This window comes from Bacteroides cellulosilyticus (assembly GCF_020091405.1).
Classification (GTDB): domain Bacteria; phylum Bacteroidota; class Bacteroidia; order Bacteroidales; family Bacteroidaceae; genus Bacteroides.
On the sequence record NZ_CP081903.1, the window covers coordinates 2,654,868 to 2,712,538 of the forward strand.

At 42.5% G+C, this 57,671-nt stretch carries 43 protein-coding genes and 1 riboswitch (2 of these 44 cut by a window edge); of the genes, 19 read left to right on the forward strand and 24 right to left on the reverse strand.

The window, feature by feature from the left end:
* The 3 genes from metA to K6V21_RS09475 form a co-directional block, all read left to right on the forward strand.
* Positions 1 to 22, forward strand: partial view of a homoserine O-succinyltransferase gene (gene metA / locus K6V21_RS09465; RefSeq protein ID WP_007209648.1) — the 3' portion only. The gene continues 896 nt to the left of window position 1, outside the view; only the last 22 of its 918 coding nucleotides appear in the window; its start codon lies off the left edge, out of view; it ends in the stop codon at positions 20 to 22.
* A gap of 89 nt (positions 23 to 111) precedes the next feature.
* The gene (locus K6V21_RS09470; protein ID WP_224321603.1) at positions 112 to 2,010 is read left to right on the forward strand and encodes a peptidase U32 family protein; all 1,899 of its coding nucleotides are present in this window, start codon (positions 112 to 114) and stop codon (positions 2,008 to 2,010) included.
* Positions 2,000 to 3,049 carry a hypothetical protein gene (locus K6V21_RS09475; protein WP_224321604.1) on the forward strand — a complete coding sequence of 350 codons (1,050 nt, stop codon included), beginning with the start codon at positions 2,000 to 2,002 and terminating at the stop codon, positions 3,047 to 3,049. The genes K6V21_RS09470 and K6V21_RS09475 overlap by 11 nt, the downstream gene beginning before the upstream one ends.
* Positions 3,050 to 3,257: 208 nt before the next feature.
* On the opposite strand, the gene K6V21_RS09480 is transcribed toward K6V21_RS09475, so the two are convergent.
* Entirely contained in the window at positions 3,258 to 5,684 is a 2,427-nt protein-coding gene (locus K6V21_RS09480) for a TonB-dependent receptor (protein WP_224321605.1), read from the reverse strand.
* Positions 5,685 to 5,756: 72 nt separating this feature from the next.
* Positions 5,757 to 6,386: a helix-turn-helix transcriptional regulator gene (locus K6V21_RS09485; RefSeq protein ID WP_007209403.1), complete on the reverse strand. Its 630-nt coding sequence runs from the start codon at positions 6,384 to 6,386 to the stop codon at positions 5,757 to 5,759.
* A gap of 153 nt (positions 6,387 to 6,539) precedes the next feature.
* Between K6V21_RS09485 and lpdA the strand changes: the two genes are divergently transcribed.
* The 5 genes from lpdA to K6V21_RS09510 all read left to right on the forward strand — a co-directional run bounded on the left by lpdA (position 6,540) and on the right by K6V21_RS09510 (position 12,614).
* On the forward strand, positions 6,540 to 7,889 hold the full coding sequence (gene lpdA / locus K6V21_RS09490; protein ID WP_217714620.1) for a dihydrolipoyl dehydrogenase: 1,350 nt from the start codon (positions 6,540 to 6,542) through the stop codon (positions 7,887 to 7,889).
* Positions 7,889 to 8,638 carry a biotin/lipoate A/B protein ligase family protein gene (locus K6V21_RS09495; RefSeq protein ID WP_224321606.1) on the forward strand — a complete coding sequence of 250 codons (750 nt, stop codon included), beginning with the start codon at positions 7,889 to 7,891 and terminating at the stop codon, positions 8,636 to 8,638. Before lpdA ends, K6V21_RS09495 begins: the two co-directional genes overlap by 1 nt.
* 65 nt (positions 8,639 to 8,703) lie before the next feature.
* On the forward strand, positions 8,704 to 10,038 hold the full coding sequence (locus tag K6V21_RS09500) for a dihydrolipoamide acetyltransferase family protein (protein WP_224321607.1): 1,335 nt from the start codon (positions 8,704 to 8,706) through the stop codon (positions 10,036 to 10,038).
* Positions 10,039 to 10,056: 18 nt separating this feature from the next.
* Positions 10,057 to 12,093, forward strand: coding sequence for a thiamine pyrophosphate-dependent enzyme (locus K6V21_RS09505; RefSeq protein WP_007219723.1), 2,037 nt, complete (start codon positions 10,057 to 10,059; stop codon positions 12,091 to 12,093).
* 17 nt (positions 12,094 to 12,110) lie between these two features.
* Positions 12,111 to 12,614, forward strand: coding sequence for a flavodoxin (locus K6V21_RS09510; RefSeq protein ID WP_217714616.1), 504 nt, complete (start codon positions 12,111 to 12,113; stop codon positions 12,612 to 12,614).
* A 52-nt stretch (positions 12,615 to 12,666) separates the two neighbouring features.
* On the opposite strand, the gene K6V21_RS09515 is transcribed toward K6V21_RS09510, so the two are convergent.
* The 4 genes from K6V21_RS09515 to K6V21_RS09530 all read right to left on the reverse strand — a co-directional run bounded on the left by K6V21_RS09515 (position 12,667) and on the right by K6V21_RS09530 (position 17,438).
* Complete coding sequence (locus tag K6V21_RS09515; RefSeq protein WP_224321608.1) at positions 12,667 to 14,271, reverse strand: NAD(P)/FAD-dependent oxidoreductase; 1,605 nt, start codon at positions 14,269 to 14,271, stop codon at positions 12,667 to 12,669.
* Positions 14,272 to 14,319: 48 nt separating this feature from the next.
* Positions 14,320 to 14,697: a GxxExxY protein gene (locus K6V21_RS09520; protein WP_217714614.1), complete on the reverse strand. Its 378-nt coding sequence runs from the start codon at positions 14,695 to 14,697 to the stop codon at positions 14,320 to 14,322.
* Between the two features lie 47 nt (positions 14,698 to 14,744).
* Positions 14,745 to 16,112: a DNA repair protein RadA gene (gene radA / locus K6V21_RS09525; RefSeq protein WP_007219727.1), complete on the reverse strand. Its 1,368-nt coding sequence runs from the start codon at positions 16,110 to 16,112 to the stop codon at positions 14,745 to 14,747.
* Positions 16,113 to 16,397: 285 nt separating this feature from the next.
* Positions 16,398 to 17,438 (reverse strand): asparaginase, encoded by a 1,041-nt coding sequence (locus tag K6V21_RS09530; RefSeq protein WP_118222940.1) that lies wholly within the window; start codon positions 17,436 to 17,438, stop codon positions 16,398 to 16,400.
* A gap of 450 nt (positions 17,439 to 17,888) precedes the next feature.
* Between K6V21_RS09530 and thrA the strand changes: the two genes are divergently transcribed.
* From thrA to thrC, 3 genes are all read left to right on the forward strand, one after another.
* A complete protein-coding gene (thrA, locus tag K6V21_RS09535) occupies positions 17,889 to 20,321 on the forward strand; it encodes a bifunctional aspartate kinase/homoserine dehydrogenase I (protein WP_224321609.1) in 2,433 nt (810 codons plus the stop codon).
* Between the two features lie 93 nt (positions 20,322 to 20,414).
* Complete coding sequence (locus K6V21_RS09540) at positions 20,415 to 21,710, forward strand: cofactor-independent phosphoglycerate mutase (RefSeq protein ID WP_224321610.1); 1,296 nt, start codon at positions 20,415 to 20,417, stop codon at positions 21,708 to 21,710.
* Between the two features lie 2 nt (positions 21,711 to 21,712).
* Positions 21,713 to 23,080 (forward strand): threonine synthase, encoded by a 1,368-nt coding sequence (gene thrC, locus K6V21_RS09545; RefSeq protein ID WP_224321611.1) that lies wholly within the window; start codon positions 21,713 to 21,715, stop codon positions 23,078 to 23,080.
* Positions 23,081 to 23,489: 409 nt separating this feature from the next.
* On the opposite strand, the gene K6V21_RS09550 is transcribed toward thrC, so the two are convergent.
* The gene (locus K6V21_RS09550) at positions 23,490 to 23,801 is read right to left on the reverse strand and encodes a type II toxin-antitoxin system RelE/ParE family toxin (RefSeq protein WP_224321612.1); all 312 of its coding nucleotides are present in this window, start codon (positions 23,799 to 23,801) and stop codon (positions 23,490 to 23,492) included.
* On the reverse strand, positions 23,786 to 23,974 hold the full coding sequence (locus K6V21_RS09555) for a hypothetical protein (protein WP_217714607.1): 189 nt from the start codon (positions 23,972 to 23,974) through the stop codon (positions 23,786 to 23,788). The genes K6V21_RS09550 and K6V21_RS09555 overlap by 16 nt, the downstream gene beginning before the upstream one ends.
* A gap of 127 nt (positions 23,975 to 24,101) precedes the next feature.
* Here K6V21_RS09555 and K6V21_RS09560 point away from each other — a divergent pair, with 127 nt between their 5' ends.
* Positions 24,102 to 25,010: a DMT family transporter gene (locus tag K6V21_RS09560; protein ID WP_217714606.1), complete on the forward strand. Its 909-nt coding sequence runs from the start codon at positions 24,102 to 24,104 to the stop codon at positions 25,008 to 25,010.
* Between the two features lies 1 nt (position 25,011).
* On the opposite strand, the gene K6V21_RS09565 is transcribed toward K6V21_RS09560, so the two are convergent.
* The 3 genes from K6V21_RS09565 to K6V21_RS09575 are packed head-to-tail and all read right to left on the reverse strand — an operon-like array spanning position 25,012 to position 28,614.
* Positions 25,012 to 25,668 carry a thiamine diphosphokinase gene (locus K6V21_RS09565; RefSeq protein WP_217714662.1) on the reverse strand — a complete coding sequence of 219 codons (657 nt, stop codon included), beginning with the start codon at positions 25,666 to 25,668 and terminating at the stop codon, positions 25,012 to 25,014.
* Between the two features lie 30 nt (positions 25,669 to 25,698).
* Positions 25,699 to 26,301 (reverse strand): nicotinamide riboside transporter PnuC, encoded by a 603-nt coding sequence (pnuC, locus tag K6V21_RS09570; protein WP_217714605.1) that lies wholly within the window; start codon positions 26,299 to 26,301, stop codon positions 25,699 to 25,701.
* A gap of 3 nt (positions 26,302 to 26,304) precedes the next feature.
* Positions 26,305 to 28,614 carry a TonB-dependent receptor gene (locus K6V21_RS09575; RefSeq protein WP_224321613.1) on the reverse strand — a complete coding sequence of 770 codons (2,310 nt, stop codon included), beginning with the start codon at positions 28,612 to 28,614 and terminating at the stop codon, positions 26,305 to 26,307.
* Positions 28,615 to 28,648: 34 nt separating this feature from the next.
* A riboswitch (TPP riboswitch) is annotated at positions 28,649 to 28,745 on the reverse strand.
* 142 nt (positions 28,746 to 28,887) lie between these two features.
* Here K6V21_RS09575 and K6V21_RS09580 point away from each other — a divergent pair.
* Positions 28,888 to 29,760, forward strand: a complete 873-nt coding sequence (locus tag K6V21_RS09580; RefSeq protein WP_217714603.1) for a mechanosensitive ion channel family protein — start codon at positions 28,888 to 28,890, stop codon at positions 29,758 to 29,760.
* A 104-nt stretch (positions 29,761 to 29,864) separates the two neighbouring features.
* Here the strand turns inward: K6V21_RS09580 and K6V21_RS09585 are convergent, their stop codons facing one another.
* The 9 genes from K6V21_RS09585 to K6V21_RS09625 all read right to left on the reverse strand — a co-directional run bounded on the left by K6V21_RS09585 (position 29,865) and on the right by K6V21_RS09625 (position 40,261).
* Positions 29,865 to 30,113, reverse strand: a complete 249-nt coding sequence (locus tag K6V21_RS09585) for a hypothetical protein (protein WP_007209479.1) — start codon at positions 30,111 to 30,113, stop codon at positions 29,865 to 29,867.
* A gap of 112 nt (positions 30,114 to 30,225) precedes the next feature.
* Complete coding sequence (locus K6V21_RS09590) at positions 30,226 to 32,853, reverse strand: carboxypeptidase regulatory-like domain-containing protein (protein ID WP_224321614.1); 2,628 nt, start codon at positions 32,851 to 32,853, stop codon at positions 30,226 to 30,228.
* 201 nt (positions 32,854 to 33,054) lie between these two features.
* The gene (locus K6V21_RS09595) at positions 33,055 to 34,026 is read right to left on the reverse strand and encodes a FecR family protein (RefSeq protein ID WP_217714601.1); all 972 of its coding nucleotides are present in this window, start codon (positions 34,024 to 34,026) and stop codon (positions 33,055 to 33,057) included.
* A gap of 507 nt (positions 34,027 to 34,533) precedes the next feature.
* Positions 34,534 to 35,535, reverse strand: a complete 1,002-nt coding sequence (locus tag K6V21_RS09600) for an IS110 family transposase (RefSeq protein WP_224318936.1) — start codon at positions 35,533 to 35,535, stop codon at positions 34,534 to 34,536.
* Between the two features lie 326 nt (positions 35,536 to 35,861).
* Positions 35,862 to 36,413, reverse strand: a complete 552-nt coding sequence (locus K6V21_RS09605; protein WP_217714600.1) for an RNA polymerase sigma-70 factor — start codon at positions 36,411 to 36,413, stop codon at positions 35,862 to 35,864.
* 150 nt (positions 36,414 to 36,563) lie between these two features.
* On the reverse strand, positions 36,564 to 38,201 hold the full coding sequence (locus K6V21_RS09610) for a rhamnogalacturonan acetylesterase (protein WP_408912757.1): 1,638 nt from the start codon (positions 38,199 to 38,201) through the stop codon (positions 36,564 to 36,566).
* 111 nt (positions 38,202 to 38,312) lie between these two features.
* The gene (locus K6V21_RS09615; RefSeq protein ID WP_217714599.1) at positions 38,313 to 38,837 is read right to left on the reverse strand and encodes a hypothetical protein; all 525 of its coding nucleotides are present in this window, start codon (positions 38,835 to 38,837) and stop codon (positions 38,313 to 38,315) included.
* A complete protein-coding gene (locus tag K6V21_RS09620) occupies positions 38,834 to 39,556 on the reverse strand; it encodes a hypothetical protein (RefSeq protein WP_224321615.1) in 723 nt (240 codons plus the stop codon). The genes K6V21_RS09615 and K6V21_RS09620 overlap by 4 nt, the downstream gene beginning before the upstream one ends.
* Positions 39,557 to 39,652: 96 nt before the next feature.
* A complete protein-coding gene (locus K6V21_RS09625; protein ID WP_224321616.1) occupies positions 39,653 to 40,261 on the reverse strand; it encodes a TetR/AcrR family transcriptional regulator in 609 nt (202 codons plus the stop codon).
* A 154-nt stretch (positions 40,262 to 40,415) separates the two neighbouring features.
* Between K6V21_RS09625 and K6V21_RS09630 the strand changes: the two genes are divergently transcribed.
* On the forward strand, positions 40,416 to 40,766 hold the full coding sequence (locus K6V21_RS09630) for a DUF1622 domain-containing protein (protein WP_007209486.1): 351 nt from the start codon (positions 40,416 to 40,418) through the stop codon (positions 40,764 to 40,766).
* A gap of 262 nt (positions 40,767 to 41,028) precedes the next feature.
* Here the strand turns inward: K6V21_RS09630 and K6V21_RS09635 are convergent, their stop codons facing one another.
* Both K6V21_RS09635 and K6V21_RS09640 read right to left on the reverse strand, forming a co-directional pair.
* Complete coding sequence (locus K6V21_RS09635) at positions 41,029 to 41,877, reverse strand: hypothetical protein (protein WP_224321617.1); 849 nt, start codon at positions 41,875 to 41,877, stop codon at positions 41,029 to 41,031.
* Between the two features lie 75 nt (positions 41,878 to 41,952).
* A complete protein-coding gene (locus K6V21_RS09640) occupies positions 41,953 to 42,522 on the reverse strand; it encodes a Crp/Fnr family transcriptional regulator (protein WP_224321618.1) in 570 nt (189 codons plus the stop codon).
* Positions 42,523 to 42,723: 201 nt separating this feature from the next.
* On the opposite strand from K6V21_RS09640, the gene K6V21_RS09645 reads away from it, so the two are divergent.
* A complete protein-coding gene (locus K6V21_RS09645; protein WP_224321619.1) occupies positions 42,724 to 45,951 on the forward strand; it encodes a glycoside hydrolase family 2 protein in 3,228 nt (1,075 codons plus the stop codon).
* 115 nt (positions 45,952 to 46,066) lie between these two features.
* Here K6V21_RS09645 and K6V21_RS09650 read toward each other — a convergent pair whose 3' ends face one another.
* Positions 46,067 to 48,130, reverse strand: a complete 2,064-nt coding sequence (locus K6V21_RS09650) for an alginate lyase family protein (RefSeq protein WP_224321620.1) — start codon at positions 48,128 to 48,130, stop codon at positions 46,067 to 46,069.
* Positions 48,131 to 48,161: 31 nt separating this feature from the next.
* Complete coding sequence (locus K6V21_RS09655; protein WP_224321621.1) at positions 48,162 to 49,637, reverse strand: sialate O-acetylesterase; 1,476 nt, start codon at positions 49,635 to 49,637, stop codon at positions 48,162 to 48,164.
* 202 nt (positions 49,638 to 49,839) lie between these two features.
* On the opposite strand from K6V21_RS09655, the gene K6V21_RS09660 reads away from it, so the two are divergent.
* From K6V21_RS09660 to K6V21_RS09675, 4 genes are all read left to right on the forward strand, one after another.
* Positions 49,840 to 52,359 (forward strand): hypothetical protein, encoded by a 2,520-nt coding sequence (locus K6V21_RS09660; protein ID WP_224321622.1) that lies wholly within the window; start codon positions 49,840 to 49,842, stop codon positions 52,357 to 52,359.
* A 175-nt stretch (positions 52,360 to 52,534) separates the two neighbouring features.
* Positions 52,535 to 54,445, forward strand: a complete 1,911-nt coding sequence (locus K6V21_RS09665) for an MGH1-like glycoside hydrolase domain-containing protein (protein WP_224321623.1) — start codon at positions 52,535 to 52,537, stop codon at positions 54,443 to 54,445.
* Positions 54,446 to 54,457: 12 nt separating this feature from the next.
* Positions 54,458 to 57,118 carry a glycoside hydrolase family 31 protein gene (locus K6V21_RS09670; RefSeq protein ID WP_224321624.1) on the forward strand — a complete coding sequence of 887 codons (2,661 nt, stop codon included), beginning with the start codon at positions 54,458 to 54,460 and terminating at the stop codon, positions 57,116 to 57,118.
* A protein-coding gene (locus K6V21_RS09675; protein WP_044265966.1) for a hypothetical protein crosses the window boundary here: on the forward strand, positions 57,115 to 57,671 show its 5' portion. 1,180 nt of this gene lie beyond the right edge of the window; the window shows 557 of its 1,737 coding nt (coding positions 1-557); the start codon lies at positions 57,115 to 57,117; its stop codon lies off the right edge, out of view. Before K6V21_RS09670 ends, K6V21_RS09675 begins: the two co-directional genes overlap by 4 nt.

The following is a 57,671-nucleotide window of genomic DNA, read 5'->3' on the forward strand; positions in this document are numbered from 1 at the left end:
CAATATTAATGATATAAAGTAGCTACAAGCTACGAGCTGCGAGTGACAAGACCTTGCGGTATATAGTGTAGCACTCGTAGCTTGTAGCCTGTAACTTGTAACTAAAACGATATGATAAAGCAACGGAAGATAGAGTTACTGGCCCCTGCCAAGAACATGGAATGTGGCATTGAAGCTATTAACCACGGTGCGGATGCAGTGTATATCGGTGCACCTAAGTTTGGCGCACGTGCAGCAGCCGGCAATTCGTTGGAAGATATAGCTGCTTTGGTGGCTCATGCCCATTTATATAATGCCCGGATTTATGTGACTGTCAATACCATCTTAAAGGAAGAAGAACTGGCAGAGACGGAGAAAATGATTTGGGATTTGTATCGTGCGGGAGTAGATGCCCTCATTGTGCAAGACATGGGAATCACTCGCTTAAACCTACCGCCTATTCCCTTGCACGCCAGTACCCAAATGGATAACCGTACACCGGAGAAAGTACGTTTCCTTGCAGAAGCCGGTTTCCGGCAAGTAGTATTGGCACGTGAGCTTTCCCTTCAGGAAATCAGCCATATTCATAAAGCTTGTCCGGAAGTGCCGTTGGAAGTATTTGTACATGGGGCACTTTGCGTTAGTTATAGCGGGCAATGTTATGTCAGCCAGGCTTGTTTCGGACGTAGTGCCAACCGGGGAGAATGTGCACAATTCTGTCGTTTGCCTTTCAGTCTGGTGGATGCCGACGGAAAAGTAATTGTACGTGATAAGCATTTGCTATCTCTCAAAGATTTGAATCAAAGTGATATCTTGGAAGAGTTACTTGATGCAGGTGCTACTTCGCTCAAGATAGAAGGTCGTCTGAAAGATGTTTCTTACGTAAAGAATGTTACGGCTGCTTACCGCCAAAAGCTGGATGCCATCTTTACACGCCGTAAAGAATATGCCCGAGCCTCTTCCGGTACTTGCAATTATACATTCCGTCCCCAGTTAGATAAAAGTTTTAGTCGTGGATTTACGCATTACTTCCTGCACGGACGCAGTGAAGAAATTTTCTCTTTTGATACTCCGAAATCCCTCGGTGAAGAGATGGGAACCATGAAGGAACAACGTGGAAACTACCTCACAGTAGCCGGATTGAAATCATTCAACAACGGTGACGGTGTTTGTTATATCGATGAGCAAGGACGCCTGCAAGGCTTCCGTATCAACCGTGTAGATGGAAATAAACTCTATCCGGCAGGTGAGATGCCTCGTATCCGTCCGCGTACTGTACTTTACCGTAACTATGACCAGGAGTTTGAGAAGTTGCTGGCACGTAAGTCTTCCGAACGAAAGATTTCCGTTTCCTTGCTTTTGGCAGATACTGCCTTCGGCTTTGCTCTGACTGTCACGGATGAGGATGATAATAGCGTTACACTTTCTTTCCCTTATCAGAAAGAACCTGCCCGTACCCCGCAGGCAGATAATCTGCGTACTCAACTCAGTAAATTGGGAAATACTCCTTTTGAAGCCGGAATATTAGCGGATAATCGTTCGCTTGAAACAAATTCCGCCATAGAAATCCGCTTTTCAGATAACTGGTTTCTTCCCGCTTCCGTAGTAGCCGATTGGCGCCGTCAAGCCGTAGACAAGCTGGTTACCGTTCGCCGTATTAATTATCGGCAGGAAGTGGCAGTCTGGAAACCTACAACTCATGCTTTCCCTTTGCCGGGAACTTCTTCTAAGACAACAGCTTCCGCTACTTCATTAACGTACCTCGGTAATGTAATGAATACCCGTGCCGCCTCTTTCTATACCGATCACGGCATTGCTACCGTAGCTCCGGCTTATGAGAAACAATCTGTACCGGGTGCTGTTTTAATGTTCTGCAAGCATTGTTTGCGTTATAGTATGGGGTGGTGCCCTACTTATCAGAAGGGACGTTCACCCTATCGGGAGCCTTATTGTTTGCAAGGAACTGATGGTAAGCGCTTCCGCTTGGAGTTTGATTGTAAGAATTGTCAGATGAAAGTATATGCAGAATAAGAGAGGACATATTCGTTATCACCACAGAGCGGCACAGAGTAACACAGAGTTTCTTAAATATCAGAAAAGACTCCGTGCAACTCTGTGCTACTCTGTGGTGATAGCGATTATTATCAGTCTGGTTTCCTGTCGTTACTCCCGTCCCAATCTGGATGATGAAGGTATCAGTGATAAAACCCGCGACTCTCTGACCTACCTTTACGACCGGCATTATACGTTGAATACGAATCTGGAAGTGGTGCAGGATTCCGTGGTGCTTGCCTGTCTGCCGGTGAAGGATTGCTACAATACTCTGTATAGAGGAGACCGTGTAGTAGTGGCCGAATTTGCCATTCATTCTGCTGATAGTGTGGACAGTGTTTGGGTAAAACTGGCTCATTCCCAGGAGATACAAGGCTGGATCGGGGAGCGGGAAATGATGCAAGCTTTTGTACCTACGGACAGTATCTCACAATTCATTTACTTGTTCAGTGATACACATGCTTCTTACTTCGTGATTATTTTCGCCTTGTTTATCGGTGCCTGGGTGTTCCGTCTGTTCCGTCGGAAGCAGTTGAAGATTGTTTATTTCAATGATATTGATAGTGTATATCCGCTTTTGCTCTGCCTGTTGATGGCATTCAGTGCTACGGTGTATGAGACGATGCAAGTCTTTGTGCCCGAAACGTGGGAACATTTCTATTTTAATCCTACGCTTTCACCTTTCAAGGTGCCGTTTATTCTCTCAGTCTTTTTGCTGAGCATCTGGTTGTTTATCATTGTACTGCTGGCAGTACTCGATGACTTGTTCCGTCAGTTGACTCCTGCCGCTGCCGTATTCTATCTGTTGGGATTGGCATCTTGTTGTATCTTCTGTTATTTCTTCTTTATACTGACTACACAAATCTATATCGGCTATATTTTCCTTGTTGTTTTCCTTGGACTTTTCCTAAAGCGAATGTGTACTACACTTGTCATTTACCGCTATCGTTGCGGGCGCTGCGGACAGAAATTAAAAGAAAAGGGGGCTTGCCCAAGCTGTGGTGCTATCAATGAATAATAGGGTGTAGCAAGTTCTCTTAACCCTTTCATGCTTATGATACTTACTTTTCCCCTCTTTCCTGCTTAGATGTAATGTAAAAGATGGCATCTTTTGCTGCGAAAGATGCCATCTTTTGATGTTAGAGATGCCACCTTTTGCGACAAAAGATGCCATCTTTTGCATAACGGGTTAGGGAGATGTATGGGGACGGAAGTAATGATCTCTATCAGAACCTGCAACGTAGTTCGATTCCCGCCTGTATGGGGCGGCCTTTCTGCATGAATCCGTTGCCCATGCTTTCAAAGTAGAAGGCAGCGTAGTCTTTATCCAGTGCATTGCGAACCCAGAAGTCAATCTGTCCGTTGCCTTTTTGCAGGCTGAGGCGTCCGTTCAATGTGCCGTAGAAGGCTTGGCTGACATCATTCTGCTCGGTCCAATAGATACGTCCTGCACCGGTGTAGTTGGCATTAAGTTGAATACGGTCCAGCCAATGTCCCGGGTTGATGCGGAAAATGTATTGTCCGCCCAGGCTCAGAGTGTGCTTCGGAACGAAAGGAACATAGTTGCCGTTGTAACTTATTTCTTCTAATTTACTGTTGGTTGTTATGTAATCTTTGAATGTGGCATAAGTATAACCATAGCTTGCAGTCAGGGTAAAGTTAGTGGTAACTGCACCCATCAGAGATATTTCTGCTCCCAAGCTGCGGCTCTTTCCTGCATTTACCGTCTCGCGTCCAAGTCCGCTCTGGGCGAAGCGGGAAATCTGCTGGTCGCGCGTTTCAAGCCAGAACAGGGCGGCATCGGCACGCAGACGGTTTTGGAAAAGGTTTAGGTGAGTACCTATTTCATAGTTCCAGGTTTGTTCCGGTTTATATACGGTGGCAGCCCGGGCATCCGGATTCTTACCGCCATCGGGTAGGAAACCATCTACCAAATCTTTGAAGTTGTCCGGAACATTGGGCATGATTGCTTCTTTAGATTGCTTCATCATATCGTTGCGCAAACTGGATTGTAGAAGGTCGGAGAACATCTGAATGTTATATCCTCCCGAGCGATAACCTTTGCTGACGGTAGCATATACATTTCCGGCATTATCCCGGAAGTCATATTGCAAGGCGAACTTCGGAAGTAGTTGCAGATAATCTTTGCTGATGGAACCTTCGTAGCAGGATTCTACAGTCAGGGCTGTTTCCGGCATCATTATTATAGGATCACGAACAGGCTGTCCGTTCTGCATCATCTGACCTGTAATGCCTACGGTGTAATCCATTGCTGTGCCGGAGTTATAATCCATCTTCATCTTCTCATAATCCAGGCGAAGTCCGGCAGTGAATGATAATCCGTCGATACTAAATAGATCTCTGAATGTGGATTGGTGAAACAGGGCTCCATTCAGAAGTGGTGTTTTGAAATCTCCGTTGATGGGCAAACGTGTGCTGGTTACTTTTAATGATGGCATGATATTCATATTCATCACCGGGCTCATCGGTACTTCTATTAGTGGAGGAATTACGCTACCCAGCATCTTGTTCATCATCGCCATACCATCTTCCTTGAATGTGACGGGGGCAGTAGTATTCAGCCATTGATAGAATCCGAAGACACCTGTTGCCCATTGCCAACGCCGGTTGCTCTTGCTTTTCATTACAATTTCTTCACTGATGGTATTGATGCGTTGTTTCTGTTCCAGTGTATACGTATCTGAGGCTGTGAAATCCTGATCCAGAAACATACGATCCTTTAGATGCTGATATCCGGTTACGGCACTGAGTGTGAAATTCTGTGCCTGGTACTCTACATTAAGTCCGGCATTCAGCAGGTTGCGGTAATAGCTACTTTCATCATTGTAAGCCGTTTTGGCTACATCTCCGGTTTCTTTATTGTAGAGTCCATACGGGTAACCGCCCTGGTCACCATATTCATAACTTACATTAAAGTCGAGCTTCCAATTATCGCTGGGCAAGTAGATGGCGCGGATACGTCCACCGGCAGACTGCCCTTTATCTACCTTTTTATTGTTGAGCGCTGCATTGCGGAAGAAACCGCCTTCGTATTCATAAAATCCTCCAGCCGAGAATGCAAAGCGCTCATTCATCCGGTGATAGTGAGTGACGGAAGTATTGTATTGATTGTGTGTACCTGCCCCTATCCGGAAGTCAGTACCTTGATAAGAGAAAGGAGATTTGGTATGTACTTTAATAAGTCCACCCATCGCATTTCGTCCGTACAGTGTACCCTGCGGACCGCGCAGCACATCAATACGCTCGATGTCGGAATAATTGAAATCGAATGCGGATTTATCTATATAAGGTATATTGTCAACATAGAGCCCTACGGAGGGAGTATTGATGCGAGAACCGATACCACGAATGTAGACGGCAGATGTCAGTCGCGAACCGTAGTCGGGAATAAATATATTGGGTACAAGTGCGGTCAGGTTTTTGATTGAGTTCACTTGTGCAGCCTGCATGTCTTGTTGCGAAAGCAGGGTGACGGCATTGGGCAGCTCGCGCAACTTACGGTTTTCTTTAGGTGCTGCAATGATCAGGACTTCTTCAACGTCCACTATTTTCAGGGTATCCACTTCCTCTGCACATACGTTCCCTATCGACAGGAGTGCCAGGGCAAAGGCTAACAATTTACTCTTCTCCATTTTTTGCTTCTATTATTTCGCTTGCAAAGAAAGAGGATTTCTCTTATACCCGCAATCCTCATTTATTAGGATTTAGATACGGTCTGCTTCGACGTATCCGTGCATTACAGCATAAATCGTTAGTCCGGCCACTGATTTAATGCCCAGCTTCTCCGTAATATTCTTTCGGTGGGAGATGACGGTAGTCAGGCTGATATTCAGTTTATCGGCTATTTCTTTATTGATAAGTCCTTTGGTTATCAGTACCAGTACTTCTATTTCGCGGGGAGAGAGATCATGTTCGCTGTCGGCATGAGGATTACCGCACGGATGCGCTGTTGCACCGTGGGGATGTCCGTGGGGGTGGCTATGAGGATGTCCGCCTTTGTGTCCGAACTGATGCAGTTGCAGGATGTTTCTGATCAGTGTTTTCTCGTCCTGATAAATATTCAAGGTCGGTATTCCTGCCAGCTGAGGCTGATTGTCACCGTTTGCCAATACAATGGTCTTGGGCTTGCGCGGTAGGAAAAAAGCGGTATGCTCAAAATATATCTGTGCTGAAACAAAATAATGCGCGTACATATCGGGGGTATCGTCCATCAGTTCCTCGAACGAACTGAATACACGGATGACGGCCATCGGGATAATTTCTTCCAGAAGGCTTTGCAATCCCATACATGATAAGGTGTTGGAGTCAGCAATTGCTATTTCGGGAGCTACCATAGTGTTTCTTAAATTTCTGCAAAAGTACAGATAAATTTTAGGATGTAGGCTATTGTGATTGAAAAACAGTAACTTTCCTTAATAGGTTGCTATAGAACTTTGCGCTCTTCTCTTTTGTTGTTAAGTATATAATTTACTTAATACTACTGATTTATGAAATATGATATAGCTATCATCGGCGGTGGCCCTGCCGGATATACGGCAGCTGAAAGAGCGGCTGCAAACGGGCTGCAAACTGTTTTGTTTGAAAAGAAAGCTATTGGCGGTGTTTGTCTCAATGAGGGGTGTATCCCTACCAAAACTCTACTCTATTCCGCCAAGTTGTGGGACAATATGAAAGGCGCGTCCAAGTATGGCATCTCTGTGCCCGACGGTTCGTCATTCGATATGAAAAAGATTATCGACCGTAAAGATAAGATTGTGAAAAAGCTGACTGGTGGTGTGAAGATGACGGTCAGTTCGTACGGTGCTGTTATTGTGCCGCAGGAAGCCGTTATTATGGGTGAGGCGGACGGACGTTTCCAACTTTCGGCTGCCGGCGAAGTATATGAAGTAACCTATCTGTTGGTATGTACAGGTTCCGATACATTGATCCCTCCCATTAAAGGATTATCTGAAATTGATTATTGGACATCAAAGGAAGCATTGGAGATCACAACTTTGCCCCGTTCACTTGTCATTATCGGTGGTGGTGTTATCGGGATGGAATTCGCCTCTTTTTTCAATAGCATGGGTGTGCAGGTGCATGTTGTTGAAATGATGCCCGAAGTATTGGGCGCCATGGATAAGGAAACCAGTGGCATGCTACGTTCAGAATATCAGAAGCGTGGGGTTAATTTCCATTTGAATGCCAAAGTAATTGAAGTCGGCAAAGAGGGTGTCACTATTGAAAAAGAAGGTAAGACTGCACTTATCGAAGCCGAAAAGGTACTCGTCAGTGTGGGTAGGAAAGCTAACTTGTCCCAGGTCGGTTTGGATAAACTGAACATTGAACTGCTGCGCAACGGTGTGAAGGTGGATGAGCATATGCAGACTTCCCATCCTCGTGTTTATGCCTGTGGCGACATCACCGGGCGTTCTATGCTGGCACATACTGCCATTCGTGAAAGTGAAGTTGCTGTCAATCATATCCTGGGAGTGGAAGACCGTATGAATTACGATTGTGTACCCGGTGTGGTGTATACCAATCCCGAAGTAGCGGGAGTCGGTAAGACTGAGGAAGAACTGAAAGTATCCGGTATCAGTTATCATGTACAGAAGTTACCGATGGCCTATTCCGGTCGTTTTGTAGCCGAGAATGAATTGGTGAACGGGCTATGTAAGTTGATATTGGACGATGATGATCGGGTGATAGGCTGCCATATGCTGGGAAACCCTGTTTCCGAATTGATTGTTCTTGCCGGACTTGCCGTGCAGCACGGATATACGGTGGAAGAGTTTCAAAAGACTGTTTTTCCGCATCCGACGGTCGGTGAAATCTTCCATGAAACTTTGTTTGCGTAATGTTCTGTATTGATAATCGCTGCACGGATATCTATTTTAATCTGGCAGCAGAAGAGTATTTGTTGAAGCAGAAGCGAGGTAACTTCTTTATGCTTTGGCAGTCGGAACCTTCCGTAGTGATAGGGAAACATCAGAGTGTGGCAGCGGAAGCGGACGAGAGGTTTCTGGATGAAAAGGGAATAACCCTGGCACGCCGTTTCTCCGGTGGAGGGGCTGTATATCATGACCGGGGAAACATTAACCTGAGTTTTATTGAAACCGTAAAACAACCGGACTTTGTATATTACCTGCAACAGGTTGTCGATTTCCTCGAAAAGGTAGGCATCTCAGCTTATGCTGACCAGCGTTTGGGCATTTATGTGGATGAACGGAAAATATCAGGTAGTGCGCAGTGTATACACAAAGACCGTGTGATGTATCATTGTACTTTGTTGTTTTCCACTGATCTGGATACATTGAATGCGGCATTGAATGGCGATCCGGATGCGGAAAGCCGTCTACCGGGCTCTCGTACTATGCGTGCAGTACCTTCCGTACGGAGTGAAGTTGTTAATATAAAAGAGTTTTTGTCCGAACCCATGGACGTCAAACGTTTCATGCATTTGCTCTTTCACTCCTTTGTGGATGATGACGATAACCGGATTTACCGCTTCTCTGCCGGAGATATGGAAGCCATCGAACGGTTGAAAGCGGAAAAGTATTCCTGCAAAGAGTGGATATATCATAAATCCGCATTAACTTTTACTTAAGTTAAAAACTTACTACTCAGTTGTTTGTTGTATAATAATAAACCGAGAACCTAAAACTTAACTATATGTCAAGATTTGAAATAAAGATGCCCAAATTGGGTGAAAGTATAACCGAAGGTACCATCATCTCATGGTCGGTACAAGTAGGAGACATCATCAAGGAAGATGATGTGTTATTTGAAGTAAATACCGCTAAAGTCAGTGCCGAAATACCGTCTCCGGTAGAAGGTAAAGTCGTGGAAATTTTATTTAAGGAAGGAGACACCGTGGCTGTGGGTACGGTGGTGGCTATTGTCGATATCGGAGGTGAGAACTCCGGGGATGAGGGTGTTGCGGTTGTTTCTAAGACTGCCTCTGAGGAAACTCCTCAAGTCAAGACTGTAAAAACGGAAGAAGAGCGTTGGTACTCGCCTGTAGTTCTTCAGTTGGCTCGTGAGGCCGGCATTCAGCCTGAAGAACTGGATACTATTTCGGGTACCGGATATCAGGGGCGGGTGAGCAAGAAGGACATCAAGAGTTACATTGTCCGGAAACAAAGTGGTGGTACCACCACGGCGCAATCTGCTGCTAAGCCAAGTCCGCAACCTGTTGCAAGCGTTGCACCGCAACCGGTAGCTACAGCACCTGCCCAGTCGTCTGCTAAACTTGCTGCAACTCCTGAAGTACAACGTACTACACCTGCTTCCGGCACATTCTCAGCAGAAGGTGTTGAAGTAAAAGAGATGGATCGTGTACGTAAGGTGATAGCCGACCACATGGTAATGTCCAAACATACTTCCCCACACGTAACCAATGTTGTGGAAGTGGATGTAACGAAACTTGTGAAGTGGCGCGATAAGAATAAAGATGCTTTCTTCCGTCGTGAGGGAGTGAAACTTACTTATATGCCTGCCATCACAGAAGCTGTGGCGAAGGCACTGGCTGCTTACCCGCAAGTGAATGTATCGGTAGAGGGATATAATATCTTGTTCAAGAAACATATCAATGTCGGTATTGCCGTTTCTTTGAATGATGGCAATCTGATTGTTCCGGTGGTTCGTGATGCCGATCGTCTGAACCTGAACGGACTTGCCGTAGCCATTGATTCACTGGCACTCAAGGCTCGTGATAATAAGCTGATGCCCGATGATATTTCCGGTGGCACTTTTACGATTACGAACTTCGGTACATTCAAGTCTTTGTTCGGTACACCTATCATCAATCAGCCTCAGGTGGCTATCCTGGGAGTAGGATACATCGAGAAAAAGCCTGCCGTAATAGAGACCCCGGAAGGAGATGTGATTGCCATCCGTCATAAGATGTATCTGTCCCTTTCTTATGACCATAGAGTCGTGGATGGTTCATTAGGTGGCAACTTCCTCTATTTTATTAAAGATTATCTGGAAAACTGGAAAGAATAACTTAATACCTTGATAAGTATGAAAAAGTACAATATAAAAACCACAGATGTGGAACTGCTGAAGAAGTGGTATTACTTGATGACGCTGGGGCGTGCGCTTGATGAAAAAGCGCCCGCTTACCTGTTGCAGTCCCTTGGCTGGTCCTTTCACGCTCCATATGCCGGGCATGACGGGATACAGTTGGCCATCGGACAGGTATTTACCAAAGGAGAAGACTTCCTTTTCCCTTACTACCGTGATATGCTGACTGCCCTTTCCGCCGGAATGACAGCGGAAGAGCTTATACTGAATGGTATCTCCAAAGCTACTGATCCGGGAAGTGGCGGACGCCACATGTCCAATCACTTTGCCAAACCCGAATGGCATATCGAGAATATATCCTCGGCTACAGGTACGCATGATCTTCATGCAGCCGGTGTGGCACGTGCAATGGTATATTATGACCATAAAGGAGTCGTTATTACTTCACACGGCGAATCTGCCTCCTCCGAAGGCTTTGTCTACGAAGCTGTCAATGGTGCCAGCCTTGAACGCCTGCCCGTTATTTTTGTATGGCAGGATAATGGATATGGTATATCTGTTCCGAAGAAAGACCAGACGGCAGCCCGTAAAGTGGCGGATAACTTCTCCGGATTCAAGAATCTGAAGATTATCCATTGTAATGGAAAAGATGTGTTCGACTCCATGAATGCCATGACTGAGGCCCGTGAGTATGCATTGCTGAACCGGAATCCGGTAATCGTACATGCCAATTGTGTCCGTATCGGTTCCCATTCCAACTCTGACAAAGACACTTTGTACAGGGATGAAAACGAACTGGCTTATGTGAAAGAAGCTGATCCGTTGCTGAAGTTCCGCCGGATGCTGTTACGTTACAAGCGTCTCACCGAGGAAGAGCTGAAAGAAATAGAGGAGAAAGCAAAGAAAGATCTGGCTGCTGCCAATCGTAAGGCGTTGACGGCTCCCGATCCCGATCCTAAAACCATTTTCAACTATGTATTGCCGGAACCTTACGAACCGGAAAAATATAAAGATGGGACACATCGTGAGACAGAAGGAGAGAAGAAATTCTTTGTAACTGCCATCAATGAGACGCTGAAAGCAGAGTTCCGCCATAATCCTGATACCTTCATTTGGGGGCAGGATGTTGCCAATCGGGATAAAGGGGGCGTGTTCAACGTGACGAAAGGTATGCAACAGGAATTCGGCGAAGCTCGTGTATTCAGTGCACCTATCGCCGAAGATTATATTGTCGGCACAGCAAATGGCATGAGCCGTTTTGATCCTAAAATCCGGGTAGTGATAGAAGGTGCGGAGTTTGCCGACTATTTCTGGCCTGCCGTAGAACAATATGTGGAATGTACCCATGAGTATTGGCGCAGCAACGGACAGTTCGTTCCTAATGTAACTTTACGTCTGGCTTCCGGTGGTTATATCGGTGGTGGACTCTATCACTCACAAAATCTGGAGGGTGCTTTGGCTACTCTGCCCGGAGCGCGGATTGTTTGTCCATCCTTTGCTGATGATGCTGCCGGACTGCTCCGTACAAGTATACGCTCCCGTGGGTTTACGCTGTTTATTGAACCGAAAGCATTGTATAATTCCGTAGAAGCAGCTACCATCGTCCCTGATGATTTTGAAGTTCCTTTTGGGAAAGCGCGTATTCGTCGTGGGGGCAGTGATCTGAGTATTATCACCTATGGTAATACAACGCATTTCTGCCTGAATGTTGCCGAACGTTTGGAAAAAGAAGGTGGCTGGAGTGTGGAAGTGATCGATATCCGTTCTTTGATACCGTTGGATAAAGAAACCATTTATGAGTCTGTGAAGAAGACCAGTAAAGCCCTGATTGTTCATGAAGATAAAGTCTTTGGTGGCTTCGGCGGTGAGATAGCAGCCAGTATTGGTACAGACTTATTCCGTTACCTGGATGCACCGGTGCAGCGTGTAGGTTCTACCTTTACTCCTGTAGGTTTTAATCCGATATTGGAACGTGCCATTCTGCCGGGTGCAGATAGAATTTATGAAGCAGCCAAGAAGCTGTTGGAATATTAATTTAATAATAAGTTATTATGAAAGAGATAGGATTATTTTATGCAATGAATGCTGCCAAGACTTCTCATATCGCAGAGAAGATACGTGAGAAGCTCGGACATAAAGAAGTGGAAATGATTATGATAGAAAAAGCTTGGCAGAATGATTTCCAGGCTTATGATAAACTGATAGTAGGTGCTTCTACCTGGTTTGATGGTGAATTGCCCACCTATTGGGATGAGATGATACCGGAGATAGAAAGCCTCGATCTGAAAGATAAGAAAGTTGCTCTCTTCGGGCTTGGTGACCAAATCGGGTATCCCGATAATTTTGTTGACGGCCTGGGAATACTGGCTGCTGCCTTTGAAAAGGCAGGGGCTGTTCTTGTCGGATTTACGTCTGCCGAAGGTTATTCATTTAACCATTCAAGAGCTTTGAGGGATGGTAAATGGTGTGGACTGGTGATTGATATAGAGAACCAGTCGAAGCTGACGGATAAACGTATAACGGATTGGTGTGAACGGTTGAAGAAAGAATTCTAATAAATTATTAAGGAGGGTATATTTGAATGAGTTAGTATACCCTCCTTGAATTTTATAGATTGAAATAACCGGCTACCGCTTCCGCGCATCGTTCCCCGTCAATACCGGCAGAAACAATACCACCTGCATATCCTGCTCCTTCTCCGCATGGGAACAAGCCTTTTACTCTTACATGCTGCAAAGTTTCCCTATCTCTTATGATTCGTACGGGTGCGGAGGTACGTGTCTCTACGCCAATCATTACTGCTTCATTGGTCAGGAAACCGTGACTGTATCGTCCGAATTGTTGGAATCCTTTGCTGAGTCGTTCTGTAATGAACGGTGGCATCCAGAAGTGTAGGGGAGAAGATATCAGTCCCGGAGCATACGAACTTTCCGGTAGATCATAACTCAGCTTTTTGTGTGTAAAATCCTGCATCCGCTGTGCAGGTGCTGTTTGTCGCATATTGCCTTGTTGCCAGCAATTATATTCCAATGCCTCCTGAAAGTACATCATGCTGAGTTGGGGATAGGTAACACTATCATCCTGCATAGCTGTTCCTCTATTTTCTATCTTCAATCCTTCGTCTTCCAGATCTTCCGGCCTTAACTCAACGACCATTCCCGAATTGCTCCAACGAGAGCCACGGTTACTGGGACTCATTCCGTTCACTACAATCTGTTGCGGACCGCTGGCGGCAGGTACAACGAACCCACCCGGGCACATACAGAAACTGTATACTCCTCGTCCGTCTACCTGATTCACAAAACTATATTCGGCGGCAGGCAGATATTTACCCCGCCCGTTCTTGTTATGATACTGTATTTGGTCGATCAATTCTGAAGGATGCTCCAAACGTACACCGACTGCAATACCTTTAGCTTCAACCTCCACTTGATTGGCAGCCAACCAACGGTACACATCCCGCGCCGAATGTCCTGTTGCCAGAATCACCGGACCCAGAATTGTTTGTCCTGTATGGGTTTCGATACCTTTTATCTCGTCTCCTTCGATAATCAACGCCTCCATACGTGTCTCAAAGTGCACTTCTCCGCCACATTCGAGAATGGTGTTCCGCATATTCTCTATCACACGCGGTAGTTTATCCGTTCCGATATGCGGATGTGCATCCACTAATATAGCTGTAGAGGCACCATGCTGGCAGAATACATTCAGTATTTTGTCCACATTCCCGCGTTTTTTGCTACGGGTATAAAGCTTTCCATCCGAATAAGCACCTGCACCTCCTTCACCGAAACTATAATTAGATTCCGGGTTCACAGTATGTTCCCGGCTGATCTGAGCCAAGTCTTTTTTTCGGTCGCGTACATTCTTTCCACGCTCTACGATGATAGGGCGGAGTCCCAGCTCTATTAATCTCAGAGCAGCAAACAGTCCGCCTGGACCGGCACCTACGACAATAACCTGCGGTTTTCCTTCTACATTCTTATAGATAGTAGGCTGGTATTCATCGTCTTTGGGCATTTCGTTCAGATATACCCGTACAGTCAGGTTGACGAAGATGGTTCGTTGCCGGGCATCGATGCTGCGCTTTAATATTCGCGTAGCGGTGATGTCACGTACATTCAATCCTTTTTCTTGTACGAGGTATTCTTTCAGTCGTTGCTCGTTGGCTGCCACTTCGGGGAGCACACGTAGTTGGTATTCTTGTATCATAATCTTTTTTTTCACCACAGAGGACACAGAGTTCACAGAGGGTTAGGGTTATAAAATAAAACGTTTAATACCGTATTTTAGACTTGGAACATTGAAGTTTAGTAACAGTCCATATTGCAGACCGCTTAGCTTCATGTAAGTAAGAAGCTGGGCGGAGTGAACTGGCAGTAAGCTTTCAACGCTTTTTAGTTCTAATATTAATTTCTTTTCAATTAATAAATCAATTCTATAATCAGTATCCAATGTAATTCCTTTATAAATGATTGGCAACTTCTTTTGCCTTTCTATTTTTATACCAGCTTTACTTAACTCATAAAATAAGCAGGCTTCGTATGTGCTTTCCAATAATCCGGGGCCTAATTGTGTATGTACTTCAAATGCATATTTTAATGTTGTCCCAGTCAATATATTAATATCTTCTTCCATCTATAATATTTTAAATCCTCTGTGCCCTCTGTGTCCTCTGTGGTGAATCAACCGAACAGTACCCTGAACGCCTCTTCCACCTTCCGCACCGGTATCAGTTCTATCTTTATTTTCTTCGTATCAATTCCTTGCAGATTGTATTTCGGCAGCACGAACCGTTTAAATCCTAGTTTCTCCGCTTCACCGATCCGTTGTTCAATCCGGTTTACCGGTCGTATCTCTCCGGACAAACCGATTTCCCCCGCCATACAAACTTCCTGTTCGATAGCCGTATCCATATTGCTGGAGAGTATGGCACTGATGACTGCCAGGTCTATTGCCGGGTCGTTCACCTTCAATCCTCCGGCAATATTGAGGAACACATCTTTCTGTGCCAACTTGAAACCTACCCGTTTTTCCAGCACAGCCAGTAGCATATTCATTCTCCGAAGGTCAAATCCCGTGGCCGAACGTTGCGGATTGCCATATACCGCACTGCTTACCAATGCCTGTGTCTCAATCAGGAACGGGCGTATCCCTTCTATAGCCGAAGCTATCGCTATACCACTCATCCCTTCATGATCCTGGCTCAACAATAACTCCGACGGATTACTGACTTGCCGTAATCCATCCTGACGCATCTCGTAAATCCCCAGCTCTGCCGTACTTCCGAAACGGTTCTTGATACTGCGCAGGATGCGGTACATATAATGCTGGTCACCCTCAAACTGCAATACCGTATCTACGATATGTTCCAACACTTTCGGTCCGGCAATGCTGCCTTCCTTATTGATATGCCCGATAAGCAATACCGGGGTATGCGTTTCTTTGGCAAAGCGCAGGATACTTGCCGAACATTCGCGCACTTGTGCGATGCTTCCCGGGGAGGATTCAATGCTTTCCGTAGAAATAGTCTGTATAGAGTCGATGATCACCAACTCCGGACGGGTATTCTTGATGTGAACAAAAATCTGTTCCAATGACGTTTCACAAACGATGAGGCAATCGGTGGAATTTTGTGATAGACGGTCCGCGCGTAATTTCAACTGACGGGCACTTTCCTCACCCGATACATAAAGAACGCGCTTTTCAGGGATATGAAGTACAGTTTGTAGTACCAAAGTAGACTTACCAATTCCCGGTTCCCCACCAATCAACACTAGAGAACCCGGAACCAATCCGCCTCCCAGTACCCGGTTCAATTCTTCATCATGCAAGTCGATACGCGGTTCATCATCCGCTTCTATTTCACTGAGAACGATGGGTTTTGGCTTTTCTGTCTCAATTCCGGATACCGGACGTTTGTTTACGACTTCTTTTCGTATCACTTCTTCTACATACGTGTTCCACTCTCCGCACGACGGACATTTACCTACCCACTTCGGAGACTCCTGTCCGCAGTTGCTGCACACATAAACCGTTTTTTCTTTTGCCATAAGGAAATCTACTTGCTGAATGATTTGTCAAAGATACGAATTTAGCTGTTTACGAGGCAGAAAAACAGGACAATTTATTCCACCTCGTACCTCCTTTATACCTCCTTCGTACTCTCTTCGTATCTGCTTCGCTATTTTCATCCTTCTATAGAAGCGAAGGAAATGCGAACCGGGTACGGCTGAAAAGAGCTTTTGACCAAATATTAGTTTTTTCTTTGGTATGTAGTGTTTATGTGTAATTCGGCATATCGCTGCATGAATCCGTGGAGAAAATGCGGTTTCTCTCTAAATCGTAGTGATTTCTCCCGCCATCGGAGTACGCATTCTTTTTCGTACCTCATCAGGCGTATAGCCGTGCCCCAGTAGAAACATCAGTTTAGTGACCGCAGATTCCGTCGTGCTGTCATATCCGCAAACTACTCCCGCCTGCATTAACTGATAGCCCGTTTCATAACGTTCCATCTCTACGGTTCCGGCACTGCACTGGGTGACGTTGACAATGACTATCCCTTGCTCGCAAGCATTCCGCAAGCGGCGTATGAACCACTCTTTACGGGGAGCATTTCCCGAACCGTAAGTTTCGAGCACGACAGCTTTCAATCCCTCAATGCCCAATATACTCGATACTACATTCTCCTGAATACCCGGAAAGAGTTTTAGGACAGCAACATTGGTATCTAATAGATAATGTGGCTTCAGCTCCCGTTCGACTTCCTTAAAGCGGATTTGCACATTATTATATTTAATATGAATACCTGCTTCTGCCAATACGGGATAGTTGAATGAACGGAATGCATTGAAGTTCTCTGCATTCATCTTGATGGTACGATTGCCGCGCATCAGGTGATTCTCAAAAAAGATGCAGACCTCGGGTACAAGTGGATTGCCTTTTGCATCACGTGCACTGGCTATTTCAAGACTGGTAAGAAGGTTTTCTTTTCCGTCTGTACGGAGTACTCCGATAGGGAGTTGCGATCCGGTAAGGATGACAGGCTTGCTCAATCCTTCTAACATAAAGCTGAGGGCGGATGCGGTATATGCCATCGTATCCGTGCCATGCAGGATTACGAAACCTGTGTATCTATCGTAATGGTCACTAATGATATGCACCAGTTTACGCCAGGCTTCCGGATCCATATCCGAAGAGTCCATCGGAGGATCGAACTGGTAAGTATCGATATGGAATGTGAAATTTTGCAGCTCCGGTACGTGCTTTTTCAGCTGTTCGAGATTGAAATTCTCTAAAGCACCCGTTTCGGGGTTTTCTATCATTCCGATGGTTCCACCGGTATAGATTAGCAAAATGGAAGTTATATTTGGACTCATACGCATTCTCTTACGATAATTTAGTGCAAATATAATGATATATCTTGGATTTAATATCAAAATGTTATAAAACTGTGCCGCTGGTACTGGATTTTTGTGTAGTTATGTGTGAAAATGACACTTCGTCCTTTTGCATATTTCTGTCTCTTTTGAGGCCTTTCTATATTTTTATTACAAAAAAACCGCAAAATGTGATAGATTGAATGTTTTTATTATTACTTTTGCGACACTTATCAATAATGAAAGAAACAGAGAGTATGAACAAGTACTATCAACATACAGTCACATCCATGTGCATGACCATGACCCTTAGGGGTTAATGGATAGTATTTGTGTTTCTACGTGTTACACTATTTTTCAGCAGTTTTTCTTATTTAATTCAAGTCAATACAGGCATATACGTCCTGTTCCCGACACATTGTATCAACCTTATCAATAGTAATAAAGGATATGAAAGTAATAAAATTCGGCGGAACGTCCGTAGGTTCCGCGAACAGTATTTTGAGCGTAAAGAGAATTGTAGAAGCAGTAGAAGAACCGGTAATTGTGGTGGTTTCCGCACTAGGGGGCATCACAGACAAGCTGATAAACACGTCGAAAATGGCGGCTGCCGGTGATGCTGCTTACGAAAATGAGTTCCGTGAAATTGTTTACCGCCATGTGGAAATGATTAAAGAAGTGATTCCCGCAGGTGAGGGGCAAGTGGAACTGCAACGCCAGATTGGTGAACTGCTCAATGAACTGAAAGATATTTTCCAGGGTATTTATCTGATAAAGGATCTTTCGCAAAAGACTTCCGATACTATTGTCAGCTATGGCGAGCGTTTATCATCCATTATCGTTGCAGAGTTGACGGGAGCCAAATGGTTTGATTCACGCAAGTTTATCAAAACTGAAAAGAAGCACTCCAAGTATGTATTGGATACCGAGTTGACGAATGAACTGATTCGTGAAACATTCAGCACTTTGCCGAAGCGTGCACTGGTGCCGGGGTTCATCTCTACTGATAAGGTGACGGGAGATGTTACGAACCTTGGGCGTGGTGGTTCCGATTATACTGCTTCGGTTATTGCAGCGGCATTGGATGCCGACCAATTGGAAATCTGGACGGATGTGGATGGTTTCATGACTGCAGATCCGCGTGTGATTTCTACTGCTTATACCATTAACGAACTGAGTTATGTAGAGGCAACGGAGCTTTGTAACTTCGGTGCCAAGGTAGTATATCCGCCGACTATTTATCCGGTTTGCCACAAGAATATTCCTATTTTAATAAAGAATACATTCAATCCCGAAGGAATGGGAACGATTATCAAGCAGGAAGTATCCGATCCGCGCACAAAAGCGATTAAAGGTATTTCTTCTATCAATGATACCAGTCTGATTACTGTGCAGGGTCTGGGTATGGTAGGTGTGATTGGTGTGAACTACCGCATCTTTAAGGCACTGGCAAAGAATGGTATCAGTGTGTTCCTTGTATCTCAGGCATCTTCGGAGAACTCTACGTCTATCGGTGTGCGTAATGCGGATGCCGACCTGGCATGTGAAGTGCTGAATGAGGAGTTTGCCAAAGAGATTGAAATGGGAGAGATTTCACCGATACAGGCAGAGAAGAACCTGGCTACGGTGGCTATCGTAGGTGAAAATATGAAGCATACGCCGGGTATTGCCGGAAAGCTGTTCGGTACGTTGGGACGTAACGGCATCAATGTGATAGCTTGTGCCCAAGGTGCTTCGGAAACAAATATCTCATTTGTAGTGGATTTCAAATCATTGCGTAAATCATTGAATGTTATCCACGATTCATTCTTCCTGTCGGAATACCAAGTACTGAATCTATTTATTTGTGGTATCGGTACGGTGGGTGGCAGCCTGGTGGAACAAATCCGTTGTCAACAGCAGAAGCTGATGATGGAGAATGGATTGAAGCTACATATTGTGGGTATCGCTGATGCTGACCGGGCTATGTTTAGCCGTGAAGGCTTTGATCTGACAGATTTCCGTGCAGAACTGGCAGAGAAGGGCAAACCGAGCACGCTGGAAACTTTGCGTGACGAGATTATCGGTATGAATATCTTCAACTCGGTATTTGTAGACTGTACGGCAAGTGCGGCAGTTGCTTCCTTGTACAAAGACTTGTTGTTACACAACGTTTCTGTAGTAGCTGCCAATAAAATTGCCGCTTCTTCGGAATATGAGAACTACCGTGAATTGAAACAGATTGCCCGTCAGCGTGGTGTGAAGTACCTTTTTGAAACGAATGTGGGTGCGGGACTTCCGATTATCAATACGATCAATGACCTTATTCATAGTGGTGACAAGATATTGAAGATTGAAGCTGTGCTGAGTGGCACGCTGAACTATATCTTTAATAAGATCAGTGCGGATATTCCTTTCAGCAAGACCATCAAGATGGCGCAGGAAGAGCGTTACTCCGAACCGGATCCACGTATCGACCTGAGTGGTAAGGATGTTATCCGTAAACTGGTGATCCTGGCACGTGAAGCCGGTTACAGACTGGAACAGTCGGATGTAGAAAAGAACCTGTTCGTACCCGATGATTTCTTTGAAGGTTCACTGGATGATTTCTGGAAGAAAGTGCCGAGTCTGGATGCGGACTTCGAAGCCCGTCGCAAGGTACTGGAAGCTGAGAACAAGCATTGGCGTTTTGTTGCTAAACTGGAGAATGGCAAAGCATCAGTCGGCCTGCAGGAAGTGGGTGTAAATCATCCGTTCTATGGTTTGGAAGGTAGTAACAATATCATTCTGCTGACTACGGAACGTTATAAAGAATATCCGATGATGATACAAGGATACGGTGCCGGTGCCGGAGTGACGGCGGCAGGTGTATTTGCGGATATCATGAGTATTGCAAATGTTTAATTAATGAAGAATGATTAATGAAGAATTAGGCTGCGCTATCACACCGCATGGAAATTCTTCATTCTTCATTCTTAATTCTTAATTCAACTAACTATGAAACATATAATCATATTAGGCGATGGAATGGCGGATTGGCCTGTGGAGTCATTGGGCGGTAAGACGCTGATGCAATATGCCAAGACGCCTTATATGGATAAACTGGCGGGCATGGGACGTACGGGACGCTTGAAGACTGTTGCCGACGGTTTCCATCCCGGTAGTGAGGTAGCGAATATGTCTGTTCTGGGCTATGACCTGCCGAAAGTTTATGAAGGACGAGGACCTCTGGAAGCTGCCAGCATCGGTGTGGATTTGAAACCGGGCGAGATGGCAATGCGTTGTAACATCATTTGCATTGAAGGCGATCATATTAAAAACCATTCTGCCGGACACATCACAACGGAAGAAGCCGATGTATTAGTGAAGTACTTGCAAGAACGTCTGGGTAATGAACGGGTGCGTTTCCATACAGGTGTTCAGTACCGTCATTTATTGGTGATCAAAGGTGGAGATAAGCGTATCGATTGTACGCCACCGCACGATGTGCCGTTGAAACCTTTCCGACCGTTACTGGTAAAACCTACAAGTGACGAGCTGCAAGCTACGAGTGCTATGCAGGATGATAGCGCAGCCCACTCGTCACTTGTAGCTGGTAGCTCGTCACTCTCTCCCCTGACTCCGCAACAAACTGCTGATTTGATTAATGACCTTATCCTGCGTTCGCAGGAGCTTTTGAAAAATCATCCGTTGAATCAGAAGCGAATGGCGGAAGGGAAAGACCCGGCTAACAGTATTTGGCCCTGGAGTCCCGGCTATCGTCCTAAAATGGAACGTTTGTCTGATAAGTTCCCACAAGTGAAACGGGGGGCAGTGATTTCTGCTGTAGACTTGATCAATGGCATCGGATATTATGCGTACTTGCGTCGCCTGACAGTGGAAGGTGCTACCGGATTGTATGATACCAATTATGAGAACAAAGTGGCTGCCGCATTGGAAGCCTTGAAAACGGACGATTTTGTCTATCTGCATATCGAAGCCAGCGATGAGGCCGGACATGAAGGGAATGTGGATTTAAAACTTCTGACGATCGAGAATCTGGATAGCCGTGCTGTAGGTCCTATATATGAAGCCGTGAAAGATTGGGAGGAACCGGTAGCTATTGCCGTATTGCCCGATCATCCTACTCCATGTGAGCTTCGCACACATACCAATGAACCGATCCCTTTCTTCATCTGGTATCCGGGTATCGAACCGGATAGTGTACAAACCTTTGATGAAGTGTCTGTTTGCGAAGGAAGTTACGGATTGTTGAAGGAAGATGAGTTTATTAATGAATTTATGAAAAGCTGATTATGAAATATTACAGTACCAACAAACAAGCTCCCGACGCCAGTCTGGAAGAAGCCGTAGTGAAGGGACTTGCTGCTGACAAAGGACTTTTCATGCCGTATAGCATTAAACCTTTGCCGCAAGAATTTTATGATAGTATCGATACTCTTTCTTTTCAGGAGATTGCTTATCGTGTAGCCGATGCTTTCTTCGGAGAAGATATTCCAGCCGATACGTTGAAGCAAATCGTATATGATACGCTGAATTTTGATGTACCTTTGGTGAAAGTGACAGAAAATATTTATTCCCTAGAACTTTTCCATGGCCCGACGCTTGCCTTTAAAGATGTGGGCGGACGTTTTATGGCCCGTCTTCTGGGATATTTCATCAAGAAGGAAGGGAAGAAACAAGTGAACGTGCTTGTGGCTACTTCCGGTGATACGGGAAGTGCTGTTGCAAATGGTTTTCTTGGTGTAGAAGGCATTCATGTATATGTGCTTTATCCCAAAGGAAAGGTCAGCGAAATACAGGAGAAACAATTTACGACTCTCGGACAGAATATCACGGCCCTTGAAATAGACGGTACATTCGATGATTGCCAGGCGTTGGTGAAATCTGCTTTTATGGATAAGGAGCTGAATGAGCATTTGCAACTGACCAGTGCCAATTCCATTAATGTAGCACGATTCTTACCGCAGGCTTTCTATTACTTCTATGCTTATGCTCAACTGAAGAAAGCTACGAGTGACAAGCTACGGGCTACAAGTACTGTGCAGCATGACAGTGCAGCTCCCTCGTCACTGGTAGCTGGTAGCTTGTCACCGGTTATCTGTGTTCCGAGCGGTAACTTTGGAAATATCACTGCCGGATTGTTTGGTAAACGTATGGGATTGCCTGTGAAGCGTTTCATTGCTGCCAATAACCGTAACGATATCTTCTATCAATATTTGCAAACCGGAGTTTATACTCCGCGTCCTTCTATCGCTACCATTGCCAATGCTATGGATGTGGGCGATCCGAGTAACTTTGCGCGTGTGCTCGATCTTTATGGAGGCAGTCATGCGGCCATTTCTGCTGAAATCAGTGGTACCACTTATACCAATGAACAGATTGCCGAAACGATGCGTGAGACGTGGAAAGAATGTCATTACCTGCTTGATCCGCATGGTGCCTGTGGTTTCCGTGCACTGAAAGAAGGATTGAAATCCGGTGAAACTGGCGTTTTCCTGGAGACGGCACATCCGGCAAAATTCCTCGAAACCGTAGAAGGTATAATCGGCGAAACCGTAGAGATTCCTGCGAAACTGAAAGCTTTTATGCAAGGTGAAAAGCAAAGCCTGTCGATGACAAAGGAATTTGCAGATTTTAAAAGCTATCTGTTGTCGCTATAAGAAGCGGAATTTCCTTAAGCAGGAAGAGATAAATGCCCGAAAACTTGACTTCGGCATTTCAATGTAGTATATTTGTATCTGTAATACTGATTTAGTTTTCAAGAACTACAGAGTAGAAGGGGAGAGGCGGTTGCTTCTCCTCTTTTTTGTATCTATGCCCTGATATTGCTTATTAACAGTATGATATAGGAATGGAAATATTCTTCATCAAGATAAAACAGATCGTCTGAACGGGTGAAATGCATCATCTGTTTGGAACGAACATATCATCTGTTTAGGGTAAACATATCATCCGTTTGAGGCAAACAGACCATCTGTTTCTATAAGACAAAAACAGAAAGGCAAAACACTGTCTGTTCAGTTAATGTTTTGTAAATCTACCCTTGACAATATTTGAATTCAGGAAGCTCTATTCCTTTTTGGAAACCACCTTCAGTTCTCCCATTTTTAGTCGGTTGTCCCACAGTACAACAACTTCTATCTTCTTGAGACTATGTCGATAGAAAAGTGTATATCCTGGGTGAGGAATGATGTAGCGTATGTTCTCTATTTCCGTTGTTTGTCCGATGAATGGATTCATGCTGATACGGTGCAGCATGTTCTGCAATTGTACATAGAGTACTTCACCCAATTGGTTACTTCCATCCTTCAGATTAAGTATCTGGAATGCCTCCTTCAACTGTTTCTTGGCGACGAGCGACCATATTACTTGCTTAGCCATTCTGCTACCTCCTTGTTTATTGTTAAGTTATTCTGTCCTTCGCGATTATCCAATTGGCAACAGGCAGTTTCAATCTCCCGGCGCAGTTGATGAGAGAATGTGAGCACTTGTTCTTTGCTCTTAGGTTCATCTTGGGCTTCGGTACGCAGTGTGTCTTTTTCTTTACTTTTCATAGGGCTATCCTTTTTTGTTTTTCATAGAACATCCTAAAGATACGAATAGTTTTGGAATATCCATGCACGTTGAACAATTTTCTTCTCCCTGCGTTCTCTGCCTTGAAACCAAAATTGCGATATCCGAATGAAAGATAAGAAGCTGGAGGCCAATTTAAGTTTGGTAGTCTCACGAATATTTGCGGGATTGAATATGAATGCCCTGAAATATCTGCTGCCCGTGTGGATGGGTGCATTGACGGGCGTCACGGTGCGTTGTACTTTTGCTGCTGTGGCGTTTTGGGTGACAGGCTGGTTTGTGAAAGAAGCACCTATCACACGGCGGCAGCGTATCGGGTTACTTTGCCTGGGGGCATTCGGCATGTATGGTTTTATGTTCTGCTATTTGCTGGGTATCAGTAAAACGACGCCTGTCAGTAGTGCCATATTCAATTCCCTGCAACCTATCTGGGTGTTTCTTATCTCCGTTCTCTTTCTGCACGAGCGGGCTACACTGATGAAAATCATCGGTATCTCTCTCGGTTTCGGTGGTGCATTGCTGTGTATATTGACTCAAGGCAGCGATGACTTGGCACATGATGCCTTTACAGGTAATATGTTGTGTCTGCTCAGTTCGGTGTTCTTTGCCATTTATCTGATTCTGAGTAAGAAATTACTGGAAGAGATCGGCTTGGTGACCGTAATGAAATATGTGTTTGGGGGCGCGGCGCTGTCCGGTCTGGTGATATCTACTATCCTGGGCTGGGACGCGCCGTTGTTCGCCGACGCAGCACATGGAACTTGGCACTGGATGCCGTGGGTGATTCTGGCATTCATTCTTATTTTCCCTACTTACCTTAGTTATTGGTTGATGCCCATCGGATTGAAATATCTGAAGACAACCGTAGTGGCCATGTATGGCTATCTGATACTGATTGTGACGACTGTCGTTTCTTATATCGTGGGGCAAGACCGCTTTACCTGGGAACAGGGGGTGGCTATCGGGATGATATGTCTGAGTGTGTACTTTGTGGAGGTAGCGGAGAGAAGAAAATAAATTAATAGTTTATCACTACCAAGTATTCCCCTTCTGCATGAATGGTGAATTCTGTTTCCGTACTTTCGTTCAGTGTACCTTGCCACCAGTTGGTGAAGTCACTGAGAGGGTATACCAAGCCTTCGCCTCGCAGATTGTGGGCACCAAAGTTTATGATTGAAATCTGTTGACCCGGTTGGCAGGGGAAAGAACAGGTATCATGGCAAGGAATGAAAATACCATAATCTGTCAGCATGCGGACATGAGCTCCGGTATGCATATAATCAATGAGCAGGCTGATATTTCCTAAAGTATGGTCTTCGCGTTTACCTGTGGCTCCTACGATAGCGATGTTTCTTTTGCCTTGTGATAAAAGGAAGTTTACGGCTTTGGTCTGGTCGTTGGTTTCCTGGTCGGAGATGTAATGAAGAATATGGTGATATTTCCGGCGGTTTTCTTCACTCAGGGAATCTCCGTCACCGATAATAACATCAGGTACGTTGCCGCGATCTATATAAGCATCTGCACCGCCATCACAACAAACAAGATAAGGAGCGTTTGCCAGTATCTGCAAAGGTCTGGGATGGGTTGGATAATCACCATTGGCTAAAATTACTGCTTCGGGTTCACCACAGAGAACACAGAGTTCCACTGAATTCTTATTATTATTTTCTTTCATCATTATTTCTTTTATCACCTTACCACCTTATCACTCTACCGCTCTTTCCATCATCCTCTTCCATTTGAAGTAGCCAAAGATAGCGATTATTGTATAAAGAGCATACAGTCCTGCCGTGAAATCGAGGTCTTTGTAAACATAGAGTCCTGCACTGACAATGTCTACCACAATCCATGCCCACCATTGCTCTACATATTTACGTGCCAGCATCCACATACCTACGATACTGAGAGCAGTGGTGAAAGAATCAAGCCAGGGTACATTACTGTTGGTGAAACGAATGAGTATCCAGGCAATACAGACAAAAGTAACGGCAAATACAATGCCGAGGGGCAGGTAATATTTCATCGGCATACGGGTAATGGGAAGTTCCTGCTGCCCTTCTTTGATATGCAGATGAAGTTTTCGTCTTACAAAACTGCCGTATTTCCACATCATCCAACCGTAGACGGCTGCCCCCAGATAATAGATATTTATTCCGAAGTCAGCATACAATCCGGCATCGTAATAGACGAAAATGTAGATAGCAGGCATGATGATGCCCGCTATCCAAAGATAGATACTCGCCCGGTATTCTAACCAAAGGTAGACAAGCCCGACGATGGTTCCGATAATTTCGAGAGTTTGTTCCATGCTTTAAAAACTCAAAGAGATATGTGCCAGCGCATTGGTTCCGGCTTGTGCCGCATAAGTCGCATAGCTGTAACGTTCTTTTCCTCCTGCGTCATTGAGGGAATATCCGCTACCTGCGAAACCATTGTTTTCGTATGTTTCATTGAACAGATTATATACCGTGCAACCCACTGTGACAGACTTCATACGAGGCAGTTTGAAGGTATATGCCAGGTTCAGATTGCTAACGAAGTAAGCATCCAGTATCTGATCGTCACGTTTAGCATTGGTCATATATTGCTTGCTGACGTATTGGGATTGCAGGGCTGCTTCAAATCCTCTATACGTATAACTGAAACGATTGTTCAGAATAAAGTCCGGTGAGAAAGAGATAGGAGTGTTGCCACGATCTATCTTCCAGGCTTCGGTAGTAGGGTCTTCCCATTCATACAGTGTTTCAGAGAAGTTCTCTACGCGGTTACGACTAAAGGTGGCATTGATATCCCATTGGAAACCACAGTTCAGTTTCAATCCGGCCATGAGTTCTATACCCATGCGGTAACTGTCGGGTACATTGGCTGCAACAGCTTCGCCAATCTCATTCATTTCGCCTGTCAATACCAGCTGGTTTTTATAATCCATATAATAGAGATTAGCGCCCAAATTTAACCATGAATTGGCAAAGGTATATCCCAGTTCATAGTCGAATAAGCGTTCTGCTTTGGGATGTTCGGTAAGCTTTCCGTCAGTATAGTTATTGCGTGTAGGCTCTTTGTGGGCTACGCTGAATGAACCATATAGACGGTTATTAGTATTGATCTGCCAGAACAAACCGGCTTTCGGATTGAAGAAGTCGAACTTATCTTCAATATGCAGGGTTTGAAGTGCATTCGTTTCATCATTCCATTTGTCATTCTGGCCATGCATCTTGTAGGTGATGTGACGGTATTGCAAATCGGCGTATGCGCTGACACCGCCGCCTAACTCGTAGTTGGCTTTCAGATAGATGTTGCCATCGTTTTTAGTAGCGTTGTTGCGGTAGTAATCATTATCTGGGTTTAGTTGTCCCAGATAGTTTTTCACCCACAGAACTTTACCAAAATGGTCGCCATCATAACGATTCAATCCGCCACCCAATGAAGCATTCAGTCGGTCGTTGGTGTAATTTACCGAGAAGATTCCTCCACCAAACCAGTTATCCATTGCTTTTTTACGAACAAGGTCACTTTCGGTTACGTTTTCTCCATCTGCTTCATAAGGTTTCATTCCATATTCTACCAGTTTGCGCCCAATTTTGTATTCCTGATAGTATCCATCTCCTTTTGTATAGTGCAGACCGGCATTCAGATGCCATTGCGGAGTGAAAGTATGGTTGACTAACAGGTGATAGTTCTTTTGTACATAGTTATCCGTCTGGTCATCATAGAAGTGGAAGGTACCACCATTCTTGATTAGCTGACCGGCTTCTTTGACACCGTAGTCGTAATCAATTTCCGGCTGGTGTATTCCACCGTTTTTATCTTCAATATACATGTAGCCGCAAGAATTGAAACGGCGTCCGAATGCTGCCATTTGGTCCTTACTGGCATAATTCCATGCATGATAAGTGCGCTCTTTCCCGCCGAAAGTAATCAATTTTACCGATGTGTTGTCACTATAATATCCGCCTTGGGCATAGTAGGAATTTAAACCAACGGATGCCCGGTCTATATAGCCATCCGAACTGATATTGGATAGCCGTACATCAAAAGACCAATGTTCGTTGATAAGTCCGGTACCTACTTTCACCGTCTCTTTGTGAGTATTGAATGAGCCGTAAGATGCGTTGATTTCGGCATACGGTTTCAATGAGAAATCTCCTGTCTGCATATTGATACTACCACCGAATGCACCTGCACCATTGGTAGAGGTACCTGCACCCCGTTGTACCTGTAAGTCTTTTACGGAAGAGGCAAAGTCTGGCAGGTTTACCCAGAATACAGTGTGGCTTTCTGCATCATTGATAGGAATACCGTTGGCGGTGACATTGATTCGTGTGCCATCTGTGCCACGTATGCGTAAGGTGGTATAACCGATACCGGCACCTGCATCACTTGTTGTAATGGCAGAAGGTATCATGCTTAATAGATAGGGCAGGTCTTGCTCGAAATTCTGTTTCTTAAGTTGTTCTTTACTAACATTGGTAAACGCCACAGGTGTGGTTCCCGTGGCACGGGTAGAGATAATTTCTACTTCCTGCAGGCTTATCACCCGCAAGCTGTCTTTCTCATGCGTCTGCGCACAGACACCCAGCGTTGCCATCAACAGGCAGGCCGCCATTGCATGTTTTTTCATTACAATTTTAACTATTAAAGATGAATACAGAAAAGGGGAGCTTTTCTTCTTTTCCCTCCGCCGGCACTACCCGGATCAGGTCAATGGGTATGATCTCAGCCCGTCATATTAGGGCACCCCTTAGTTGAAATCGGGGGCAAAATTAAGTGTTTTCGTTGAAACACGCAAATCGAGTGAACGATAACCGGAAATATTTGTTAATTTTGTAGGCCAGCGGGTATTCCATAATCCTGCTGGGAAAATATAATTATTAACTTCAAACGAACAAATATTATGTTATTATTATTACAAGCGGCGGCTCCTGCTGCCGAAACTATTGTAGAAGATGGTTTTAGTAAATTGCAGGTCTTTCTCCAACAACTGATAGACTGGGGAGTAAATGCGGGTGGTCATATCATCGGCGCTGTGCTGATTTTCATTGTTGGACGTTTCCTGATATCTTTCCTTAATAAAATGGTAGCCAGATTGTTGGCCAAACGACATGTGGATGCTAGTATCCAAAGTTTCGTAAAGAGTCTGGTGAACATCTTGCTGACTATCTTATTGATTATTGCCGTTATCGGTAAATTGGGAGTAGAAACGACTTCATTTGCTGCCTTGCTGGCATCCGCCGGTGTGGCTATCGGTATGGCATTGTCCGGTAACTTGCAGAACTTTGCAGGTGGTCTGATTGTATTGCTGCTCCGTCCTTATAAAGTAGGTGACTTGATTGAAAGCCAAGGCATCACGGGCACGGTTCGTGAGATTCAGATTTTCCATACGATCCTGACTACCGGTGATAATAAGATTATTTATATTCCGAATGGTGCGTTGAGCAGTGGTACTGTGACTAACTACAGTCGTGAAGCTACCCGTCGTGTAGAATGGATAATCGGTGTGGAGTATGGCGAAAATTTTGATAAGGTGGAAGAAACGACCCGTCGTATCATTGCCGAAGACAAGCGGATTCTTAGTGATCCGGCTCCTTTTGTCGCCCTTCATGCACTGGATGCCAGTAGCGTGAATGTGATTATCCGTGCCTGGGTGAAGAGTGAGGACTATTGGGGAGTTTATTTCGATATGAACAAGACCGTCTACTCTGTATTCAATAAGGAGGGTATCGGTTTCCCTTTCCCACAACTGACGGTACATCAGGCAAAGGATTGATAGTAGTCTGGAATTGATAACCGTAAATGAATAAAGGGCATAACAAATTGTTGTTATGCCCTTTATTCATTATTGTTAATACTCGTGATAGTTTTTATTGTAAATCACATTTCATATACTCCGAGTTCTTCCTCTATGGCTTCGCATTCATCTTTCTCTATATGCAGTAAGCGATTGATTTCCCTTCGCTTTTCGAGATCAGTGAAATAACTTTCTACTACGGTATACAGGTCGAATCCTTTGGTGGAACCTGCTGCCATGTCTAATGACTCTACCATTTTCTCTACTTCCCTGTGAATGCGTTCCTTGTTGATGAAATGCAACTCATTACTATGAATCAGATACTTTTCCATGATCGTTGGTATTTAAAGTTCTATTGATATAACGTCTGCCGTGAACGGTTAGTTCATACAAAAGCTATTAATTCCTCTCTGAGTTAAAAGAGGAATTAATAGCTTTAATATACTAAAAGTAAATCTTATAACTGATATTCGGAATCATACCCGATCCGTTTTCTTTCTCTATCTTATGAGTCTTTTCGTTATACTGGTAAAAATGCATTCCTGTGCGCATGCCTACATTTAGCATTTTAATGGAGAACTCATGAGATATTTTCTTCTTGTTGATCCTATAGCTGAAAGAAATATCACCATTGAGAGAAGGATTAAATTTCTTGCTGTAAGCTTTGGTCTCATCAAATTTGATGTCATGTTCTATCATACTTTTTTCCTCATCTACAGGGGTATATCGATCACCACCTTGGAAGAAGATACGTCCGTTGAGGCTTAGTACATTTTGTTTATTGCGTCCCACCATCCATTCTTTTCCGGCAAGCAGATTCAGGAGATAGTTTTTGTCCAACCGTGTATTACGCCAGATGTTATCCCCGGCTTTGTATTTTGATTTAAAAAGAGAAGCCGTTATCATATAGTAGAAACCATTTTTCATATACTGTTCCAAAGTGATATCTATACCGTAATTCACACCGGAACCTCTATTCTTCAGTATTCTGTCCAGATAAAAATCCTGATGGTTGATGATGGAAAAGGAAGAATTCTCTTCAACAGGTATTCGGAATAGATATTGATAATAGGGTTCTACTTTTAAGTGCATGTACGAGTTGATGTTCCAGTCGTATGTAAGTCCAAAGTGATGGGCCTTAGAGAAATTCAGGTATCTGTTGGATTCAGTTTTTCCATTGACCTTCTGTTCCACAAAGTAGTAGTCAAGCTTTTCCCTGCGACTGTGCAGACCGTATGCCAGTGCCAAGGCGTGTTTCGGATTGAAACTCCATTTAAGGGCTGCCCTGGGTTCTACGGTCCAGTTCTTATTTAGGGTGAAGTACTGTGCGGTGATGCCCAGGCTGGTAGTAAGATGATTGTTTAGGTTGATGACGGAACTGCTGTATGTCGACAGTACACAACTTCCCCCATTCCCTTTTGAAATCTGTTCCATAGGTACATCTAAACCGAAGTTAGGACTGATTTTGTAATCCAGGTCATATTTGAGTCCTGTAACTGTGATACCTGTGCGGTTGATATGGTTGGAACTGAATTTCTTGTTCAGATAGGAATTAAAGACTATGTCCCATTTGGAATTCCGGATATCTCCTACATGGACCAGTTTGTCATCTTCCGTTATCTGATCAGCTCGCGTGTGGTCTTCCGAATAAGTGGCGGCTAATGAAGAACGGATATACGTGTCTGCGTTGATCAGGTACTTGTGTGTAAACCCTCCTGCTGCTTTGTCAAAAGCTGTATTTCCGGACTGTCGGTCACCTTGTGTCTCCCATTCATCACGGTCGATGGCCTCCGGTTTATAACGGTCAATCAGTCCGATTCCCCAAATAGAGAAAGTTCCGGCCTTCCGGGTAGGAAAATTTAATTTGAATGACAAGTCCTGATATTTCAGATTCATATCATTCTTCGTGGCCAGGGAAGTGGTAGAGAAGCGGTAATTGAAGATATAGGAACTTCCATGTTTCCTGCTTATCGGACCTTCCGATGCCAGGTCAATACCCAGAATACCCAACTGAAATGTATGTTCGTACTTCTGATTGTTGCCATTTCGTATTTGCATGTCGAAGATGCCCGATAGCGCATTGCTATATTCGGCAGGGAACGCACCGTTGTAAAAATCGGAGTTACCGATCACCTGCGTACTCAGGGCCGAAAGAAAACCTCCACCCAGCCCGGTAAGGTCGGCGAAGTGAGTCGGGTTGGGAATTTCTACACCTTCCAGCCTCCATTGGGTAAACTGGGGTGAATTTCCTCTGATAGCTACAGCATTGGTTCCTACATCTCCTGCCACGCCTGCAAATGCAGAACTCAGGCGTGCCGGATCATCAAAACCATTGGCAAATCTGCCTGCTTCTTCCATACTGATCATGCGTCCACCGGTGATGGCCATTGCATTCAGGGGCTTGTCTTTCTTTATCTCCGGTTGTATGATGACTTCCGCCAACGAGTGAATGTTTTCATCCAGAGTGATTTCCATATATACTTCCTTGGAAGAGGTTACAGGTATTTCATTGAAAATATTGGCATTATATCCTACATAGGAGGTTTGTATATTGCATCGTCCCACAGGAACATTGTCTATCCGAAATCTCCCCAGACTGTCTGTTGTGCTGCCCAAAGAACCGACATTCATAATTCTTACGGTAGCAAACTCTATGGGTGCATTGGTTTTGGAATCCAGTACAATTCCTCTGACTGTTTGGGTAGGTTTCTCTGTTTTTTCCTTGGTGGATTTCTGTAGTTCGTTGCCGGATGGAGTGATAATGATATGGTAGCCTGTTATTTTGTACGAATAGCGGGTGTCTTTCAAGATTTGCGATAACGCCTTGTCAATGCTCTGGGCTTCTAACGACAGGGATATTTTCCTCTTTACATCTACGGCCGATAATTCATAGGCTATGCTGTATCCGGTTTGTAGTTCTATCTCGGCAAAAGCTTCTTTCAGTGATATGTTTTTATTCTGTATGGTGATTTGCTTTCTGTCATTCTGTGCTGTGGCATTAAATGAGAGGAAGGCAAAAAATAAAAAAAGGAGTATCTTATCTGTTTCTTTATTAATGGTTATTCGATTCATTGTTGTATGTTTTTATAAGATAAGCTGCATTTCGGCATAACTTTTTCATGTAAGCATGAAAGTTCTGCACTCAATTTGCATTATCTTTGTATAGTTAATACTTTGTTTTACTTTACGGTTTGATGGAGCATTAGCATTTCAGAACCGGGTTGAGGGTCTCAAGCTGCAATCCGGTTCTTTTTCTTCATAGGCAGTTTCTTTTTATTGTTTTTTGATTAGTTCCACTTTGTTTCCCTGTTTCTGATAACTGAAGCCGATCATCTCACTCAATACAGGCAGTACTTCTTCCAGATTTTCATTTTTCAGGAACCGGACGGTATATCGTTTGGAGGCGGGAACGTTCATTGTATGATTGATAGTTACATTATAACGTCTCTCTAATGTTTGCAGGATCTCGGTGAAAGGTGCATCGGTAAATATCAGTTTTCCCGTGATCCAGCCATCTGCATCGGTTGGAGAAACTTCGGTAATGTTGACGGTGGATGTTTTTTTATCGTACGTCAACTGTTCATTAGGTTTCAGTATCCGCGAGTCGTGAGAGGGAGGGGTAACTTCAACTTTTCCACTTGTCAGGGTAGTGGTCACCAGTTCATCATCAGCGTATGCCTTTACATTGAATTGGGTTCCTAATACTTTAACAGAGAGTTGGGGCGTTTCTACAACAAACGGTTTTGTGGCATCTTTCCGAACAGAAAAATAGGCTTCACCATCGAGGTGCACAAGGCGCTGTGCTTTCGGGAACTTTTCCGGGTATTTGATTACTGTTCCTGCATTCAGCCATATTTCGGAGCTATCAGGTAATAGGAAGTGCTTTTTATCACCGTATACAACAGATATCTCAATCCATTTATCCTTCGTGGAAGTATAGTACAGATAACTTCCTGTAATAATCAGTAGCGGAATCAGGGCTGCTGCAATACGCATTCGTTTTTGATAGAAAGGTCGGGGCACTATTTTCCTATAACCGATCTTTTGGTTTACTCTGTTTAATGCAAGTTTAGTGTCCGGGTCTGTTTTTGTTTCCAATTGATCCCAATATTCCAATGAAGCTTTTTCTTTTTCTTCAGTGTCTTTATCTTTAATGATCCATTTCTGAACCTTCTCTTCCGTTTCGGGAGAGAAGCGGCCGGATAAATATGTTCCGATGATTCTAACGATATTATTCTTCTCCATTCTGTTGCATTTACTATATATACAGTCAACGGATGAAAAACTCAGTGAGGAAATGAAACTTTTATTGCGGTTATCCTAATCAATATGTAAATGTCGCATATTTTCATCTCTGCATCTTTTTACCTAAAGCCGGAACATCAATGTCCAAATCACCTCTACAGTGCCTTCTGAGAGGGGGTAAGGAAAGGTAACGACTTTGGGGTAGGAAAGGTAACGACTGAGGCACCCAAAGGTAACGACTGAGGCTGGCAAAGGTAACGACTTTCCCTAACACAGGTTTTCGGAAGGTTTCAAAGCAAGTGAAGCACTCCCTTTTGTACTATTTAATCATCAAGGAATAAAGTTTTTTATATATTGATCCTTTGGGGACATTTATTCATTTTTGAGCGGTTATGAATCTTTTCACCACAGAGGACACAGAATTCTAAGACCTGAGCAAATAATTCGGTCTAAAAACACTGTTAATAAAACCAAACGAGTAGTGGAGCGTAATGCTTCCCTGCTCGTTTATTCTTTATACGTGATTAAATCAACAAAGGGTGTCCCTCTTCTGACTACTGCAAACATTCTGCACACAAGTTTAAACTTTACCGCATTCAGCACTACTCCATGTTCTTTTCCCTCTTTTCTTTTCCTTTCATAATACTCTTTGAGTTCCTTATCCCATACAACGGCCGATCTTGCAGCCTGCGATAGATCCGCTTTCAATAGTCTGGCTCCCGTAGCACATACCCTTGTTTTCCCTTTCACACTGGTTCCTGAAGAATGTTCAAAAGGGGCAATACCCAGATAACAGGCATATTGCCGTGCGGTTTCAAATGCCTTGAAATTATTAGTATGTATGATTGTATTGATGGCATTAACACTACCAATCCCTTTAATGCTGTTAAGAAGCTGATAGTTTAAGTTCATAGTCGGATCAGAGCTGACAATCCCGTGCATCTCATCTTCTACGCTTTGAATTTGTTTTTCCAGAATCTTAACCATTTCTTCTGCCCGCCTGCTCGTAGAGGTGGACTCCCGGTCTTTTCTGTCCGTGATAAATCCCTTGTTTTCAGTCAGATGCTTAACCAGGCGTTTCCTTTCGGACGACAAGTCACGCAAGATAAGGACAGCACTGCCGGAAAGTTTGGAATAGGTCAATTCATCCCGATGCAAGTAACCGTAGTAAGCTATCCGCTCGGCATCCACACGGTCATTCTTTCCACGGACAAGCCCCAGAGAACGCTTTAAATCCAGAGGAGTGAAAGAACTGTAATCTTGTTTACATGACTCTAAAAACAGACATAAATCATAGCTGTAAATGCCTGTATTCTCCAAGCAGATGACAGTCTGTTTAGGAGAAATACGCTTCTGCTTCATCCAGGCAAACAATGCTTGATAACCCGTTTTATTATTCGAGACTTGCTTGTAGTTTGTCTCATCCGCATGTTTCTTTGCGGGATCGTAAATAACAACATCAAGTGTTTTTTTACTGATGTCAATGCCAATAAACCATTTCTTTTTCATAACTTCGCATTACTTATTTGAAGTTAACCATAGGTTGAACTCACTAAATCCTTTAATAGGCCAACGACCTAAAATTCTAATTGGGACGATTCAACTGAAAAGGGAGGCAGGACTAGTTCTGTGTATAGGGCTTCTGCCTAGATCTCACAATAGGTCACCCGCTTCCCTTGGTTAACTCTTATTAACTACAAAGGTAATATTTCAACCCTAAGTTTTAGTAATGCAAATCTAAAGGAGTCTCACAGAGTTTAATCAATTTGAAATCAAAAGAATAGAACTTCGTGAGACTCTGTGTTACTCTGTGGTGAAAACTCATTTCTGCACTATTATGCCAGCAATAAGAAGAAGTATGAAATAGTTTTCCGTATCTCTTTCAGAGCGAGGCTTAACTGACTTTCCACATTTCTCTTGGTAGTATTCAGTCGTACGGCTATCTCTTCATTGCTTAGGCCCTCGTTGCGACTTAGCATGTATATCTTTCTCCGTTGTTCCGGCATTTTTTCTACCGTGTCGTCTATTAGTAATCCGAGTTCTTTGGCTATCAGATCTTCTTCCGAAGTAGAACTACATTCCTGCTGCTGGACATTACTCAGATAAGTATCCTCTACATATTTGTGTTTCAGAAAGTTGATGGCAGAATTTCTGGCAATTGTATGCAGGTAAGAATCAAATGATTTGGAGATATCGACAGAGTGGCGGTTCATCCAGAGGTTTACAAATAAATCCTCTGTCAGTTCTTCAGCATCCGGACTCGACTTGATGTAGCCCTGTATAAAGGCTTTTGTCTTACCGTAATAAGTGATAAAAACCTCCTCGAAGGCCTCATGGCTATCTTGTCGTAAAGCCTCCAAGGTTTTTATATCAATCTTATTGCTCATTTATGGTCCGGTTTTGTTTTTTGACGGGAGCAAAAGAAGTGATTATTTGTTTGATGAAGCTATTCTTTTGGATTAATTAACCATGTCTGTTTTATTTTCTATTCTCAGTTTTTGATTTCAGACACATTCTACAATGTTTCCGTATTGCTCTTATTTCAGATACTTCTTCAGTGGGCAGTCCGTAGCTTTTAATCCTTCGGCTATACTTCGGGCATTCATTCGCGCCCCCTTCAAAGATGTATGTGTATGATCTGTATTATAGAAAGCAGCTGATTTTTTTGCTCCCATCTTCTGGAGTTTATCTGCGGATATTTTATTCAGATCAATAAAGCAGGCTCCGGTTGCTTCTGCCGCTTCACGTGTCCATTTACCGTAACTCTCGCTATTGCGTTCTATTTGTTCGTCTTTCCACTTATTGCGGGGCGTGTGGCTCAATACAATTGGGATTGCTCCTTTTTCTTGTGCATCCCTGATGAACTTGCGGAGATACCAGCCAAAAGTATAGACTACCTGGTATTTTCCGGTCTTTTCCATCAGAAAGACTTTGCTTTCATCTCCCGAACCGTGTAATTCACCACGGGCTTTTCCGGTATTGATATCTCCTCCGTCATTATGTCCGAACTGGATAAGTACGAAATCTCCTGGTTTAAGTGCATTATACACTTTGTCCCAGCGCCCTTCGTCCAAGAAAGTACGGGCACTGCGTCCGGCCATAGCACAATTTTCTACAGATACCTTCTTTGAATTAAATATCTCAGTTATTACACTTCCCCATCCCCACATACCGTCTTTATCATCATCTTTATTCTTTACCGTACTGTCACCGATAGTGAATACCACCGGGCATCCTTCTTTCCGGCTGGAACCGGTAATTGTATCCTGCTCAACCGGTTTCAAATAGTTGGCCAGTTCTAACCTTTCATAGTTTCGGATACCTTCAGTTGCAGATTCTGCATTCACTTTTGCCCCGAAGGCACTGGTGTGGATACGGTCTAAGTAGAACATATATTTCACTTTTTCCTTGCCGAATTTCTCAAATTTGGAGGCGGTGATATCATTCAGGTCTATAAAAGGGACTTCTTGTTCTTCGGCTATTTGTTTGGCCCACAGGCCGAAAGTTTGGTTGACGCGTGTGATAATTGTACTGTCTTTATCTTCCCAAGCATTGCGTGGAGTCAGTGAGAACAGGATAGGGTGGGCACCTTTCGCCTTTACATCCTGCACGAAGCGACGCATATATTCTCCATAGGAATATACAGTTTCCTTCACTCCGGTTTCCTGGATCGTTACATTCAGGCTATCTTTACCGATTCCCGGTATGGAAGCGCGTGCGCGCCCGCTGTCATAAGGGCCGTTGTCATTATGTCCCAGCTCGATGATCACCCAATCGCCTGCTTGGACCCCTTTTATAACATCCGGCCAGAAGCGATTGTAGAATGTACGGCTGCTTGTTCCTCCCAATGCATGGTTTTCTACGGTAATCCGGTCTGATTCGAAATAATCACCGGCATAATATCCCCAGCCCCATTGACCGTTATTCCCATTTCCCAAGGTTCCGGTACGCATGGTAGAATTACCCACCAAAAACAAAACGGGATTATTTCCTTTTCGGCTTGAACCGGCCACAGGTCTTGCTGTACGGGCCTTATTCAAACTGTCCAGTGTATTGTCAATCACGTGGTTGACATCCTTCATCGGTGCAGATACCTTATTCTGAGCCTGTGCCGAGAAAACAAAAGCGAATGCCATTCCTAAAATCAGATAGCTGTGAAATGTGTGTTTATTCATCTTTCTATAACCTTAATTCTTTGTTTGTGCAAAAATAGGTGAAATCTGAGTCTCTGCGAATGGAATATCATTCAGAATTGCTGTCTTTTTGTGCAATTGAGTGGGATTTCCTTAAAATAGGATTCCTAATTTAACTGAAATGGAGTTATGGTGTAGCTTTTCATGGAATTCTGCCGTATAATTATTATTCTCGTATTTCTTCAGGCGTTCCAGATTTTGTATCTCATATCCGATGCCCAACAATAATTTTACTTTGCCATGTATTGCATATTGCATACCGGCTGATGGATTAAAAAAATATCCTCCATTCGTATGCTTGTCAGGGGCAAATGAATATCCGATACTGCATTGCAGGTAAGGAATCCATTTGCCAGGTACTGTCAGTTGATATCTGATATCTGTAAAGACTGGTATCAGTGCTTTTTCATAAAAAGACAATCCTGTGCCAATTCCGGCAGAAAAGCGTTCCGTTACTTTATAATGCCCTGCTATTTGCCATGTGAATGGAGTAGAAGAAGGCTCATTTATCGGGATGCCTGTTCCGAGTGTTGTAATATAGGTGAGACGGTCTGATATCTGACCATGCGCTGTCGATACCAACAGGATGGATATGAATATAAGAATTGTTTTTTTCATTGTACATTTACAGTTATTCGTTCTACGATATAAAGGGCTGTAGTCAGGGTAGACAGATCGGCATTTATTTCACCGGAACTTCCGTCAGGACTGCTATGCCCAAGCAAAGTTGCTTCGAATGATTTTTGTCCGGATGCCAGATCTATGTCTGCGGAGTAGACTACTGCGGGTTGTCCGCTACCTTCCTTACCACCGGAGTAATTTGCATCACCTTCTTGAGCCGATTTGGGGTAGTAATCATTGAAATCAGTTGAATGATTGATTTCTACTTTAATTCTGAATTGCTTCAGTTTGTCTGTCAGGTGTAGTTTTACATCAAAGCTGCTGCGGGGAGTCGCGCCTGAAATGCCATCTGTGAGAGGTTCTTTTTGAGTGGGTAGATAGAGCCCGTCTTCATACTTCACCCCGCGTGAATAACACCAATGTGGAAGTGCCTCTTTTCTCCGATTACCTCCCGCACTTTGCCAGGACTGCGTGGCAATTTTATGACTGGCATAAAGAGTTGATAAATAATTACCATTCATATCTTCCATCCAGATTACAATCTGAGGTGGGTTTTTCTTTTTGATTCCTAAGAATAGCGGAAAGTCATGTAGCCATTCATCGCCTTCTTCTATACACACTTTTATATCTCCTGCTTCATACTCAATCAGGTCCTTCTGGCAGGAACAGAAGCTGAATAGCGATACACACAACCATGTCATAATCATTTTCTTCATTCTTTAATTCATTTAATTGTTACTATATTTACTTTGTTACCGAGTGGGAACACTGGGGCCATAAAATATCCGGATGCTGATCCCTTATTGGGTAAGTCACATCCGAAGAAGCTTATCTATAAGAGTGTTTATTCCCTCAATAATCTGCTTCCAACCTGCATCTTTGTTTAAAGGTATCCCGTTATAAACCGGACAGAACTCTTCCAGCATTACGAGGTAGGTGATAGATGCTGTCAGGATGGTGGCTAATGGTGCAAGTTCCTCCAGTGAATAGCCTGTCAGTTCGCTTATCTTTGTCAGGCGTTGCATGCCGGCTTTCTCTCGTTGTTCCTTTAATGTCATTACTATTGCATTGTCGGAAGATAATTCCCATCGGTAAAGCCTTTTTAAAGTTGGGTTGCTGCGCAGTTGTTCAATCTGTTCCTTAAACATATTTTTAAGAAATGCCGGTAACTGGTTACGGTCAGGGAGTTCCTGTGGAAAGTTTATCCAGAAATCGTGTTGCCGGATATAAGCAGCCATAAGCCCTTCTACCGAACCGAAATAACGGTATATTAATATTTTGGATACACCGGATTGACTGGCAACCGCATTGATTCCTATCTTCTCGAAGCCGCTTTCAGTTATCATTTGCCCGATGGTGTCCAGCAAGCGTCTTTCTGTGGTTTCTCTGTCTCTTTCGGTAGGGGTAGTCTTTGTTTTCATAATAATGGCATGTTACTAATCGGGAACAAAGATGTGTTACCGATCGGAAACATGCAAGGAAAACAAGAAATAAATTTGTAAGTGGAGTGTATTTTACCTTGAAATTCAAACATTAAAGCTTTTTACGATGTTATATTAATAAACTTCAATCGACATGCTTACTACTTTCTTAAATGCATTAGCCACTATAATCAGTGTGACAAGTCTTCTCATCGTCACTTATGGGGCATTAATTGGGATAATTTCTTTTCTGGTCAATGAGTTCAAAAGATTCACGGGCAAGTACTCAACTACCAATATCCGGAAGTTACGGGCTACTTTCGGAACTTATTTGCTACTTGGACTTGAATTTCTTATCGCATCAGATATCTTAAAGACCGTACTGGAACCAACTTTGAATGAACTGGCAATTTTGGGTGGTATAGTCGTTCTGAGAACTATCTTATCCGTCTTTCTAAACAGAGAAATCAAAGATTTGGAGGCTGAAGGTGAAAAAGAGCAATGATTCTTGGGAAGTAAAAAGCACTATTAAATCCCTTCTTTAACATATTATCTGAATTGTGTTAATCGTTAACATAACGAATCTGAATAGTTAACAACCTCCTTTATTCTATTAAACCATGTTATAAATGCTCCTGTCTGGATCTGAAAATTTGGAGATATCCTCAAAGTCCGTATCTTTGCAATGTGTTTTTCATAGTATTAGATTTAAGGTTAACAAAAGATTGGCTGTCTGGGATAGATAGCCTTTTTTTATGTTGATATGTTTACTTTATCCTGTCTCTATACAATCCTCCATCGTAATCCTTATATTTAATGTTGCTGTAGATGCAGACTAACATATTGCTATATTCCAAAATCGTGGTATTGGATTCTTGAGATAAATTTGTAGCTAAGATGCCACTACCTAATATTCCCGGATTACAGATAATCGTATCTTTCCTTATTGAATTCATTATTAGCTCAACGCAAGTATATTCTTCAATATCTTCTTCTTTGAGTCTGTTTATGATATATTGGTTGATGTGCCTTTTGTCATCTTCAGTCATAAAACCATACCACAACAAGCACTTTATGCCTGCCTGGGTGGCTTTTATTAATATATCTAAGTAACTTATTCCCGATATTCCTTTTTTGTCGATTTCATAAGGATCAATATGAAGAAAAGAAGAATTGGAAAGCGTGGGTAGCAGTTTTATAACTCCTTCGAGAGAATCTGCATGATATGTTTGAATATGTGTTTCTAACTCTATTTGTCTGGCGTAAAGTTCTATGTTTTCTAAAGCATCCTTTTCAATATCAAAGAAGATATATTGGGATGCTCGTTTTTCTAGTATATTCATAGCTAAAGCCGGAGATCCTAAATAATTTCCTTTTTCCGTTTCTATACTTTCCAGCTTATAATAAATAGAATCTCTAAGAAACTTTTCATTATTGGCTTTTTCCAGAAAATGATAAATACCATATTGTTGTTCCACAGTATGTGACATTTGATAAATGGCAGATGCCGAATTTGTCTCTACGTACATTTGTGGTTTTTCGATTTGAAGAATCTCACAGAGTACCAGATGTTTAAATACATCTGCTTGTTTCCCGAAATGAGTATAAGTGGTCATATTTTTATGATTAATGTTTATGGCAGCAATATTAGGCTATATAAAAGATAAAAGCCTTGACCAAAGTCAAGACTTTTAAGTATACAGTTGTTTTTTTCGTATTCTGCTGAGGGTTTCGGGGGTAATGCCGAGAAACTGGGCTATTTCTTTTAAAGAAAGTTTTTCTTGTAAATCGGGACATCGTTTCATTAATGACTGGTAACGTTGTTCGGGACTATCGCAATAGAAGCCTAATAAGCGTTGGTATATCTCGGCAAACATGGCTTCGGCTATCTGCCTGCCTAGTCGTTGGGTATCCATGTCTGTTTCCCAGAATTGATTAAGCCGGTTTAAGCTAAGAAGATAAACTTCACATTCGGTAGTAGCCTGTATATTGACCGTAGAAGTTGCCTGTTTTATAAAAGAGGGGTAGTCACAGACGAAATCGTTTACGAAGCTGTAACCGACAATCCATTCATTGGCGTCTGCATCTATATGTGATAAGCGGAACATGCCGGACTTGATAAAACCTATCTGATTTGTTTTTTCATTTTGCCGTACCAGATATTCATTCTTCTTGAATTTAGTAAATACCCCTTCTTCCAGAAATAATTTTTCGAGCCTGGAAATATTGGGGTGACTATCTTTTATGTTAAATTTGTCCATAGCTATTGTATTAGTACATATGGCAAAGGTACAAAGATTACAGAAAAAATCATGTATTAATCGAAAAGTGCTGAAATATGGGAAATTAATGTATTTTTAATTCAATATTAATATTGTTTCGGCTAACTTTTTAATGCTGCTCCGTTTACTTTGCAAACAGGAAAACAAATATGTCTAATACCTAATTAATAGTATTCTTAAATGAAACGAAATGCAATTTTATTAAGCTTGCTGACGGCTTTGTTCTTGCTACCGGGAAAGGCAGTGGGGCAAACCACATCAAGCGATGGTAAATTGGTGTATAATTTCCCGTTTGCACCAAGTGAGGGTCTTGTAAATAGGACAGAAAAGGAGTATAGGAAAGAAGTTTGCCTGAATGGTTACTGGGACTTCCAACCTGTGGCTTTGCCGAGTAGCTACGTGCAAGGTAAAGGAGTTGCACCGGAACTGTCGTTGCCTAAAGAAGGGGCTTGGAGCAAAACCCGTATAAAAATACCTTCTCCCTGGAATATTAATTCCTTTGCCAACCGAGATGTGGAAGGTCCCGATCATCGCAATTACCCGTCTTATCCGAAAGAATGGGAGCAAGTGAAAATGGCATGGATGAAGAAAATGATAACGATTCCTGCTGACTGGGATGGTCAACAGATAAAACTTTATTTTGAGGCTGTATCCGGCTATACTGAAGTTTATATTAATAAGGAGAAGGTGGGAGAAAATTTTGATATTTTCCTTCCGTTCAGTGTGGATATTACGGATAAAGTGAATGCAGGTGAGACAGCTGAAGTATGGGTAGGCGTTCGCAGTCAGTCTTTGTTTGAAAACAATTCTACGATTGGTCGCCGCATTGTTCCTGCCGGTTCTATGTGGGGATATCATATTGCCGGTATCTGGCAGGATGTATATTTGCTGGCATTGCCCAAAGTGCATGTGGAAGATGTATATGTGAAACCGTTGGTTTCTCAAAATATGCTTGAACTGGAAGTGACTGTACAGAATAATACGGAAAAAAAAGCTGATCTGCAACTTCAAGGTAAGATTAATGAATGGGTAAACCTGGCTGGGACAGATGTTAATTCTGCTCCTGTACCTGCATGGAAACTTGGACAGGAAGCTTTGAAAGTGGCCCCTGTTAAAGTTAGTATCCCTGCCAATGCTTCAACAAAAGTTGTGTTGCAGGTTCCGGTATCCGGTGAGTTGAATTACTGGACTCCTGAACAACCGAATCTTTATGCCGTATTGCTTTCATTGCAGGCTAAGAAAGAAACCCTTGATATGAAATATGAGCGTTTCGGATGGCGTGAATGGACATTGCAAGGTACCACACAGTACCTGAATGGTAAACCTTATCAGTTGAGAGGTGATTCCTGGCACTTTATGGGTATTCCGCAAATGACACGTAGATATGCGTGGGCATGGTTTACTGCCATTAAAGGTATGAATGCCAATGCAGTCCGTCCTCATGCACAGATATATCCTCGTTTCTATATGGATGTAGCTGACGAAATGGGTATCTGTGTGTTGAATGAAACAGCTAACTGGGCGAGTGATGGTGGTCCGAAACTGGATTCCGAACTCTTTTGGGAGGCATCTAAAGAACACTTGAGACGTTTTGTACTCAGAGACCGCAATCATGCTTCTGTTTTTGGCTGGAGTATCAGTAATGAGAATAAACCGGTGATTCTGCATGTTTACAACCGGCCTGAGCTTATGCCTCAGCAGAAGAAAGCCTGGGAAGACTGGAGGGATATTGTTCGTGCTAATGACCCGACCCGCCCGTGGATTTCTGCCGATGGAGAAGATGATGGAGATGGTATATTGCCGGTTACAGTAGGTCACTATGGCGATATGGGCTCAATGAAACATTGGGTTGAAATTGGTAAGCCTTGGGGAATTGGCGAACATAGTATGGCTTACTACGGTACTCCCGAGCAGGTTGCCAAATATAATGGTGAAAGAGCTTATGAATCGCAGTTGGGACGTATGGAAGGACTAGCTAATGAATGCTATCATCTGCTTGCTAACCAACGTAATATGGGCGCTTCTTATAGTACGGTTTTCAATATGGCATGGTATTCCTTGAAACCACTGCCATTGGGTAAAAAGGATATGACTACGCAACCGGATATAAATAAGGATGGTATCTTCTTCACAGAATATAAAGAAGGTGTTCCGGGGGTACAACCGGAACGTGTAGGCCCCTATTGCACTACATTCAATCCTGGATATGATCCAAGTCTGCCTTTGTATGATCCGTGGCCTATGTATAATGCTATGCGTGCAGCCAATGCACCGGGACATCCTGGTTGGTCTGCTTATGCCAATATCGACAAGAAACAATATGAAGCGCCAGCCGCTACTCCGGCAGAGAAATATAAAGAAGTCATTTTCATTGGAGGAGATGACAGTAAGCTGAGGAATATTCTGGATGCGCAAGGTGTGAAATTTGCGACTAAAGTAACTGCTCCTGCACGGATGCTTTATATTGTGGACGGTACTTATGTTTTGTCTGCTGCTGAAAAGAAGAGTATGTTGGCTAATATAGCTAAAGGTGCTGATGTCTGGATTTGGGGATTGACACCTCAGACTGTGAATGTGTACAATGAGATTCTGCCTCTTCCGGTGGCTTTGGATAATCTTAAACGTTCTTCTTTCCTGCCGGTTCAGAAATCATGGATACGTGGTTTGAACAATTCAGATTTCTATTTCTGTGAACTTCAAAGAGCTGATGCCTCGGAATACTCGCTGACAGGCGCTTTAGTGGAAGAAGGAGATGTATTGCTGAATGCATGTAAGACTGATTGGAGAGCTTGGAATAAACGTCCGGAGGAGCTGAAAACGGCCAGTACGGTACGGAGTGAGTACGAATGTACAGCTGCTACTCCTGTATTTGTGAAATATCAGGATGGAGCTTCTTGTTTTTACATCAGCACGCTGAAAGAGTTTACTAATTCAGAAAAGGGATACAATACATTGGGAGTTATTTTGAAGAATGCCGGAATTGACCGTAATGAGATTGAGGTGAAATCAAATGAAGTTTTCTTTTTGCGTGATAACCAGTTAATGTTCCCGACTGCTGTAAAAGATAAGTTAGTGAAAATGTCGGATGGATGGACTTTGGATATCTATGTATTTAGTCCACGTCCTTTGGATGACTTGTTGATTGAACCGAATATGCCGAAACTGACTTTGGTTGTGAAAGCAAGAGAATGCCAGCTCGCTATTAATGACAAAGCGTATGCTGCTGCTTCACAAAACAGGCATGAGGCTACTTATAAAGAACTGCCCTTGTTGCAAGGTTGGAATAAGATAAGCATAAAAATAGGACAAAGAGATAAGAATGAATTCACAGGTAACTTCAGATGTGATAATAGAAATGAATTCCTTTCTTCTTTGAAAGTGATGTATATTAATCCTGAAGCTAAATGATGTATAGGTAATGATTAGAAAGGTATAGTTTTTAATAGGGTCTTTTTCGATAAGTTCAGTGTTACAATCCAGTGGCATGCGTATTATTGGCATGCACTGGATTGTTGTTTATTCACTATTCTCTACCGTTATGAAGGCTTCTGTTATCTTTGATATTTAGTTGGATGGCTGTTTGGGCATCAATACCGCGATATCTGTTATTTTGTACGGTGTTCTGATGGATTGTAATGTCTTTACAAGGGTTCATTTGCTTCTCAATGAATATTCCGTGCTCATTGTTACCTTCAGCAAGACTATTGTTGATGCTTATCCGGTTACTTTCTGCACATCGTATGCCTGAGAGTCCGTTACGGGCCATCTCTGAGTTGATAACTTTCACATTCTGGCAGAAAGTAGCATTTATACCGTTTCCGTAGGGGGAGGTATCGAAACGACTACTTGTTATATCACAATTTGTGATGTATGACAAATGAAGATTATGATGGAAACCGGCACCTGGCACTACGCTGGCACCATTATCACTGAAATCACATTGGTTAATACGAATATTCTTTCCACCAACTATGGCTACACCGTTTTTGGTGAAATTCTGTATGGTAATATTGTCAAATGTAATGTTCTGTATGCCATCTTTCTCTTTTGATTTGAAAATGACGCCTTCCCGGCTGGGAGCGTTCATATATGAGCGGCTACGACGGTCGTGATTAGGATCGGCATTTTCGGTTACTTTAGTGGCACCTTCTATCAGAAGATTGCGAATAGTGACGTCAGAGAGAATATTTTCTCCATTAATGATTGCAGTTTCTGTTTGTGGAGCCGGAAAGATTATAGTTTCGCGTCCCTGACCAGCAAGGAGGGTGCCACTATATATCTTTAGAGGAGCTTTCAATGTATGTACTCCTGCTTCCAAAATAATCCATTTGCCACTCTTTTGATTGGAGTCTATGGCTTCTTGTATGGACTCTCCCGGTTTTACAAAAATACTGTTGGCAGGAAGTTTTTTTGATTTGCCTTTTAAAGCTCCGATTACTGTTGGTTTCAGGAATTTATCGAAACCTGTATAAAGAGATGTTTTTGCCGGAGCATTGGGAAGCGGAGCTTTGGCAGCCGTCAGAAAACCTACTGATGACTTCGGGCGTGTATGTTGTTTTATTGCTTTCTCGGTATATGGCAGTAATAGGCCTTTGGTATTTTTGTAATGCTGGTATATGGATTCATAGATATCTCTGAATTTGTCGTTATCTCTGTCTGTAAAGACTCCGAATAAATCAATATGTTCTCCTAACATGAAACGTGCTGTATATTCGAAACCTTGTGCCAGCCTGTCATCAGCTACACTATAAAAATCTAATCCCTGCGTGTCGGCGGTTTGTGCTGCTTTGGCAAATTCACCTATACCTAATTGTACATGTCCCCAGTCGCGAGTTGTCTCTTGGCATTGTCCACCCGGATAGAGATAACGGGTGATGCCGGAGTTACCTTCTCCCCGGTAGAATCTTTCTACTGCCCGGTTGAAAATTTCGTGATTATCAGTAAAAATGCCGATACACATGATGGTACTAATCATGGATGCATCCCAGTTACCGTTAGCTTCGGTAAAGAAGCCTTTAATAGTGGGATAAAGGACTGTAAGGACCATTTGCGTGAATTGTTGCAGGTCTTTGGGCGCCCAGCCGGAATCGGTATGTTTCAGAATTTCAGCAGCATTGAGGTAGTAATATCCGAATAAACCTACATTCAGCTTGGCATTGTTTGCATCGAATCCCCGGAGAACATAACTCCACGCATTCAGGATTTCAATGGCTTTATGCGCATAGGCTTTGTCTTGGGTTATATACCACATTAATGCATGGTTATAGGCTGTTTCTGCACTTTCGGAAAACTCACGTCCGCCTATGCTGTTTGTTCCATAGGGACCTACTGATATTTCAGCAAATGGTTTGGGGATAAAATCTAAAGAAGTGTTTTTCTTTAAATTCTCAAAAGCGGTTTTCCAGGGTTGTATGCCTTTTACTACCATTTCGCGCATATAGTCGAGGTCCTGTTTGCTTTGAGCCATGCCCGGATGCACGAAAGCCTTGGTTAGAAACTCTGGGTTAGAACTCTTTTCCGGTTGGGCTGCTATACTGTGTACTAAGGTACACAGTATGCATATTAATAAGAGTATTCTTTTTCTCATGTTCATTCCTTTTGTTTTGTTAATCAGTGTTCTACCAATTGTCTGTTCTGAAGGGAGCTACGGGGATACCATAGATGTTGAATACGCTTGCTTGGGTATAATTCTTATAAGCATATCGGACGGCTACCGGATGCTGTACTTTATCGCATGATACGGCAAGACGGGTAGTTTTGGTTTCTATTTCAGCATGGGCCGGGTAGAAAACTTTGTCTTCACCGGCAATTTCAAATCCTTCGAGTGGGGTCCACATAGGACAAAGACCACGCTGTGCGTTGTCCACATTGATGTATATTTTGTTACCTGATATTTCCATGGATTTATAAACAGGAGTGGCGTAACCGAATCCTTTTCGTCCATAAGTTTGGGCAAGTGCCCAAAGAGCAAGGCGATTACCTACCGTTTCTTTATCTGTAGGATGGATAAAGACCGGATGACCTATATCCAGAGTGGTAACCATTCCACTATTAGGAATATCCTTCATATTTTGTTGTTGGACTTCACGCATGCGGGCGGCTGAGGTGCCATCGGCCCCTTCATAATTAAAGGGGGCAATCTCTACGAAGTAAAAAGGGAGTTCTCCTATATTCCATTTACTGCGTAAGTCTTTGACAAAAGCAGGCATCAGACTTTGGTATAAATTAGCATTGTCACGATTACTTTCGCCTTGATACCAAAGGAAGCCTTTAATGGTGAAATTCGTGAAAGGAGCTATTTTCCCATTATAGAGTACACATGGAGTATCTGTGATGTTTTTTACAGGTTCATCATTGTCGAGTATGGCTAAATCAATACTTTTAAATGGGCTTATGGCTTCCCGGCTCATCCATGCTTCTACTTTTGATCCTCCAAGAGAAGATACAATAATACCGACTGGTACTTCCAGTACTTCCTGAATATATCGGGCGAAAAAGTAGGCTGTTGCACTTGTGTGGGATACGTTGACTGGAGTATTCTCTAACCACTCACCTTTACAATCTTCCTGTGGGGTTTTGCTATATTGCCGTACCCATCTTCCATCTTTGGAATCGGTGTTGTAGATGCGGATTGGGGTAGAGGCTTTCGCTTTGGCTATGATATCGTTTGTGCCCTGAGTGGGTTGGCGGTCGAAACCACTCATGGGCATTTCCATGTTCGATTGTCCGGAGCAGAACCAGACTTCACCTATTAATATATTTTTCAATGTTAAAGCCTCTCCATCGCTGAATGTAATTTCATAGGGGCCTCCGGCTGTTGGTGTGGAGACATTTAATAACCATTTTCCTTGCTTGTCTGCAGTTGTTTTATAGGTTCTGTTATCCCATGATGTTTTTATGGTAACAGACGAGTTTTCTTTGGCTTTTCCCCATAGCTTTATATTTGCTTGTTGTTGCAATACCATGTTGCTACTAAGTACGGAGGGTAATTGTACTTTGGCTTCTACGAATGTGGAGACAGATAAAAAGTGTGTTAATAGTAAAAAAGTAATCAACGATTTTACTTTCATGTGACTAAAAAAAAGTTTTTCCATAATACTGTTTTAATTTGATGATAGAACAAGCTTTTTGTCCTTTGCAACAAAAGTAAACCAGAGATATTACTTCTCTGATTAATTTGTTATTAATTTGCGCATAATATCGGTTTAATTGAATTCAGATTCCAAATTCTCGTGTCCTTTATTTGTTATGGGGGATTTTTTTATACCTTTGCAGAGTGTTCTTTAACGAGATACTATGAAAAGTAAATTGCTAATTTGGATATTATGTTTCTTCTCATTGGGAAATATGAAGGTGTTGGCTTCTACAGATTATGGCCTTCATTTCAAATCTCATTCTGTGCCAGGCAATGAACGCACCTCTTTGTCTCTTGATGGGAACTCTCCTTTTTATGTGGAGAAGGAGTTTATTATTGATTTTCAAATGTGGGTTCGTAATGAGCCTGATTTCGGGGCTATTCTTCATTTATGTACGAATGAAAATCAATTTCTTCATTTTGTTTTTGCTGCAGGTGATAATAACAGGAATTTTCCAGCTCTCGTTTTCAATGAGGGAATGTTTGCTATTAATACCAATATTGAAAAAGGTAAATGGGTTCCTGTGTCTTTACACCTTAATATAAAGGAGAATCAAATTGATTTGAAATATGATAGTAGGGACACTACGATGGTAGTGCCATTGCGTGGTACCAAAGATATTACAGTTTCGTTTGGAAAATCTCCATATTTCTCGGCAGATGTAGTTCCTATGAATATTAGGGATATAAAGATTATCCGGGATGGGGAACTGATAAGATATTGGAAGTTGTGGAAGCATAATGGCGATGTTTGTCTTGATGAAGTTGAAGGGGCTGTGGCATTAGCTTCTTATCCTTCATGGCTCATTGATAATCATATTGAATGGCGGAAAATATATACAGAGAAAACATCAGGTCGTTTGGATGTCGCTTTTAATGCCCGTGATGCCTTATTCTATCTTGTGCGACAAAATAAAATAGAAATATTAAATGGTATTTCCGGTGACCGGAACGAGGTCTCTATTGTGGAGGGATATCCGGCTATGGAATATACAGATCACATGGTTTATGATACACTGACTAATCAGTTATTGTCTTATTCTTTACACGAAAAGTTGGTTTCAGCTTTGTCTGTCGATGAAGGGAAATGGAGTCTGAATGAAAGACATTTGGATGAGCCTCGTTACTACAACCATGCACGTACGTTTAGTCCGTCTGATTCTTCATTTTATTTTTGGGGAGGATATGGATTCTACCAATATAGGAATAACCTATATCGGTTGAAAGTGGGTATGAAACAGGTTGAAGAAGTTGCATATACCCCTGTTATTTCTCCTCGTTACTCATCTGCAGCAGCTATAGTAGGCGATGAACTGTATATTTTTGGTGGTCGTGGAAATAAACAGGGAAAGCAAGAATTCAATGCTCATTTTTATTATGAGTTGTGTGCCATTAATCTGAAAACGGGAAAGTCTCGTAGTGTATGGAAGAAAAAACAATCTACAGATATGTTGTTGATGGCATCTTCCATGTACTTTGAACCTTCGGACAGTTCTTTTTATGCTGTTAGTTTGAAAGACGGAGGCAGCCTTTGGAAGGTTTTCATGAATGATTCTGCTTGGGTAGAGATATCGAAGCCTATTCGTAATGATTTGGTTCATCAGGATTGTGATTTTAGCTTTTATTCCTCTCCTGCCCATCATAAACTGTATCTGGTGATGGATAAAATTTTGAGTGACCGTACACATGATGTGGCTATTTATTCTATCAATACTCCTTTGTTGAATGATAATGAAATTGCGCAGACGGCGAATAAGGACTTTTCTACGGTGTGGTTATGGGGCTCATGTGGTATCCTGTTATTGGGAGGATCAGTATTCCTTTTTTACCGGATAAAGTACAGCAGGAAGAAAGTCGAACTTGAAGATACAAAAGAAGATAATACTCAGGTGGAGGTTCTTCCTGTTAATGAAACGGTAGAGGAGGTTGCAGCGGCAGAAAAGTATTTTGATCGCAGTCGTTCGGCAATCTCTTTGTTGGGCACATTTAATGTTCGTGATAAAGATGGTAATGACATAACAGGAGCTTTTACACCACGGTTGAAAAGCTTGCTTATATTGCTGGTGCTTTATACAGAGAAGAACAAGCAAGGTATCTTGACTAAAAAAGCTACCGATATTCTGTGGTCGGACAAAGAAGAGGAGTCTGCTCGTAATAACCGTAATGTGACTTTGCGTAAGTTGCGTGTATTGTTAGAAAAAGTAGGTGATGTGGAAGTTGTCAGTGATGCGGGATTTCTGTGTATCAGATGGCATGAGGGAGTATTTTGTGATTATCGGATGGCGCTGGATTGTATTCGTCAATTTAAGGAAAATGGTGAACATGGGAATGATAAGCTTCTGAATCAGATATTGGAAATTTTATTGTATGGTCCGTTGCTGTCAAATACCATTGTTGATTGGTTGGATGAATTTAAAGATTCTTATTCCAGTCTTTCTATTGATTTGCTGAGGAATTTGTTGGATGTACAACGTAATAATTACGATACAGTACTGCGTATTGCTGATATCCTATTCTTGCATGATCCTCTGAATGAAGAAGCTTTGGCTGCTAAATGCTCTATTCTTTTTATACAAGGTAAAAAGGGTATTGCAAAGAGTGTATATGACCGTTTCTGTAAGGAGTATAAAGATTCATTAGGAGAGGAATATAAGGTCCCCTTATGTAATTTATATAAATGATAATTTATAAACATAAGAAAAAGCGCTTAATCATAACAATTAAGCGCTTTTTTAATGTCCAATTAATAAAGGATGGCTCTGTTTTTTAAGACTAAGGCTTTTATTTTGCATTCGTGGAAGTATTCCTCTTCCATATGAGAGAAGTCAAACTGATGTCTAATTTAGTCTTTAAACTATGAAAAAGCACTTGTTGATAGGATTGTTTTTATTAGGTATGTTTATCTATCCTATTAAGGCCATTTCAGGTAACACTCCTGAAGAATTATATGAGAATTTGCAAAAACGATTGGCTTCCGGTTGGAACACCTGGGATACCCGTAGTGTGCTGACTCATGTATTTCTTCCTTATGGTTTTGCTGTCGACCTGAATATGATGGATACAGATGGAAGTCGTGTAAAGAAATTCAGAATCGGAGATAGAGTTAAAGGGGCGCCATTATTGCAGCCGGGACCTCATTCATTTGATGGAGCTTATACTCAAATGACCATAGATTGGAGAGGATATAAGTTGCAGGTAGAAAGTGCTGCTATGGGACTTAAAAACGTAATTCTAATCAGACCACTGACTGAGACGAAGAAAGGAGGACGATTGGTGGTTATCCCTGAAAGTCTTTGGAAACGGGGCAATACACTTAGCGTGGATAGTTTAGGATTTACATTGGCATCACGTGATAAAGTTGTTGAAATAAAAACTTCTATAGAAGGTAAACTTCTGGAAAAAAAAGGAAGGGAGTTTATTCTGTCTTTAGATACTCCGGTTGCTATCTGTTGCGGAGAAAATATGGAATTGGATGAGGCAATTGCTTTCATTAATGACCGTGCCCGGGATTTTATTAATTCTAATCAGAAACAATTTGGTGAAAATTATGATTGCTATAATGCCATGCAGAGTGTTTTGGCTTGGGATAATATATATGATCCTGGCATTAGGAGGGTGATTACTCCTGTAAGTCGGATTTGGAGTTCCGAATGGTTTGCCAGTGAAGATTTTGGTGGTTTCACACTGTTCTGTTGGGATACCTATTTTGCATCGATGATGCTTTCTGTTGGCAATAAAGAGTTAGCCTATGCAAATGCTGTAGAGATAACTAAGGCGATAACAGAGAGTGGATTTGTACCTAACTGTTTTTATAGCAATAATTTTAAATCAAGAGATCGTTCTCAGCCTCCTGTTGGCTCTTTGGCTGTCTGGACAATATATAAACAATATCAAGAAAAATGGTTCTTGGAGTTATTATATAAAGAATTACTAACTTGGAATCGCTGGTGGAGCCGGAATAGAGAGGATGGAGGGTTATTATGCTTAGGTAGTAATCCTTATGAAAAGGTTACTTATTTCAGGTCTGAGTTTGATACGGATTGTCACTATGGTGCTGTTTTGGAATCAGGATTGGATAATTCTCCAATGTATGATGGAGTACTTTTTAATAAGCAAAAACATTTGTTGGAACAACATGATGTAGGCATGTCTTCTTTGTATGTAATGGATTGTGACTATCTGGCTTTAATAGCGGAAGAACTCGGGTATAAAAAAGATGTAACTGAACTTAGAAAACGCGCGGAATATTATCGCAATAATTTAGCAGGGTTGTGGGATGATAAGACTGGATTTTACTATAATCGTTCTACCAGAGATCTGAAATTTAATTATCGCACTTCACCCACTTGCTTTTATCTATTGCTGGCAAAAGTACCTACAAAGAATCAGGCTGAGAGGATGATAAAAGAGCATTTACTGAACACTGATGAGTTCTGGGGGGAGTACGTAATTCCTTCTGTACCTAAAAATGATCCTGCATTTAAAGATAATGAATATTGGCGGGGACGCATTTGGGCTCCATTGAATTTTCTGGTATACTTAGGATTGAATAACTATGAATTTCCGGAAGTGAGACATGCCTTTGCCGAAAAATCCCAAAAATTATTATTGAAATCCTGGTTATCACATGGATATGTCTTTGAAAATTACAATGCCCTCACTGGTGAAGGTGATGATGTTGTGCGAAGTGATAAGTTCTATCATTGGGGGGCATTGCTGGGATATATTTCCCTTATAGAGAATGGAGTTGTAAGTAAATGTAATTAATAATAATCGATCATGAAAAATATAATTTTGATTATCAGCTTTTTGTTTTGTACAGTTTCTATTGTATATGCCCAGAAACAGCCTTTTTTAAAGGATTCCTGGAAAGGGGATATGACCTCTATAAAGCAAGAAAAAGGAAACTCGCGTTTGGGCTTTTCATTTGAGAAAGGTAATAGTGAAAAACTATTTGTTGAAGTCAAACAGACGCAGGAGCCTCAGTTGGTTGTAGTACGTATCGATTTTTCTGAAAAGGCTGATAAGGCATATGTTTTTTATAGCCCTACCGCAGCTTCTGTTCCTGATTTGGAAAATGCCGAGTATACTTTATCGGGTAAATTTGATTTTGACCGCATTAGAATCATAGCAGAAAAAGGGAGCAAAGGGATTTTTAGCGATGTCTCTTTGGGTGAGAATTATCAGGATGTAGTACATCCTAATGTCTTACAAGTTGTAGCCAAGGAAGGACAACCACAAACAGTTCTTTCCTGGGAAAAGAAACAGCAGGCTTTGTGGATTCATACTTCAGGTGGAACTTTGTATTTGCAACCTTATAATATAGGAAGTGTACATGTGATGTTCGGCTCTGAGAATGAAATAAAAGAATATAAGAGTTTTGCCGTAACGCAACAGGCAAAAGTGGCAGAGTTTAAAGTGGAGGATACTCAGGAAGATATTGTATTACGTTCTTCCCGTTTAGTTGTTACTGTAAATAAGAATAAAGGGTATATTAGTCTGCTTGATGAGGCTGGAAAAATCTTACTGAAAGAGTTCCCGGAAAAGGCGAGAATGAATATATATGGAGATTCTGTCAATGCATATTGTAAGTTCCAGTTACGGGATGAAGAAGCTTTATATGGTTTGGGGCAGTTCAGAGATAACTTAATGAACTTGCGGAATGCAAAGCGGGAACTGGTTCAGTTTAATACGCAAGCTGCGGTACCGGTTATTTATTCTACTGGCCGTTGGGGATTGTTTTGGGATAATCCTTCCCGGACTATTTATACAGACAATAGTACTGGTATGAGTTTTGCCTCTGATTATGGTAAGATCGTTAACTATTATCTTTTTGTAGGTGATAAAATGGATAATTTGGTAGCTGCATATCGTTCTTTGACAGGAGTGGCTCCAATGTTGCCCGATTGGGCTTTAGGTTATCACCAAAGCCGTAACCGTTATGCTACGCAAAAAGAGGTGATGGAGATAGCTAAAAAGATGAAGGAAGAGGATATTCCTGCAAGTACTATCTTTATAGATTATCATTATTGGGGTAAGTACGGAACAGGTTCACATAGGTTTGATGAAACTTTATTCCCTGATGTTCCTTCAATGTTGGACAGTCTCCATAACGTTTATGATATGAAGGTAGTTTTGACAATGTGGCCCTGCTTCAAACCGGGTATCCCTAATTATAATGAAATGTCACAAAAAGGGTATATATTGGAAGGAGCCAAAGCTATTGACGGCTATATATATGATACTTTTAATCCGAATGCAGCCAAAATGTATTGGGATAAGGTTTCTTCTTTAGTGGACTTGAATATCGATGGCTGGTTTTTAGATGGACCGGAACCTGACCATGTAGCCTCATACTTGCCACTTAATACTTATGCCGGACTAGCTCAGAAGGTACGAAATGTATACCCTTTGGTTCATGCATCACATTTTTATGAAGGAATAACCAAAGCTCGTCTCGGTATCCGTCCTTATATGTTGACCCGTTGCGCGTGGGCTTCTCAACAAAAGTGGGGAACGGCTGTATGGTCTGGTGATATTCCAACGACATTTGCCGAATTACAAACACAGGTAGCAGCAGGATTAAACTTTACAGCAACAGGAATCCCCTATTGGACTACAGACATTGGTGGTTATTCAGGAGGAGACCCTTCTAAAAAAGATTATCAGGAGTTGTTTGTACGTTGGTTTCAGTATGGAACATTCTGTCCCGTTTTTCGTTGCCATGGACGTCGTTATCCGGGAGATACGAAAGCACCGAATGAGTTATGGGCATACGGTCCAGAGGTACAACGTATCTGTACTGATCTTATAAAATTACGATATCGGCTTTTGCCTTATATTTATACCCTATCAGGTAAAGTTACTCACGAGCATTATACACCAATGCGCTTACTGGCTTTTGATTTTGCTCATGATCAAAATGTATTAGACTGTAAAGATCAGTTTATGTATGGACCTGCTCTCCTGGTTTGCCCCGTTTTGGAGGCAGGAGCAACTTCCCGCTCTGTATATCTGCCACAAGGATGTACTTGGGTAGATTTCTGGACCGGTGCAATCTACCAAGGAGGAACTACAATTACTGCAGAAGCACCTCTGGATAAAATGCCTTTGTTTGTGAAGTCTGGTTCTATCATCCCCTATTATACTTCTGTTGAGAAAAATATTAATGTTGATGTTCCGCTTGAGATTCATGTCTTTGGTGGGGAAAACGCAAGTTTCAATTTATACGAAGATGATGGTGAGACGTTGAAATATAAAAATGGCAATTATAGTACTATTCCGTTTAAGTGGAATGATCGTACAAAGGAATTTATAGTTGGAGAACGCACTGGCGATTATGCTGTAAAGGACAGGGACCTTATTATTAAACTCAAAGGTAAAGATGTGATAAAGAGGATAAAATATAGTGGTAAAGAAATAAAAGTTATATTGAAATGAGCCTCAGGAGATTGATAATAGTTAGTTTCTTTTTCTTATCTTTCTTTGCAAATATTTTTGCAGATGGAAGTGTTAGGGGATGGATTATTCTGTCTGACAATATGGAACGTGCTATCCGGACAATAAAAACAGCAAAAGAGTATAATATCAATCAGCTTCAGTTGTCCCATGAGATCATCCATGATTTAAAGGCCATTAAAGAAGAAAAGGTATGTGAACAGGTTAATAAACTCATTCGTCTTGCACATTTAGAAGGTATTGATGAAGTGTTGCTTTGGGATCATAGCTTATATTCTCTGGATTATTATCCATCGTGTTTTAGAACAGGACCTAATGGTACAATAAATCTGGATAATCCTAAATTCTGGGAATGGTTTAAAGATGACTATCGCCGGATGCTCAACAGGGCTCCTGAAGCAGATGGACTTGTGCTAACATTTATTGAAACTGGAGCTTATGCGGAAAAGCAGTACTCAATGAATATGAAAACCCCTGAGGAAAAACTGGCAGCTGTTGTAAATGCTATTTCCGATGTCGTTATTGGTGAAAGAGG

Coding starts and splice junctions, on each gene's coding strand:
- K6V21_RS09625 (WP_224321616.1), bottom strand. CDS start 40,261: ATGAAAACAAAGACTACCCCTACCGAAAGAGACAGAGAAACCACAGAA.
- K6V21_RS09635 (WP_224321617.1), bottom strand. CDS start 41,877: ATGACCACTTATACTCATTTCGGGAAACAAGCAGATGTATTTAAACAT.
- thrC (WP_224321611.1), top strand. CDS start 21,713: ATGAAATATTACAGTACCAACAAACAAGCTCCCGACGCCAGTCTGGAA.
- K6V21_RS09565 (WP_217714662.1), bottom strand. CDS start 25,668: ATGAAAGAAAATAATAATAAGAATTCAGTGGAACTCTGTGTTCTCTGT.
- K6V21_RS09515 (WP_224321608.1), bottom strand. CDS start 14,271: ATGATACAAGAATACCAACTACGTGTGCTCCCCGAAGTGGCAGCCAAC.
- K6V21_RS09640 (WP_224321618.1), bottom strand. CDS start 42,522: ATGGACAAATTTAACATAAAAGATAGTCACCCCAATATTTCCAGGCTC.
- K6V21_RS09550 (WP_224321612.1), bottom strand. CDS start 23,801: ATGGCTAAGCAAGTAATATGGTCGCTCGTCGCCAAGAAACAGTTGAAG.
- radA (WP_007219727.1), bottom strand. CDS start 16,112: ATGGCAAAAGAAAAAACGGTTTATGTGTGCAGCAACTGCGGACAGGAG.
- K6V21_RS09660 (WP_224321622.1), top strand. CDS start 49,840: ATGAAAAGTAAATTGCTAATTTGGATATTATGTTTCTTCTCATTGGGA.
- K6V21_RS09645 (WP_224321619.1), top strand. CDS start 42,724: ATGAAACGAAATGCAATTTTATTAAGCTTGCTGACGGCTTTGTTCTTG.
- K6V21_RS09510 (WP_217714616.1), top strand. CDS start 12,111: ATGAAAGAGATAGGATTATTTTATGCAATGAATGCTGCCAAGACTTCT.
- K6V21_RS09475 (WP_224321604.1), top strand. CDS start 2,000: ATGCAGAATAAGAGAGGACATATTCGTTATCACCACAGAGCGGCACAG.
- K6V21_RS09530 (WP_118222940.1), bottom strand. CDS start 17,438: ATGAGTCCAAATATAACTTCCATTTTGCTAATCTATACCGGTGGAACC.
- K6V21_RS09610 (WP_408912757.1), bottom strand. CDS start 38,201: ATGAATAAACACACATTTCACAGCTATCTGATTTTAGGAATGGCATTC.
- K6V21_RS09580 (WP_217714603.1), top strand. CDS start 28,888: ATGTTATTATTATTACAAGCGGCGGCTCCTGCTGCCGAAACTATTGTA.
- K6V21_RS09540 (WP_224321610.1), top strand. CDS start 20,415: ATGAAACATATAATCATATTAGGCGATGGAATGGCGGATTGGCCTGTG.
- K6V21_RS09655 (WP_224321621.1), bottom strand. CDS start 49,637: ATGGAAAAACTTTTTTTTAGTCACATGAAAGTAAAATCGTTGATTACT.
- K6V21_RS09600 (WP_224318936.1), bottom strand. CDS start 35,535: ATGAAAAAGAAATGGTTTATTGGCATTGACATCAGTAAAAAAACACTT.
- K6V21_RS09650 (WP_224321620.1), bottom strand. CDS start 48,130: ATGAGAAAAAGAATACTCTTATTAATATGCATACTGTGTACCTTAGTA.
- K6V21_RS09590 (WP_224321614.1), bottom strand. CDS start 32,853: ATGAATCGAATAACCATTAATAAAGAAACAGATAAGATACTCCTTTTT.
- K6V21_RS09630 (WP_007209486.1), top strand. CDS start 40,416: ATGCTTACTACTTTCTTAAATGCATTAGCCACTATAATCAGTGTGACA.
- K6V21_RS09495 (WP_224321606.1), top strand. CDS start 7,889: ATGTTCTGTATTGATAATCGCTGCACGGATATCTATTTTAATCTGGCA.
- K6V21_RS09605 (WP_217714600.1), bottom strand. CDS start 36,413: ATGAGCAATAAGATTGATATAAAAACCTTGGAGGCTTTACGACAAGAT.
- lpdA (WP_217714620.1), top strand. CDS start 6,540: ATGAAATATGATATAGCTATCATCGGCGGTGGCCCTGCCGGATATACG.
- K6V21_RS09560 (WP_217714606.1), top strand. CDS start 24,102: ATGAAAGATAAGAAGCTGGAGGCCAATTTAAGTTTGGTAGTCTCACGA.
- K6V21_RS09500 (WP_224321607.1), top strand. CDS start 8,704: ATGTCAAGATTTGAAATAAAGATGCCCAAATTGGGTGAAAGTATAACC.
- K6V21_RS09670 (WP_224321624.1), top strand. CDS start 54,458: ATGAAAAATATAATTTTGATTATCAGCTTTTTGTTTTGTACAGTTTCT.
- K6V21_RS09520 (WP_217714614.1), bottom strand. CDS start 14,697: ATGGAAGAAGATATTAATATATTGACTGGGACAACATTAAAATATGCA.
- K6V21_RS09595 (WP_217714601.1), bottom strand. CDS start 34,026: ATGGAGAAGAATAATATCGTTAGAATCATCGGAACATATTTATCCGGC.
- K6V21_RS09585 (WP_007209479.1), bottom strand. CDS start 30,113: ATGGAAAAGTATCTGATTCATAGTAATGAGTTGCATTTCATCAACAAG.
- K6V21_RS09485 (WP_007209403.1), bottom strand. CDS start 6,386: ATGGTAGCTCCCGAAATAGCAATTGCTGACTCCAACACCTTATCATGT.
- thrA (WP_224321609.1), top strand. CDS start 17,889: ATGAAAGTAATAAAATTCGGCGGAACGTCCGTAGGTTCCGCGAACAGT.
- K6V21_RS09665 (WP_224321623.1), top strand. CDS start 52,535: ATGAAAAAGCACTTGTTGATAGGATTGTTTTTATTAGGTATGTTTATC.
- K6V21_RS09505 (WP_007219723.1), top strand. CDS start 10,057: ATGAAAAAGTACAATATAAAAACCACAGATGTGGAACTGCTGAAGAAG.
- K6V21_RS09555 (WP_217714607.1), bottom strand. CDS start 23,974: ATGAAAAGTAAAGAAAAAGACACACTGCGTACCGAAGCCCAAGATGAA.
- K6V21_RS09620 (WP_224321615.1), bottom strand. CDS start 39,556: ATGAAGAAAATGATTATGACATGGTTGTGTGTATCGCTATTCAGCTTC.
- K6V21_RS09575 (WP_224321613.1), bottom strand. CDS start 28,614: ATGAAAAAACATGCAATGGCGGCCTGCCTGTTGATGGCAACGCTGGGT.
- K6V21_RS09480 (WP_224321605.1), bottom strand. CDS start 5,684: ATGGAGAAGAGTAAATTGTTAGCCTTTGCCCTGGCACTCCTGTCGATA.
- K6V21_RS09615 (WP_217714599.1), bottom strand. CDS start 38,837: ATGAAAAAAACAATTCTTATATTCATATCCATCCTGTTGGTATCGACA.
- pnuC (WP_217714605.1), bottom strand. CDS start 26,301: ATGGAACAAACTCTCGAAATTATCGGAACCATCGTCGGGCTTGTCTAC.
- K6V21_RS09470 (WP_224321603.1), top strand. CDS start 112: ATGATAAAGCAACGGAAGATAGAGTTACTGGCCCCTGCCAAGAACATG.